This is a genomic window from Arthrobacter sp. J156 (genome assembly GCF_056172865.1).
Window position 1 is genome coordinate 1,818,688 of record NZ_CM149650.1, and the last position, 56,325, is coordinate 1,875,012.

Sequence of the window (56,325 nt, forward strand, 5' to 3'; positions counted from 1 at the left end):
GCGCGAGCGCGACCGTGAGGTAGCGCGTGTACTGCGTCAGCTTGGACTGCCCGGCCGAGCCTTCCTTGTGCAGCTCCTCGAAGCGCGGGATCACCACGCGCAGCAGCTGCACGATGATCGACGCGGTGATGTAGGGCATGATGCCCATCGCGAAGATCGAGACCTGCAGGAGCGCGCCTCCGGAGAAGAGGTTCACGAACTCGTAGATGCCGCCCGTGGTGTTGCCGAGGGCGAGGCACTGCTGCACGTTGCCGTAGTCCACTCCGGGCGTGGGGATGAACACGCCGACGCGGTAGATCACGATGATGCCGAGCGTGAACAACAACTTGCGTCGCAAGTCAGGCGTCCGGAATACCCGGGCAATGGCGCTGAGCAAGCGTCCTCCTGAAAGATGTGGTTCCGGCGCGATGCCGGGAATGACGTGATGAGTCTACCGTTATTCTCCACGTGACCCGCGCCACCAGGGGCGAGGCCGCCAACCCCCTCCCGCGAGGTCGGGGAAAAGGCTGGAATACGCGGAGCGCCTTCCGGCATCTAGCCCGACGCCACCGGGGGGGCGCGGTCAGTGGGACCCGCGGAGACGTGGGCCCCGGATGCGGAAAGGCCCCCGGGGATCCGGACCCGAAGGACCGGTCCCCCGGGGACCTCTACAACCGTGTGATCACGGGGACCTTAGAGCTCGGTCACCGAACCGCCGGCGGCGGCGATCTTCTCGGCGGCGGACTTGGAGAAGGCGTCGGCCTTCACGTCCACCTTCACGGTGATGTCGCCGGTGCCCAGGACCTTGACGGGCTGGTTCTTGCGAACGGCGCCCTTCTCGACCAGTGCCTCGACGGTGACCTCGCCACCCTCCGGGAAGAGCTCGTTCAGCTTGTCCAGGTTCACGACCTGGAACTCGACGCGGAACGGGTTCTTGAAGCCACGGAGCTTCGGCAGGCGCATGTGCAGCGGAAGCTGCCCGCCCGCGAAGCCGGCCTTGACCTGGTAGCGGGCCTTGGTGCCCTTGGTGCCGCGACCGGCCGTCTTGCCCTTGGAGCCCTCACCGCGACCCACACGGGTCTTCGCGGTCTTGGCGCCCTCGGCCGGACGGAGGTGGTGCACCTTGAGTGCGGTTTCCTTCGTTGCCATGATTACTTCGCCTCCTCAACCTTCACGAGGTGCGGAACCGTGTTGATCATGCCCACGGTCACGGCATCGGCGTTGCGGACCACGGTGTGGCCGATCCGCTTCAGGCCGAGCGAACGCAGGGTGTCGCGCTGGTTCTGCTTGCCACCAATGGTGGACTTGATCTGGGTGATTGCCAGCTTGGCGTCGCTCGGGACAAAGTTCTTTGCCACTTTACGCACCTGCCTTCTGCTGATTCTGGATGTTGTGCAGCATCTGCGGAGAGACGACCTCGTCCAGGGGCAGACCACGGCGCGCGGCCACGGCCTGCGGCTCCTCGAGGGCCTTCAACGCCGCCACGGTGCCGTGGACGATGTTGATCTGGTTCGAGGAACCCATGGACTTGGACAGCACATCGTGGATGCCGGCGCACTCGAGCACGGCGCGGACCGGACCACCGGCGATCACGCCGGTACCCGGGGAAGCCGGACGCAGCAGGACGACGCCGGCAGCGGCCTCGCCCGTGACCATGTGCGGGATCGTCGAGCCGACGCGGGGAACGCGGAAGAAGGACTTCTTCGCTTCTTCGACGCCCTTGGCGATGGCCGCGGGAACTTCCTTGGCCTTGCCGTAGCCGACTCCGACGAGTCCGTTGCCGTCGCCGACCACCACGAGGGCGGTGAAGCTGAAGCGGCGGCCGCCCTTGACGACCTTGGACACGCGGTTGATGGCCACGACGCGCTCGAGGAACTTGTCCTTGTCGTCGTTGCGGTTGTCGCGGCCGCCATCGCGGCCACCACGTCCACGGCCTTCGCCGCGGCCGCGGCCCTCGCCGCGTCCACGGTTGTCGCCGCGGTTGTCGCCACGACGCGAACCGGCATCCGCCGTCGTCGCTGCGGCCTCGGTAGCTTCAGACACCTGAGTTTCCTTCTCGTTAGTAGCTTCGCTCACAGTGCCAGACCACCTTCCCGGGCGCCGTCGGCCACCGCGGCCACACGGCCGTGGTACTTGTTGCCGCCGCGGTCGAAGACCACGGCCTCGATGCCGGCGGCCTTGGCACGCTCGGCAACGAGCTCGCCGACGCGCTTGGCCTTGGCGGTCTTGTCGCCGTCGAACGCGCGCAGGTCGGCTTCCAGGGTGGAAGCGTAGGCCACGGTCACGCCCTTGCTGTCGTCCACGATCTGGACGAACATGTGGCGGGCCGAGCGGTTGACCACGAGGCGCGGACGCACCTCGGTGCCCACGATGCGCTTACGGACACGCAGGTGGCGGCGGCCACGTGCGGCGGCCTTGCTCTTACCCTTGATTCCGATAGCCATGATTACTTACCAGCCTTTCCGACCTTGCGGCGGATCACTTCGCCTTCGTAGCGGATGCCCTTGCCCTTGTAGGGATCCGGCTTACGCAGCTTGCGGATGTTGGCGGCGACTTCGCCCACCTGCTGCTTGCTGATGCCGGCGACGAGCACCTTGTTGGCACCCTCGGCGGTCAGGGTGATGCCCTCCGGGGCCTCCACGGAGACCGGGTGCGAGTAGCCGAGGGCGAACTCGAGGTTCGCGCCCTTGGCCTGCACGCGGTAGCCGGTGCCGTGGATCTCGAGGCGCTTGGAGTAGCCCTCGGTGACGCCCTGGATCATGTTGGCGATCAGGGTGCGGGTCAGGCCGTGGAGCGACCGGGACTCGCGCTCGTCGTTCGGACGGGACACCGTGACGGTGTTGTCCTCGAGCTCGACGGCGATCGGGCTGGCCACGGTGTGGCTCAGCTCGCCCTTGGAGCCCTTGACGGAAACGAGTGCGCCGTCGATCTTGACCTCGACGCCCGCGGGGACGGTGATTGGAAGACGTCCAATACGTGACATGGTTCCTTCTCCCTTCCCGTTACCAGACGTAGGCGAGGACTTCCCCACCCACGCCCTTCTTGGCAGCCTGGCGGTCAGTCAGCAGACCGGAGGACGTGGACAGGATGGCGATGCCGAGGCCCCCGAGGACGTGCGGCAGGTTGGTGGACTTCGCGTAGACGCGCAGGCCCGGCTTGGAGATGCGGCGAACACCGGCGATGGAACGCTCGCGGTTCGGTCCGAACTTCAGGGTGATGGTCAGCTTCTTGCCGACCTCGGCTGCCTCCTCGACGAACGAGGCGATGTAGCCCTCGCGCTTGAGGATTTCGGCAACGCGCACCTTCAGCTTCGACGACGGCATCGACACCGTGTCGTGGTAGGCCGAGTTGGCGTTGCGCAGACGAGTCAGCATGTCTGCGACAGGATCTGTCATGGTCATTTGGGCTTCTGCCCTTCCTCGCTCCGGTTTCCGCTCACGCGGACCTGGGGCGTAGTTGAACTAGTTGTCGGTCTTGAACGGGAAGCCCAGCGCCTTGAGCAGCGCACGGCCTTCTTCGTCGGTCTTGGCGGTGGTCACCACGGTGATGTCCATGCCACGCACGCGGTCGATCTTGTCCTGGTCGATCTCGTGGAACATGGACTGCTCCGTGAGGCCGAAGGTGTAGTTGCCGTTGCCGTCGAACTGCTTGCCGTTCAGGCCGCGGAAGTCGCGGATACGGGGCAGCGCCAGGGTGACGAGGCGGTCGACGAACTCCCACATGCGATCGCCACGCAGGGTCGCGTGGGTACCGATCGGCATGCCTTCACGCAGCTTGAACTGGGCGATCGACTTGCGGGCCTTGGTGACGAGCGGCTTCTGGCCCGTGATGGCGGTGAGGTCGCGGACGGCCCCCTCGATGAGCTTGGAGTCCTTGGCGGCCTCGCCGACACCCATGTTCACGACGACCTTGGTGAGGCCGGGAACCTGCATGACGTTCGAGTAGCCGAACTGCTCCTGGAGGGCGGCGCGGATCTCGTCCTGGTACTTGCCCTTGAGGCGCGGCTGGGTCTTGACAGCTGCTTCAGTCATTACAGAGCCTTTCCGGAAGCCTTGGCGTAGCGCACGCGGACGGTCTTCTTCACGCCGTTCTTCTCGACCTCTTCGAGACGGAAGCCGACGCGGGTCGGCTTCTTGGTCTCGGGGTCGACGATGGCGACGTTGGAGACGTGGATCGGGGCCTCGACGACCTCGATGCCACCGGTCTGCGTGCCGCGCTCGGTCTGGCCGGCCTTGGTGTGCTTGGTGACGCGGTTGATGCCCTCGACGAGCACGCGGTTGGTCTCCGTGAACACCTTCAGGACCTTGCCCTGCTTGCCGCGGTCGCCGCCGCGGTCCTGCTTGGCGCCGCTGATGACCTGCACCAGGTCGCCCTTCTTGATCTTTGCACCCATGGTTACAGCACCTCCGGAGCCAGGGAAACGATCTTCATGAACTTCTTGTCGCGAAGCTCGCGTCCGACCGGGCCGAAGATACGGGTACCGCGCGGCTCGCCATCGTTCTTGAGGATGACCGCTGCGTTCTCGTCGAACTTGATGTAGGAACCGTCCGCACGGCGGCGTTCCTTCTTCGTCCGGACGATGACGGCCTTGACCACATCGCCCTTCTTGACGTTGCCGCCAGGGATCGCGTCCTTGACGGTGGCGACGATGACGTCGCCGATGCCTGCGTAGCGACGTCCGGATCCACCGAGAACACGGATGGCAAGGATTTCCTTGGCACCGGTGTTGTCGGCGATCTTCAGTCGCGACTCCTGCTGAATCACTCTTTAACTCCTGTCGTCTCGCTGGTTCTCCCAAGGAGCCTTGCGGAACGGATATGGTCCACCTGTCGCTGGCGCTTACCCCCACCTCCAAACGACGGGAACCTTCCGGTGTCCGGTGCCGCTGGGGAAGCAGGGCCGAGGCGCATCGCCACAGGGCCGTGCCGCGCGCCGGCGGGGCCTGAAGACCCTTCCGCCGCGCGCGAGTGCCTGATGCACGGGTGGATAGTCCGGGCATGCAGAGCGCACAGATACACAAGTCTACGCGACGATCCCGCAGAGTTGAAATCGCGTCCCGGCTGCGGTATCGGAACGCCTCACATGCAGGCGGCGTCCCCGGCGCACCGGCGTCGCACGCCCCTCGCGATCCCCCGACGACAGCTCCGCGCAGTCCTCCCCCAGCGCACCTTTCGGGCATCCTGCGCACCTTTGGGCGGGCGCAGCGGCGCTGAGCTGCACCTTCCGGTTCGGTTGAACCATAAAGTGCGCTGGGGCGGGGTGGGCAACGTGCGCTGGGGTGGGGTGGTTAAAGCACGACACCGGTGCGCTCCCCTTCTCGGGGGCGCACCGGCGTCGTGTGATCAGTGCGTGGGCACCGTCCGGGCTACTTGGCCTTTTCGATGACCTCGACCAGGCGCCAGTTCTTGTCCTTGGACAAGGGGCGGGTCTCCGCGATGAGGACCAGGTCGCCGATGCCGGCGATCCCGTTCTCGTCGTGGGCCTTGATCTTCTTGTTGCGGCGCATCACCTTGCCGTAGAGGGCGTGCTTCACACGGTCCTCGACGTCGACGACGATGGTCTTCTGCATCTTGTCGGAAACCACATACCCGCGAAGGGTCTTGCGGTCACCGCGAGCTTCGGTAGCTTCAGCCACTGCGTTCTCCTTCTCAGACATTACTTGGCGTCCTCGGCCTCAGGGGCCTCGGCGGCGTCGGCCTTCTTCGAAGACTTCTTGGCCTTCTTGGTCTCCTCGACCGGCACGACGACTTCCTGACGGATGCCCAGCTCGCGCTCGCGCAGCACCGTGTAGATGCGGGCGATGTCGCGCTTGACGGACTTCAGCCGGCCGTGCGACTCGAGCTGGCCGGTGGCGGACTGGAAGCGGAGGTTGAACAGCTCCTCCTTGGCCTTCTTCAGCTCCTCGACCAGACGGGCGTTGTCAAAACCGTCCAGCTGTTCGGTTGCGAGATCCTTGGATCCGATTGCCATTCCTTATTCACCACCCTCACGACGCACGATGCGTGCCTTCAGCGGAAGCTTGTGGATCGCCAGGCGCAGGGCCTCGCGAGCTACCTCTTCATTGACGCCGGAGAGCTCAAAGAGAACGCGTCCGGGCTTGACGTTCGCAACCCACCACTCCGGCGAGCCCTTACCGGAACCCATGCGGGTCTCGGCCGGCTTCTTGGTCAGCGGGCGGTCCGGATAGATGTTGATCCAGACCTTGCCGCCACGCTTGATGTGGCGGGTCATGGCGATACGGGCTGCTTCGATCTGGCGGTTCGTCACGTAGGCCGGGGTCAGGGCCTGGATGCCGTACTCACCGAAGCTGACCGTGGTGCCACCGGTCGCAGCGCCCGTGCGGGACGGGTGGTGCTGCTTGCGGAACTTGACTCGGCGTGGGATAAGCATTTAAGCCTGTCCTCCTTCTGCGGCCACGGGAGCCTCGGCTGCCGGAGCGGCCTCGGTCCCCTGCGCGCCGGTGTTGCGGTCGTTGCGACGGCGGCGCTCGCCACCGGCCGGACGTCCGCCCGGACGGTCGCCACGGCCACGCGCCGGAGCGGCAGCGGCCTGGGCCGCGAGCTCCTTGGCGGTCACGTCGCCCTTGTAGATCCAGACCTTCACGCCGATGCGGCCGAAGGTGGTCTTGGCCTCGAACTTGCCGTAGTCGATGTTCGCGCGGAGCGTGTGCAGGGGCACGCGGCCCTCGCGGTAGAACTCCTTGCGGGACATCTCGGCGCCGCCGAGACGGCCGGCGCACTGGACACGGATGCCCTTGGCGCCCGCACGCATGGCGGACTGCATGGCCTTCTTCATCGCGCGGCGGAAGGCCACGCGGGAAGCAAGCTGCTCGGCGATGCCCTGGGCGACCAGCTGGGCCTCGATCTCGGGGTTCTTGACCTCGAGGATGTTCAGCTGCACCTGCTTGCCCGTGAGCTTCTCGAGCTCGCCGCGGATGCGATCGGCCTCGGCGCCGCGGCGGCCGATGACGATGCCCGGGCGGGCGGTGTGGATGTCCACACGCACGCGGTCACGGGTGCGCTCGATCTCCACCTTGGCGATGCCGGCGCGCTCCATGCCATTGGTCATGAGCTCGCGGATCTTGACGTCCTCGCGGACGTAGTCCTTGTAGCGCTGGCCCGGCTTGTTCGAATCGGCGAACCAGTGCGACACGTGGTCGGTGGTGATGCCGAGACGGAAGCCGTTCGGGTTGACTTTCTGTCCCATTTACTTTTCCCCACCCTTCTCCGGGGTTGCGACGACCACGGTGATGTGGCTGGTGCGCTTGTTGATGCGGAACGCGCGGCCCTGGGCCCGCGGCTGGAACCGCTTCATCGTCGCACCTTCGTCGACGAACGCCTCGCTGATGAACAGCTCGTCCTCGTTGAACGCGACGCCGTCGCGGTCCGCGGCGACGCGTGCGTTCGCCAGGGCCGACGCAACGACCTTGTAGACCGGCTCAGAAGCCGCCTGTGGGGCGAACTTCAGAATCGCCAGAGCCTCATTCGCCTGCTTGCCACGAACAAGGTCGACGACGCGCCGGGCCTTCATAGGCGTTACGCGGATATGACGCGCAATTGCCTTGGCTTCCATTGCTTTCCTTCTCTCGTCTATCGAAGAAGTGCTAAGCACTCGCTGAACCCTCGCGGGTTAGCGGCGCTTGCCCTTCTTGTCGTCCTTCACGTGGCTGCGGAAAGTCCGCGTCAGAGCGAATTCGCCGAGCTTGTGCCCGACCATCGACTCGGTGACAAACACCGGGATGTGCTTGCGTCCGTCGTGAACGGCGATCGTGTGCCCGAGCATGTCGGGGATGATCATCGAACGGCGGGACCACGTCTTGATGACGTTCTTGGTGCCCTTTTCGTTCTCAGCAGCGACCTTCAGGAAAAGGTGCTGATCGACGAAGGGGCCTTTCTTCAGGCTGCGTGGCATGTCTCCAGGCTCCTATCGCTTGTTCTTGCCAGTACGACGGCGACGCACAATGAGCTTGTCGCTTTCCTTGTTCGGACGGCGGGTGCGGCCCTCGGGCTTGCCGTTGGGGTTGACCGGGTGGCGTCCACCGCTGGTCTTGCCCTCGCCACCACCGTGCGGGTGGTCGACCGGGTTCATGGCCACGCCACGCACGGTCGGGCGGACGCCCTTCCAGCGCATGCGGCCGGCCTTGCCCCAGTTGATGTTCGACTGCTCGGCGTTGCCGACCTCGCCGATCGTCGCGCGGCAGCGGACGTCGACGTTGCGGATCTCGCCGGAGGGCAGGCGCAGCTGGGCAAAGCGGCCCTCGCGGGCCACCAGCTGGATGGAGGCGCCGGCCGAGCGGGCCATCTTGGCGCCGCCGCCTGGACGCAGCTCCACCGCGTGGATCACCGAGCCCACGGGGATGTTGCGCAGCGGCAGGTTGTTGCCGGGCTTGATGTCCGCGTTCGGACCGGCCTCGACGGTGTCACCCTGCTGCAGCTTGTTCGGGGCGATGATGTAGCGCTTGGTGCCATCAACGTAGTGCAGGAGCGCGATGCGCGCCGTGCGGTTCGGGTCGTACTCGATGTGGGCGACCTTGGCCGGTACGCCGTCCTTGTCGTGACGACGGAAGTCGATCAGACGGTAGGCGCGCTTGTGGCCGCCACCCTTGTGGCGGGTGGTGATCTTGCCCGAGTTGTTGCGGCCGCCGCTCTTGGTGAGCGGGCGGACCAGCGACTTCTCCGGCGTCGTCCGGGTGATTTCTGCGAAGTCGGCGACGGACGAGCCACGCAGGCCCGGCGTCGTCGGCTTGTACTTACGGATTCCCATGATTCATTTCCTCGTTAAAGTGGTCTCCGCTTAGGAAAGCGGACCGCCGAAGATGTCGATAGTGCCTTCCTTCAGGGAGACGATCGCGCGCTTGGTGTTCTTGCGCGCCCCCCATCCGAAACGAGTGCGCTTACGCTTACCGGCACGGTTGATGGTGTTGACCGACTCGACCTTGACGTTGAAGATCTTCTCAACGGCAAGCTTGATCTCGGTCTTGTTGGAGCGCGGGTCGACCAGGAAGGTGTACTTGCCTTCGTCGATCAGGCCGTAGCTCTTTTCCGAAACGACGGGTGCAATGATGACGTCGTGCGGAGACTTGGTGAGGGCGGCGCTCACTTGGAGTCCTCCTTGGTGACCAGGGCATCGAAGGCGGCCTTGGTGAAGACCACGTCATCGGCGACCAGAACATCGTAGGTGTTCAGCTGGTCGACGTAGATGGCGTGGACGTCTTCGAGGTTGCGCACGGAGAGTGCGACAACGTCATTGGCGCGGTCGATGACGACGAGCAGGTTCTTGCGCTCGGTGAGAGCGCGCAGGGTGGCCAGGGCCTCCTTGGTCGACGGCTTCTCGCCGGAGACCAGGTTGTCGACCACGTGGACGCGGTCGTGACGGGCGCGGTCCGAGAGGGCTCCGCGCAGGGCGGCGGCCTTCATCTTCTTCGGGGTGCGCTGGCTGTAGTCGCGCGGGGTCGGTCCGTGGACGATGCCACCGCCGGTCATGTGCGGAGCGCGGATCGAACCCTGACGGGCGCGGCCGGTGCCCTTCTGCTTGAACGGCTTGCGGCCGGCGCCGGAGACCTCGGCACGGGTCTTGGTCTTGTGCGTGCCCTGGCGGGCCGCGGCCAGCTGGGCCACGACGACCTGGTGCAGCAGCGGCACGTTGGTCTGGACGTCGAAGATGTCGGCGGGAAGCTCGACCTTCAGTGCAGAGTTAGCCATGTGATTATGCTCCCTTCACGGCAGAGCGCACGAGGACGACCTGGCCGCGGGCGCCGGGGACGGCACCCTTGATCAAGAGGAGGTTCTTCTCGGCGTCCACCGCGTGAACCGTGAGGTTCATCGTGGTGTGGCGCACGGCGCCCATGCGGCCGGCCATGCGCAGGCCCTTGAAGACGCGGCCCGGGGTGGACGCGCCACCGATGGAACCCGGCTTACGGTGGTTCTTGTGGGCACCGTGGGAGGCGCCGACGCCGGAGAAGCCGTGGCGCTTCATGACGCCTGCGAAGCCCTTGCCCTTGCTCTTGCCGACGACGTCGACCTTCTGGCCGGCCTCGAACAGCTCGACGGACAGCTCCTGGCCGAGCGCGTAGGACTCGGCATCGGCCGTGCGCAGCTCGACGACGTGGCGGCGCGGGGTGACCCCGGCGGCCTCGAAGTGGCCGGCGAGCGGCTGGGTGACCTTGCGCGGGTCGATCTGGCCGTAGCCGATCTGCACGGCGGTGTAGCCGTCGCGGTCGGCGTTGCGGAGCTGGGTCACGACGTTGGAGTCGGCCTGCACGACGGTGACGGGGATGAGCTTGTTGTTCTCGTCCCACACCTGGGTCATGCCGAGCTTCGTGCCCAGCAGGCCCTTTACGTTACGGGTTGCGGTCATAGTCTCTCAGCACCTCCCCTAGAGCTTGATTTCGATGTTGACGTCAGCCGGAAGGTCGAGGCGCATGAGCGAGTCGACGGCCTTCGGGGTCGGATCGATGATGTCGATCAGACGCTTGTGCGTGCGCATTTCGAAGTGCTCGCGGCTGTCCTTGTACTTGTGGGGCGAACGGATCACGCAGTACACGTTCTTCTCCGTCGGCAGCGGCACGGGGCCGACCACGGTTGCGCCTGCGCGCGTGACCGTCTCAACGATCTTCCGTGCTGAAACGTCAATGACCTCGTGGTCATACGACTTCAGCCGGATGCGGATTTTCTGTCCCGCCATGGCGTCATGCCTCTTTCTGAGTAGCACTCTCTGTACAGTTGCTGTGCCCTGTATCGGGTCCCTTCGGACCGGCACGCCCCGCGCGGACTGAATCCGGAGGTTTCCGGGTTCCTCACCCCGCCGGGGTACCGACCCCCGCGCTCGGGCGTGTCGCGTGTTTCCCGCGACACCGACCCGTTGAATGGGGGTGGGGTTATTTTGGGCCGCTCCGTTTCAGTCGTATCCGACCCTGCCCCGGGCATTATCCCGGGCGGGACGCGATCTCAGGCGAAACCGGCCCTGGCTCCGCTATCGGTGACCCGATCGGCGAGCTCAAGACATGGAGAGGCGCTTGAACAACTTGTCCAGTGTGTCAGATTCCGCGGATTAACGCCAATCGGGGGCCTCCCGCGGGTGCGTGCGTGGCCGGAGTCTCAGTCGCCGTTGCGGCGGGAGCGCCGGATGCGCCGGGCCCGGTCGATCTCGTGGCGGAAGGTGCGCCGACCCCAGACCACGGCGGAGCCGACGGCGACGAGCCCGCCCGCGATGATCCAGAAGATCCAGGAGTCCATGCGCCCAGCCTACCGCCCGGCCGCGGGCGGGCCCTCGGTCCTGGGCAGGGCACCGTCCGCGGGCGGGACGCCGGTCGTCGGTGGGGTGCCGTCCGGAAGGGCCGGGAGGCGCCGGGGGTCGCGGGAGACGGCCCCGGCGTCGTCCGCCGCCCTTCCCGGGAGCACCGGGAGCGTACCGTCCGGTCCCGGCCCGCCGGGAGCGGGTGCTACGGGTGGGGCGGGCGGCCCCGGGCGCGGGGCGTCGGGCTTCCGGCCGAGCCGGGCCAGTCGCGTGACCGCGAAGGCGATGAGGGCCATGGCGAGGAGCGCGAGGAGGAGGAAGGTGAAGCCGCGCAGGTACCAGAGGATGATGATGCCGACGCCGATCGCGCCCCAGACCACGAAGAGCCGGTGGTTCCGCAGGACGCCGACGACGAGCAGGAGCGCGAATCCGATCAGTACCCAGATCTGGCCGGGGATGTCGAGGAAGAGCACGGAGAACGGTCCGCTGAGGGTCAGGATTCCGGCGGAAGCGGCGAGGGCGCCGGTGAAGCGTTCCGGGCGCCGGCGGTAGAGCTCGTACGCGGACAGCAGCGCCAGGACGACGACCCAGTACTGGAGGCACCAGAACAGGCTCGCGCCGTCACGCAGCACCAGCCAGGCGTACTGGGCGCAGGCCGCGACGGCGAGCGCCGCGGCCTCGGCCGGGGTCTCGCGCCGGCCGGGGCGGAACTGGCGGATGCCCGCGAGGGCGCCGAGGGCGATGAGCGCCGCTGCGGCCACGGCGAGCCCGTCGGGCGTGACGGCTCCGCCGAACGCGGCGACGGAGTCGAGGGCGTTCCCCGCGTCCAGGGCGTTGCCGGCCTCGTCGAAGGCGACCCCGCGCCGGGCCTGGCGTTCCAGGCCGGGAGCCCGGACGGCCGCAGTGAGGGCGCCGAGCAGGAGCATGACAAGCCCACCGGTCCCCAGCAGCAGGGCGTGGGCCGGCCGCCACGAGCGGACCCGGCGGTCGATGACCCCGCTGCGGAAGTCGCCGAACGGCCCCGCCGGCTCTCCGCCCGCGGCAGGGCCCCAGCCCGTCAGCCGGCGCAGGGGCTCGCCGGCGATCGCGGCGGCCGCGCCCGGAAGCGCCAGGGCGATCAGCACGAGCAGGACGGCCGCGGAGGCGCGAAGGGGCTCGCCGACCGCGTCGAACACCTGGCGGCCGGCGGCGTGGACGGCGAACGGTGCCACGAGCAGCGCGGCGGGAACGAGGAGGGCGTTTCCGCGGGCCCAGGAGGCGAGGAGGAGCCACGCGGCGAGTGCCGCGAGCGGCGCAACGAGCCAACCCGGCGCGTCTCCGGGCGCCGTGAGCGCGGCCCAGAAGAGGAACCCGACGACGAGGACCGTCTGCTGCGGGCGGCCGAGCGCGGCTCCCACGCCCGTCGCGGCCGCGCCCCACCTGACCGGCGGCACGGCATCCAGGGCGGCGGCCGCGACCCCGATCACCGTGAGCAGGACGACAGCGACGGGGCGGTCCCACAACGACTCGGGCAGCCAACCGCCGTCGCGCAACGTGGGGACCCCGGACGGAACGGTCGCCAGGCCGGCCAGGGCGGCGGCCGGTGCGAGGACCGTCCAGCGATGCCCGGCGGTCCCCGCCCCGCGAAGCCACCACGCCGCCCCGAAAACGCCCAGGCAGAACAGCTGCACGAGCAATGCCGCCTGATCGGCGCCGCCTATCAACTGGGCGGATACTCGACTAGTAGTGGTGTCTCCCAGTGTAGCCACGTAGACGAGCGGCAGGAGGACAAGTACGGCCAGGGTTCCCCAACCCATCAGGCGCCGCAGCCCAATCCCGTCAGCCGTCGCGCTGCTCCCACGCCCGAGCACCACGCGGGCGGTCTGACCGGCCGCCAGCGTCGTGGCGAACAGGGCGAAGAGCGCGTGGTCGTCCGCCCCGAGGCGCTCCGCGAGGTGCACCGCCCCGAGGCTGAGGGCCGACTGCGCCAGCAGTGCGTAGGCCCCGCGCAGCCAGGGCAGTCCGCCGTCGAGCACCCGGTGCGCGGCGTGGACCAGGACGAGCAGCAGCACCACCTCGGTCACCCAGTCCTGCCCCAGCACGCGCGGCGCGCCCAGCGCCAGGGCCGGTGCGAGCAGTCCCGTCGCGTGGCCCGCCAGCCGGCGGGGCGTCAGGACTCCGCCGCCGGGCAGCACGAGCCGGTCCCGGTTCCACTCAACCTCCACTGCGGACGCGCTCGCACCCGCGCGCCGAGCACGCCCGCGCCCGCGCCCGCGGTGGAGGATGATCGCGGCCCCGGCGACGCCGAGCAGCAGCGCGGCCCCGGCGAGCGCCTCGGCCCACGGCGCGATGGACCAGGGCACGAGGCCCGACGAGGCGGGCGATCCGGCGCCCACATGCAGCTCCCGTGCCGATCCGGCGGCGGAGTGCGCCGCCGCGAAGACCCCGGCCACCGCGGCGGGCAGGAGCACGACGGCCTCCCAGTGGACCCGCGAAGCCCGCACCGCGACGGCGCCCACCACGAGCAGTGCGATGCCCGCGGCGACCGCCGCGACATGGACGGTCCGGGCACCGGGCGCCCCCGGGCCGAACACGGCCACGCCCCACCCGGCCAGCAGGCCCACCGCGAGGGGCGCCAGGCCCGCGTGGACCACGCCCTGCCACCGCAGCCACGCCGCCACCTCCCGGCCCCGGCTCCTGCCGCGGCGCCGTACGGCCTCGGCCGCGAGCAGCCCCAGGGTGAGCACCACGGCGGCCCTCCACGGCGAGCCCTCCCAGGGAGCCCCCGTCCACGGGACGGCCGCGCCCCCAAGGCCCGCGGCCAGCGCCGCGCCGCCGTAGTAGGGGTGTTCGCGCCACGCGACCACGGCCCCGCCCGCGACGACGGCGAGCAGTGCCACGACCAGTGCCGCGGGGAACGGCTCGACGACGCCCGACACCGCCCGCAGCTGGGCCGCCCCGAGGGCCGCGAGCGCCAGCAACAGCCCGAGGCCCAGCAAGGCGGCGAGTTCCGCCGACAGCCAGCGCGGCGTGACGAGCCGCAAGTACCGTCCCTTCAACCACTGCACGAGGAGCGCCTGGAGCACGAGGCCGGTCACGAGCACGGCCACGACGCCACTCCCGGCCGTCCCGAGCGCGGACGCGGTGAATCCCGCTGCCGCGAGCGCCGTGGCCCGGCCGGCGCCGAGGTTCAGGAGCCGTTCCCGCCCGGGTCCGGCGAACGCCGCGGCGGCGTAGTAGACCGTCGCCGCGAGCGTCAGCACCACGCGGTCGTTCTGGTTGAGCTGGTCGAGCACGAGCAGCGCCGCGAGCAGCGTCCCGGGCACGAGGTAGCGATGGGCGCTCTGGAACGTCTTCACGTACAGGTTCCCCAGCCACGACGGCTGCACGTAGGCCGCGAGCGTGCAGCACCCGGCGAGCAACATCGTGAACATGAAGTACCAGATCAGGCCGCGGTTCAGCAGCGCACCGCCGGACCACGCCGTGGAGACGAGGAACGTCAGTGCGAGCGCGGCGAGCACGCGGCTCTGCAGCCTGGCCCCTGCCACGACGAACGCCGCCGTCCCGATCACCGACGTCGCGAACCACGCGAGCTCCGCCGGCGCGCCGGCCAGCAGGTGGAAGGAGAGCCCCGCGAGTGGCACGAGCGCCAGACCGGTCGCCGTGAACGCCGTCGCCGCGGGCCGCAGCCGCTCGCTCCGGGCGTGCACGATGAGCCCTGCCGCGTAGAAGCCGGCCGCGACCGCGACGAGTCCACCCACGCGCGCGGCCGGCGGGATCCCGAGGCCGATGAACAGGCTCGCCGCCGCGACAAGCAGGAGGGCAGCGACGTAGAGGGTGATGTTGATGTTGCGCAGCGCCCGTTCCTCCGCGGTGGGCCGGGGGCGGAGCGGCGGCCGGGGCTCCAGCCGTGCGCCGGGTGCGACGCCGGACGCGGGCCCGGGCGCCCCCGTGGCTCCGGTGCCGCCCGGTTCGTCCAGGTCTGGCCCCGCACCTCGGCCGGTCGTCGCCGGATCGGCAGCCGGGACCGGCGGGACCACACCCGCGGCGGGGGACGGCTGGGAGGTGCCGCGTCCGGCGTCGTACCCCTCCTGCCAGGCACGGGCCAGGGCCTGCCGCGCGGCATCCGCGGGGACCGGGGCCACCGTGCCGCGGCGCAACGCCCGGCGCCCCAGGAACCAGCCGAGCAGAAAGGCCGGGCCGCACAGGATCACCAGGAGCAGGACCCCAAAGACCGCGACCTCGCCCATCGCCATTCCCCTTGCCTCGCCCCGAACCTAATTAGTCAAAAGCATAGCGATACGCGGTGGGAGGTCAAGGGCGCGGGACGCATCCGTGGAAAAACCCGGCCGGGCCCCGCTCCCCCGGGCATGCAGAAGGGCCCCGCTGCCGAAGCAGCGGGGCCCTTCCGAGACCAGTCGGTCAGATCAGCAAGCAGGAACTACTTGATGATCTTGGTGACGCGGCCGGAGCCGACCGTGCGGCCACCCTCGCGGATGGCGAAGCCCAGGCCGTCCTCCATGGCGATCGGCTGGATCAGCTCGACCGTCATCTCGGTGTTGTCGCCCGGCATGACCATCTCGGTGCCCTCGGGGAGGGTGATGACGCCGGTCACGTCCGTGGTACGGAAGTAGAACTGCGGGCGGTAGTTCGAGTAGAACGGGTTGTGGCGGCCGCCCTCGTCCTTGGACAGGATGTAGACGTTGGCCTCGAAGTCGGTGTGCGGGGTGATGGAACCCGGCTTCACGATGACCTGGCCACGCTCCACGTCCTCACGCTTGATGCCGCGAAGCAGGAGGCCACAGTTCTCGCCGGCCCACGCCTCGTCGAGCTGCTTGTGGAACATCTCGATGCCGGTGACCGTGGTCTTCTGGATCGGGCGGATGCCGACGATCTCGACCTCGGAGTTGATCGGCAGGGTGCCACGCTCGGCGCGGCCCGTGACGACGGTTCCACGACCGGTGATCGTGAAGACGTCCTCGATCGGCATGAGGAACGGCTTGTCGCGGTCGCGCACCGGATCCGGCACGTTCTCGTCGACGGCGTCCATCAGGTCCTCGACGGACTTGACCCACTGGGCGTCGCCCTCGAGGGCCTTCAGGCCGGAGACGCGGATGACCGGAGCCTCGTCGCCATCGAAGCCCTGGGAGGACAGCAGCTCGCGGACCTCCATCTCGACGAGGTCAAGCAGCTCCTCGTCCTCGACCATGTCCGACTTGTTCAGCGCGACCAGCAGGTACGGCACGCCGACCTGGCGGGCGAGCAGAACGTGCTCGCGGGTCTGGGCCATCGGGCCGTCGGTGGCGGCGACCACGAGGATGGCGCCGTCCATCTGGGCAGCACCCGTGATCATGTTCTTGATGTAGTCGGCGTGGCCGGGGGCATCAACGTGCGCGTAGTGGCGCTTCTCCGTCTGGTACTCGATGTGGGAGATGTTGATGGTGATGCCGCGCTGGCGCTCTTCCGGGGCGGAGTCGATCGCCGCGAAGTCGCGCTGCTCGTTGAGATCGGGGTACTTGTCAGCAAGCACCTTGGAAATGGCAGCGGTCAACGTGGTCTTACCGTGGTCAACGTGACCAATGGTGCCGATGTTGACGTGCGGCTTAGTCCGCTCGAACTTTGCCTTCGCCACAGGTTCCTCCTAGAACGTAAACAGAAGACTTACCCCGCCCACGCGGTTCGTGGACGAAACTCATGCAAGTCTACTGTGGGCTTGTTATTTTCCTGAAATTTGCGGTTTCCATCCGGCCCCGCTGTTCCGGGTCCGTCAGTCTGCCACGCGGGGGCCGTTGGACTGGGCCGTACGGCCCCCGCGGCGCCTCCTCCCCTCGCGGGGAGGAGGCTGGTTCAGCGTCCGGGACGGCTACTCGCCGCGGGACTTCTGGATGATCTCGTCGGCCACGGCCTTGGGGACCTCAGCGTAGCTTTCGAACGTCATCGAGTACACCGCGCGGCCCTGGGTCTTGGACCGCAGGTCGCCGATGTAGCCGAACATCTCCGACAGCGGCACGGAGGCCTTGATGACCTTCACGCCGGCGGCGTCCTCCATGGACTGGATCTGTCCACGGCGGGAGTTCAGGTCGCCGATCACGTCGCCCATGTACTCCTCGGGAGTACGGACCTCGACGGCCATCAGCGGCTCGAGGATGATCGGGTTGGCGCGGCGTGCGCCCTCCTTGAACACCTGCGAACCGGCGATCTTGAACGCCATTTCGGACGAGTCGACGTCGTGGTAGGCGCCGTCGGTGAGGGTCGCCTTGACGCCCACCATCGGGTAGCCGGCCAGGATGCCGAACTGCATGGCGTCCTGGATGCCCGCGTCCACGGACGGGATGTACTCGCGGGGCACGCGGCCGCCGGTGACGGCGTTCTCGAACTGGTAGAACTCGCCGTCGGACGTGTCCAGCGGCTCGAACGAGACCTGCACCTTGGCGAACTGGCCGGAGCCGCCCGTCTGCTTCTTGTGCGTGAAGTCGACCTTCTCGACCTTCTTCTTGATGGTCTCGCGGTAGGCGACCTGCGGCTTGCCGACGTTGGCCTCGACCTTGAACTCGCGGCGCATGCGGTCCACCAGGATGTCCAGGTGGAGCTCGCCCATGCCGCCGATCTCGGTCTGGCCGGTGTCCTCGTTCAAGGACACGGTGAAGGTCGGGTCCTCGGCCGAGAGCTTCTGGATGGCCGTGGAGAGCTTCTCCTGGTCGCCCTTGGTCTTCGGCTCGATGGCCACGAAGATCACCGGCTCCGGGAAGGACATCGACTCGAGCACGATCGGCGCGTCGAGGGCCGCGAGCGTGTCGCCCGTGGTCGTGTCCTTGAGGCCGATGGCCGCGTAGATGTGGCCCGCGTGGGCCTCCTCCACCGGGTTCTCCTTGTTGGCGTGCATCTGGAACAGCTTGCCGATGCGCTCCTTCTTGCCCTTGGTGGAGTTGACCACCTGGAGGCCGGAGGACGCCTTGCCGGAGTACACGCGGATGAACGTCAGCTGCCCGAAGAACGGGTGCGCGGCGATCTTGAAGGCCAGGGCGGAGAACGGCTCGTCCTCGCTCGGCTTGCGGGTCAGCTCGACCGACTCGTCCTTCGGGTCGTGACCGATCATCGGCGGCACGTCCAGCGGGGACGGGAGGTAGGCGACGACCGCGTCGAGCATCGGCTGCACGCCGCGGTTCTTGAACGCGGAACCGCAGAACACCGGGTACGCGACGGAGTCGATGACCATCTGGCGGATGCCGGCCTTCAGCTCCTCGACCGTCGGCTCGACGCCCTCGAGGTACTTCTCCATGAGCTCGTCGGAGGACTCGGCGACCTGCTCGACGAGCTTCGCGCGGTACTCCTCGGCCTTCTCCTGGAGGTCCTCGGGGATCTCGCGGGTCTCGTAGGCGGCACCCATGGTGACGTCGCCCTTGGCGTCGCCCGGCCACACGAGGGCCTTCATGTCGATCAGGTCGACGACGCCGACGAAGTCGTTCTCGGAGCCGATCGGCAGCTGCATCACCAGCGGGGTGGCGCCGAGGCGCTTCACGATGGTGTCGACGGTGAAGTAGAAGTCGGCGCCCAGCTTGTCCATCTTGTTGACGAAGCAGATGCGCGGGACGTTGTACTTGTCGGCCTGGCGCCAGACGGTCTCCGACTGCGGCTCGACGCCTTCCTTGCCGTCGAAGACGGCGACGGCGCCGTCGAGCACGCGCAGGGAGCGCTCGACCTCGACCGTGAAGTCGACGTGGCCCGGGGTGTCGATGATGTTGATCTGGTTGCCGTTCCAGAAGGAGGTCACGGCGGCGGACGTGATCGTGATGCCGCGTTCCTTCTCCTGCTCCATCCAGTCGGTCGTCGAAGCACCGTCGTGCGTTTCGCCGATCTTGTGGTTCACACCCGTGTAGAACAGGATGCGCTCCGTAGTAGTGGTCTTACCGGCATCGATGTGCGCCATGATGCCGATGTTGCGGACCTTCGTGAGGTCGGTGAGCACGTCCAGTGCCACGGTGTCTCCCTTTGTCGGTTGATCCCCGTACGACGCCGGATCCGGCACCCAGGTGCCGTGCCCGGCGTCGTACGCGGAACGTTTTTACCAGCGGTAGTGGGCGAAGGCCTTGTTGGACTCGGCCATCTTGTGGGTGTCCTCGCGGCGCTTCACAGCGGCACCGAGACCGTTGGATGCATCGAGGATCTCGTTCATGAGGCGCTCGATCATCGTCTTCTCGCGGCGGGCCTTGGAGTAGCCGACCAGCCAGCGCAGGGCCAGCGCGGTCGAACGACCCGGCTTGACCTCGACCGGAACCTGGTAGGTGGCGCCGCCGACGCGGCGGGAGCGGACCTCGAGGGCCGGGCGGACGTTGTCCATGGCCTTCTTGAGGGTCGCGACCGGATCGGAACCGGTCTTGGCCTCGGCGCCCTGGAGCGCGCCGTAGACGATGCGCTCGGCGGTGGACTTCTTGCCATCGACGAGGACCTTGTTGATCAGCTGGGTGACCAGCGGGGACCCGTAGACCGGATCGGAAACGAGGGGGCGCTTGGGCGCCGGACCCTTACGAGGCATTACTTCTTCTCCTTCTTGGCGCCGTAGCGGGAGCGGGCCTGCTGGCGGTTCTTCACACCCTGGGTATCGAGGGCGCCGCGGACGATCTTGTAGCGAACGCCGGGGAGGTCCTTCACGCGGCCGCCGCGGACGAGCACGATCGAGTGCTCCTGCAGGTTGTGGCCGACGCCCGGGATGTACGCGGTGACCTCGATGCCGCCGGCGAGGCGGACACGGGCGACCTTGCGGAGCGCGGAGTTCGGCTTCTTGGGGGTGGTGGTGTACACACGGGTGCACACGCCACGACGCATGGGGTTGCCCTTCAGGGCAGGGGCCTTGGTCTTGTTGACCTTCGGCGAGCGGCCCTTGCGGACCAGCTGCTGAATAGTAGGCACTTTCGTGTCCTCCGGTTTCTTTGATCTGCCGCGCCCGCGGCCATGACGGCCTGCGGACACTGCGCTTTTGGTCGTTTCATCGCAGCGTCCGCGGAGTCGACCGTAGGCGTGCAAAAGTGTGGCATTCGTTGCGCACGTTCCCCGCAACCCGGACCGAGTCCATTTGCCACACATAAAACAATTGAGACCACTCTAGCACGCGGGCGGCCCCGCCCCGTAATCGGTCCCCTCCCCTGGAAACCCGGGCGGCCGCGTCGGGGTAGACGCCGGAAAGGCTGGAGCCTTCCGACATCTACCCGACGCGGCCGAGGGCCTGGTGGAACGTACCTGCCCGGCGGCCGGGCTACGGAACCAGCTTCGGCAGGTCCGAGTCCTCCGAGGCCGCCCTGCGCCGGGCGACGAGGCCGCGCAGCGGCGGGACCAGGAGGGCGAGCACCGAGATGACCAGCAGGATCACCGCGATCGGGCTCGTGAACACCGAGGCCCAGCCGTCCGTGATGAGCGCGCGCCGCAGGTTGGCCTCGGCGAGCGGCCCGAGGATCAGGCCGAGCACGGCCGGCCCCGGCGGGAAGCCGAAGCGCACCATGAACAGGCCCACGAGCCCGAAGAGCATCATCATGAACACGTCGAAGACGCTGTTGCTGATCGAGTAGGTTCCCACCATGCAGAACACCAGGATGATGCCCCACAGGTAGTGGTTGGGCAGCTCGAGGAGCTTCACCACTCCCTTCATGCGCACGAGCGAGAGTCCCAGGGTCAGGATCGTGGCGATGAGCATGATCGCGGCGAGTGAGAACACGAGGTCGGGCTGGTTCGTGAAGAGGGCCGGGCCGGGCTGGATGCCCCAGATCAGCATGGACCCGATCATCACGGCCATGACCGAGTCCCCGGGGACGCCGAGGGCCATCGTGGTGGTGACGGAACCGCCGAGCGTGGCCGTCGAGGACGTGTCCCCCGCGGTGAGCCCCTCGAGCGAGCCCTTGCCGAACTCCTCCGGATGCTTCGACGTCTTCTTGGCGTTGTCCCACGCGATGATGCCGGCGATGTCGCCGCCGACCGCCGGAACCAGGCCGACGACGGCTCCCGTGCCGGCGCCGATGCCCATGGGCCGCAGCAGCCGACGCAGGAGCGACGGGCTCGGCATCCACTGCCCGAGCTGCGTGATCGCCTTGGCGTGGTGCTGCTTCTGCCGCGTGAGGATCTGGTTGAGCACCTCGGCGACGCCGAAGAGGCCGATGATCACGGGGATGAACGGCACCCCGCCATTGAGCTCGAGGATCCCGAGCGTGAAGCGCTGGTCCCCCGTGATGGGGTCGCGCCCCACCGTGGAGAGCAGCAGGCCGAACGCGCCGGCGGCGAGCCCCTTGATGATGCGCCCCGAGGAGACGCCGACCATCATGGTCAGGCCGAACACGACGAGGGCGAACATCTCGGGCGGACCGAACTGCATCGCGAACCGGGACAGCGGGATCGCCGCGAGGGCGAGGATCAGGATGCCCGCGATCATGCCGAACGCGGAGCCGAAGGCCGACGTCGTCAGCGCCAGTCCGGCCTTCCCCTTCAACGCCAGCGGATAGCCGTCGAACGTCGTCGAAATGGAGGCGGGCGTGCCGGGCGTGTTGATCAGGATCGCGGGGACCCGGTCCCCGAACTGCGCCGCGACGTAGATGGTGAGCAGGACGGCGAGGCCCTGGATCGGCTCGAGGGTGAGCGTGAAGCCGGAGGCGAGGGCGACGGCCATGGTCGCCGTGACGCCGGGGAAGGCGCCGACGAGCATGCCGACGAGGATCCCGAGGCCGATGAAGAGCAGGGTGTCCCATTGGAGGACGGCCGCGACCCCCTCGGTCATGGGCGAGGCCATGACGGGGACGGCGAGCAGGCTTGCGGTGGTCATAGTGGAACTCGCAATGCGACGACGAAGAGGAAATGGAGGACCGCCGTGACGATCACGGGGTAGAGGAGCAGCGGCTTCCAGCCGCGGGCCCCGTAGAGCCAGGTCAAGGCAGCGAACGCGACGAGCGTGATGAGCCAGAACTGGAGCACGTTCCACGACAGCAGGTAGCCGATCAGGACCACCGCGGTGGCGGCGAAGCGGATCAGGCCCCACGAGGAGACACGGTCCGGGATGTCGCCGGGACGGACGCCACGCAGGACGTTGACGAAGACCAGGACGAGCCCCAGGAAGACGAGGGCCCAGCCAAGCCAGGTCGGGAAGAAGTTGGGGCCGATCCCGGCGGCGACGCCGGAGCGGATGTTGCCGGCCATGAAGATCACGGTGGCGCCGAGGCCGATGCAGACGGCGACCGGGATCAGTTCGCGCAGCTTGTAGGGGCGCTCCGTGACGAGCGGCTCCACGTGGGGGTGCAGGTGTTCCTGCGCATGGTCCGCCTCGGGATCCATGCCCGGGACGTGCCCGGTGGCTGGTGTGGTCATCGTGGTTCCTTCACCTGGGACGGGGCGCGCCGTGCGGCGCGCCCCGTCCTGCGGACGGTGGAGCGGTCTAGTTCCTGCTCTGGGCGAGCTCGATCCAGGGGCCGTAGCGCTCGGCTTCCTCGTCGAAGAAGGCCTGCATCTCGGTGGAGTCGCGGAAGGTCGGGACCAGGTTGGAGTCCTCGATGGTCTTCTTGTAGCCCTCGTCCTCGGCCGCCTTGCCCATGGCCTCGGTCAGCTTCTGGACGATGTCCTCCGGCGTGCCTGCCGGGGCCATGATGCCGACCCACGAGGCGTTCTGGAGGTCGACGCCGGACTCGCGTGCCGTGGGCACGTCCGGGTTGTTCGGGTCGCGTTCCTCGGTCAGCATCGCCAGGTAGCGGAGGTTTCCGCCGTCGACCTGGGCCTTCTGGGTACCGATCGCGTCGATCGAGAAGGAGACGTCGCCCGCGGCCGCGGCGGCCACGGCCGGTGCCGAGCCGTCGAACGGAACACCCGTGATGTCGATCCCGGCCAGGTCCTGCAGCCCCTGGGCCGGCGAGTCCCACACGGAGCCGACGCCGGGGCTGGAGAAGGTGACCCGGCCCGGGTTGGCCTTGGCGTCGTCGATCAGGTCCTGAAGCGTCTCGTACGGGCTGTTGACCGGCACGGCGATCGCGCCGGGGCCGGACAGGCCCTGGCCGATCGGCACGTAGTTGTCCGGGTCGACGTCGTAGTCCTGGAACTGCAGGGTGACGACCTCGACGCCCATCATGGACAGGCTGTAGCCGTCGGCGGACTGGTCCTTGAGCCAGTTGTACGCGACGGAACCATTGGCGCCCGGGCGGTTCTCGACGACGACATTGACGCCCAGTTCCTCCTCGAGAAGCGGCGCGATGGTCCGCGCGGTCAGGTCCCCGGAGCCACCGGCGGCCCAGGGAACGACGAGCCGGATGTCCTTGGAGGGGAACTCCCCGCCGTCGGATCCGGCATTGCTGGCGCAACCGGTGAGCGTCAACGCTCCCGCGGCGAGCACGGCCGCGATCTTCGTCGTCAACTTCATGGTGCTTCTCCTTCAATGGTGCCTGGGTGAACGGAGGAGCCGGCGGCGGCGTTGCCCCCGGTTCCCGTTGTGCGTAATCCGCACGTGTGTGCGTCTTGTGCACATATAGATTGTTCGTCACACACCTATGTGATGTCAATTACTTTCTACTCCGAGTCCGAATCGTTGCCCAGAGAAGGCGCGCTCCGGTCTCGGCGGCCTGCGTACGGACCCGGGAACGCCGAAGGGCGGCACCGCGCGTGCGGTGCCGCCCTTCTGGACGGGTGCCCTCCCCGGTCATGAGGGACCGGGCAGGAGCGCTTCGGGCTTAGCGGAAGTCGGTCCCGAGGTCGTAGTCATCCATCGGGATGGCGTGGAACTCGGGAGCCATGCCGGGCTCGACGCCCTCGTAGTCGAAGCCGGTGAAGGCGCTCGGACCGGTGAACAGGTTCGCCCGGGCCTCGTCCGTCGGCTCCACCGCGATCTGGGTGTAGCGGTCCAGGCCGGTGCCGGCCGGGATGAGCTTACCGATGATCACGTTCTCCTTGAGGCCGAGCAGCGGATCGCTCTTGCCTTCCATCGCGGCCTGGGTCAGGACACGCGTGGTCTCCTGGAAGGACGCGGCGGAGAGCCAGGAATCCGTGGCGAGCGAGGCCTTGGTGATGCCCATGAGCTCGTCGCGGCCGGACGCCGGCTGCTTGCCCTCGGAGACGGCCTTGCGGTTCTCGTTGGTGAAGCGCGAACGCTCCGCCAGCTCGCCCGGCAGCAGCTCCGTGTCGCCGGACTCGATGACCGTGATGCGGCGCAGCATCTGGCGGACGATGACCTCCACGTGCTTGTCGTGGATGCCCACGCCCTGCGACTGGTACACGTTCTGCACCTCGCGGACCAGGAACTTCTGGGCCTCGCGCGGGCCGAGCACACGCAGGACCTGCTTCGGGTCGATCGCACCGGAGACCAGCTGCTGGCCCACGGCCACGCTGTCGCCGTCGGCGACGAGCATGCGCGCACGGCGCAGCACCGGGTAGGCGATGTCCTCGGCGCCGTCGTCCGGGGTGATGACGATCCGCAGCTGCTTCTCGCCGTCCTCGATGGTGACGCGGCCGGCGACCTCGGAGATCGGGGCCACACCCTTCGGGGTACGGGCCTCGAAGAGCTCCTGGATACGCGGCAGACCCTGCGTGATGTCCTCAGCGGAGGCGACGCCGCCGGTGTGGAAGGTACGCATGGTGAGCTGGGTGCCCGGCTCGCCGATGGACTGGGCGGCGATGATGCCCACGGCCTCGCCGATGTCCACGGTCTTGCCGGTCGCCAGGGAGCGGCCGTAGCAGAGCGCGCAGGTTCCGACGGCGGACTCGCAGGTCAGCACGGAGCGGACCTTGATCTCCTGCACGCCGGCCTGGAACAGCTCCTCGATCAGCACGTCGCCGACGTCGGACGCAGCCGGGGCCAGCACCTTGCCGTCGGCGTCCAGGACGTCGACCGCGAGGGTGCGGGTGTAGGCCGAGTTCTCCACGGTCTCGTGCTTGCGCACGGTGCCGATCTCGTCGATCGAGACGATCGGCACGGTGAGGCCGCGGTCGGTGCCGCAATCGTGCTCGCGGACGATGACGTCCTGCGAGACGTCCACCAGACGACGGGTCAGGTAACCCGAGTTGGCGGTCTTCAGCGCGGTATCGGCGAGGCCCTTACGGGCACCGTGCGTGGCGATGAAGTACTCCAGGACCGACAGGCCCTCGCGGTACGAGGACTTGATCGGGCGCGGGATGATCTCGCCCTTCGGGTTGGACACGAGGCCGCGGATGCCGGCGATCTGGCGCAGCTGCAGCCAGTTGCCACGGGCCTTGGAGGTCACCATGCGGTTGATGGTGTTCAGCTCCTCCATGCCGGCGCGCATGGCCTCGGCGACCTCGTCGGTCGCCTTGTTCCAGATGTCGATGAGCTCCGTGCGGCGCTCCTCGTCCGCGATGAGGCCCTTGTCGTACTGGGCCTGGACCTTGAGCGCCTGCTCCTCGTAGGGTGCCAGGATCTCGGCCTTGTTCATGTTGGACGTGATGTCCGAGATCGCGACGGTCACGCCGGAACGCGTGGCCCACTTGAAGCCGGCGTCCTTGAGGTTGTCCAGCGTGGCCGCGGTGACGACCTTCGGGTAGCGCTCGGCGAGGTCGTTGACGATCTCGGAGAGGGCGTCCTTGCCGGCCACGTGCTCGACCCACGGGTAGTCCGCGGGCAGGGTCTCGTTGAAGAGCACCTGTCCGAGGGAGGTCTCGATGAGGGCGGGGGTGCCCTCTTCCCAGCCTTCCGGAGCGGGCTGCTCGGAGGACGGCACGAACCCCGGAACGCGGATCTTGACGACCGAGTTCAGGTGGATCTCGCCGGCGTCGTGCGCCATGATCGCCTCGGCCGGGGTCGAGAACACGCGGCCCTCGCCCTTCTCACCCGGACGCTTGGTGGTCAGGTGGTGCAGGCCGATGATCATGTCCTGCGAGGGCAGGGTCACCGGACGGCCGTCCGACGGCTTGAGGATGTTGTGGCTCGAGAGCATCAGGATGCGCGCCTCGGCCTGGGCCTCGGGCGACAGCGGCAGGTGCACTGCCATCTGGTCGCCGTCGAAGTCGGCGTTGAACGCGGCACACACGAGCGGGTGCAGCTGCAGGGCCTTGCCCTCGACGAGCTGCGGCTCGAACGCCTGGATGCCGAGGCGGTGCAGGGTCGGTGCGCGGTTGAGCAGCACCGGGTGCTCGGTGATGATCTCCTCGAGCACGTCCCACACCTGCGGGCGGTAGCGCTCCACCATCCGCTTGGCGCTCTTGATGTTCTGCGCGTGGTTCAGGTCCACGAGGCGCTTCATCACGAACGGCTTGAACAGCTCCAGCGCCATCTGCTTCGGCAGGCCGCACTGGTGCAGCTTCAGCTGCGGGCCGACGACGATGACCGAACGGCCCGAGTAGTCGACGCGCTTGCCGAGCAGGTTCTGGCGGAAGCGCCCCTGCTTGCCCTTGAGCATGTCGGAGAGCGACTTCAGCGGACGGTTGCCCGGCCCGGTGACCGGACGCCCACGGCGGCCGTTGTCGAACAGCGAGTCGACGGCCTCCTGGAGCATGCGCTTCTCGTTGTTCACGATGATCTCGGGTGCCCCGAGGTCCAGCAGGCGCTTCAGGCGGTTGTTGCGGTTGATCACGCGGCGGTAGAGGTCGTTCAGGTCGGAGGTCGCGAAGCGGCCGCCGTCCAGCTGGACCATCGGGCGCAGCTCCGGCGGGATCACCGGGACGGCGTCCAGCACCATGCCCAGCGGGCTGTTGGTGGTGGTCAGGAACGCGTTGACGACCTTGAGGCGCTTCAGGGCGCGGGTCTTGCGCTGGCCCTTGCCGTTCTTGATGATGTCGCGCAGCAGCTCGGCCTCGGCCTCCATGTCGAACGACTCGAGGCGCTTCTTGATCGCCTCGGCGCCCATGGAGCCCTCGAAGAACAGCCCGTACTTCTCGCGCAGCTGGCGGAACAGGCCCTCGTCGCCCTCGAGGTCGGCGACCTTGAGGTTCTTGAAGCGGTCCCAGACCTGCTCGAGGCGCTCGATCTCGGCGTCGGCGCGCTTGCGCACCTGGGCCATGGTCTTGTCGGCGAGGTCGCGGGCCTTCTTCTTGTCCGCGGCCTTGGCGCCCTCGGACTCCAGCTTGGCCAGGTCGTTCTCGAGGTCGCGGGCGATCGCGGCGATGTCGGCGTCGCGGTTGTCCACGAGCTTCTTGCGTGCGAGGTCGTGCTGCGCCTGCAGGTTCGGCAGCTCCGCGTGGCGGCGCTCCTCGTCCACGGACGTGATCATGTACGCGGCGAAGTAGATGACCTTCTCAAGGTCCTTCGGCGCGAGGTCGAGCAGGTAGCCCAGGCGCGACGGAACGCCCTTGAAGTACCAGATGTGGGTCACGGGGGCGGCGAGCTCGATGTGGCCCATCCGCTCGCGGCGCACCTTGGCACGGGTCACCTCGACGCCGCAGCGCTCGCAGATGATGCCCTTGAAGCGCACGCGCTTGTACTTGCCGCAGTAGCATTCCCAGTCGCGGGACGGGCCGAAGATCTTCTCGCAGAAGAGGCCGTCCTTCTCGGGCTTGAGCGTGCGGTAGTTGATGGTTTCCGGCTTCTTGACCTCGCCGTAGCTCCAGCCACGGATCTCTTCCGCGGTAGCGAGGCCGATGCGCATGAGGCCGAAGGAGGATTCGCTGGACATATGGTCCCTGTCTCTCTCTTGTTTCTCAGAAGTCTTGTCTTCGAGCGGGCTGGGCCCGCCGGGGGTGGGGAAAAAGCCTGGAGTACGACGCCGGTGCGCCCGGCCCGGGAGCCGGGCGCCGGCGTCGTACTGCTAGACCTCCTCGACGGAGCTGGGTTCGGCCCGGGAGAGGTCGATGCCCAGTTCTTCCGCGGCCCGGAAGACTTCTTCGTCCGAGTCCCGCATTTCGATCGTGGTGCCGTCGGTGGAGAGCACTTCCACGTTCAGGCACAGCGACTGCATTTCCTTGATGAGGACCTTGAAGGACTCGGGAACGCCCGGCTCCGGGATGTTCTCGCCCTTGACGATCGCCTCGTACACCTTCACGCGGCCGTGGATGTCGTCCGACTTGATGGTCAGCAGCTCCTGCAGAGTGTAGGCGGCGCCGTAGGCCTCGAGGGCCCAGACTTCCATCTCACCGAAGCGCTGGCCGCCGAACTGGGCCTTACCGCCCAGCGGCTGCTGCGTGATCATCGAGTACGGGCCGGTGGAGCGGGCGTGGATCTTGTCGTCCACCAGGTGGTGGAGCTTCAGGATGTACATGTAGCCCACGGACACCGGGTCCGGGAACGGCTCGCCGGAGCGGCCGTCGAACAGGCGCGCCTTGCCGGTGTTGCCGATCAGGCGCTCGCCGTCGCGCGTCTTCGCCGTGTGGTCGAGCAGGCCGCGGATCTCCTCCTCCGCCGCGCCGTCGAACACCGGGGTGGCGACGGTCGTGGAGCCGGATTCGCGCGGGAGGTTCGGGAGGTTCTTGAGCCATTCCGGCTCCCCCTCGATCTTCCAGCCCTGCTTGGCAGCCCAGCCCAGGTGGATCTCCAGGACCTGGCCGACGTTCATGCGGCCCGGGACGCCCAGCGGGTTCAGGACCACGTCGACGGGGGTTCCGTCCTCGAGGAACGGCATGTCCTCCACCGGCAGGATCTTCGAGATGACGCCCTTGTTGCCGTGGCGTCCGGCGAGCTTGTCGCCGTCGGTGATCTTGCGCTTCTGGGCCACGTAGACGCGGACCAGCTGGTTCACGCCCGGGGGCAGCTCGTCGTCGTTGTCGCGGTCGAAGATGCGCACGCCGATGACGGTGCCGGACTCGCCGTGCGGCACCTTCAGGGAGGTGTCGCGCACTTCGCGGGACTTCTCGCCGAAGATGGCGCGCAGGAGGCGCTCCTCCGGGGTCAGCTCCGTCTCGCCCTTCGGGGTGACGCGGCCGACGAGGATGTCGCCCGCCTCGACCTCGGCGCCGATGTGGATGATGCCGCGCTCGTCGAGCTGCGCCAGGATCTCCTCGGAGACGTTCGGGATGTCCCGGGTGATCTCCTCGGCGCCCAGCTTGGTGTCGCGGGCGTCGACCTCGTGCTCCTCGATGTGGATCGAGGTGAGGACGTCGTCGGAGACCATCCGCTGGGACAGGATGATGGCGTCCTCGAAGTTGTGTCCTTCCCAGGACATGAACGCGACGAGGAGGTTCTTGCCGAGCGCGAGCTCGCCGTTGTCCGTGGACGGGCCGTCGGCGATGATGCTCTGGTACTCGACGCGCTCGCCCTCGGAGACCAGGACGCGCTGGTTGTACGCGTTGCCCTGGTTGGAGCGGGCGAACTTCATGATCGGGTACGCGGACTCGGTGCCGTCGTCGTTCAGGACGGTGACCAGGTCGGCCGAGACCTCGCTGACGACGCCCGGCTGGGACGCGACGACGGAGTCGCCGGCGTCGACCGCCACGTACTTCTCCATGCCGGTGCCGACGAGCGGCGCCTCGGAGGCCAGCAGCGGCACGGCCTGGCGCTGCATGTTGGCGCCCATGAGCGCGCGGTTGGCGTCGTCGTGCTCGAGGAACGGGATCAGCGCGGTGGCGCCGGAGACCATCTGGCGCGGGGAGACGTCCATGTAGTCGATCTCCTCCGGCGTGACGAGCACGGGCTCGCCGCCGCCGCCGCGCTCGCGGCAGAGGACCAGGTCCTCGACGAAGCGGTTGTCCCCGGTCATCGGGGCGTTCGCCTGGGCGATGACGCACTCGAGTTCCTCGTCGGCCGTCAGGTAGTCGACCTGCTCGGTGACGACGCCGTCGACGACCTTGCGGTATGGCGACTCGATGAAGCCGAACGCGTTGATCCGCGCGTAGGTCGCGAGCGAGCCGATGAGGCCGATGTTCGGGCCTTCAGGGGTCTCGATCGGGCACATGCGGCCGTAGTGCGACGGGTGGACGTCACGGACCTCCATGCCGGCGCGGTCGCGGGAGAGGCCGCCCGGGCCGAGCGCGGACAGGCGGCGCTTGTGCGTCAGGCCGGCCAGCGGGTTGTTCTGGTCCATGAACTGCGAGAGCTGGGAGGTTCCGAAGAACTCCTTGATCGCGGCCACGACGGGGCGGATGTTGATCAGGGTCTGCGGCGTGATGGCCTCGACGTCCTGCGTGGTCATGCGCTCGCGGACGACGCGCTCCATGCGGGACAGGCCCGTGCGGACCTGGTTCTCGATGAGCTCGCCGACGGCGCGGATGCGGCGGTTGCCGAAGTGGTCGATGTCGTCGACCTCGACGCGGATCTCCACGTCGTTGCCGTCGCGCTTGCCGGGGACGGTCTTCTCGCCCGCGTGCAGGGCCACGAGGAACTTGATCATCGCGACGATGTCGTCGATGTCCAGCACCGAGGCGTTCGACTCGGCGAGGGACTTGTCCACGCCGAGCTTGCGGTTGATCTTGTAGCGGCCGACCTTGGCGAGGTCGTAGCGCTTCGGGTTGAAGTAGAGGTTGTCGAGCAGCGACTCGGCGGCGTCGACCGTCGGCGGCTCTCCCGGGCGCAGCTTGCGGTAGATGTCCAGCAGCGCCTCCTCGCGGGTCTCGGTGGCGTCCTTCTCGAGGGTCGCGCGGATGGAGTCGTAGTCGCCGAACTCCTCGAGGATGCGGGACTCGGACCAGCCGAGGGCCTTGAGCAGCACGGTGACGGACTGCTTGCGCTTGCGGTCGAGGCGCACGCCGACCTGGTCGCGCTTGTCGATCTCGAGCTCGAACCAGGCGCCGCGGGACGGGATGATCTTCGCCGTGAAGATGTCCTTGTCGCTCGTCTTGTCCGGGGTGCGCTCGAAGTAGGCGCCCGGGGAGCGGACGAGCTGGGAGACGACGACGCGCTCGGTGCCGTTGATGATGAACGTGCCCTTGTCCGTCATCAGCGGGAAGTCGCCCATGAACACGGTCTGCTGCTTGATCTCACCCGTGTTGTTGTTCATGAACTCGGCCTTGACGTACAGCGGCGCGGCGTAGGTCGCGTCGCGGTCCTTGCACTCGGCCATGGTGTACTTCGGGTCGGCGAACTCCGGCTCGGAGAAGCTCAGGGACATGGTGCCCTGGAAGTCCTCGATCGGGGAGATCTCCTCGAAGATCTCGGCCAGGCCGGAGACGTCGGCCACGCCCTGGATGCCTTCGGCGACGGCCTGCTCGACGCGGGCCTTCCAGCGCTGGTTGCCCACGAGCCAGTCGAAGCTCTCCGTCTGGAGCGCCAGCAGGTTGGGCACGTCCAGCGGTTCGTGGATCTTTGCGAATGAGATGCGCCCGGCCGCTTCCGCGCTGCGGGCCGAACTAGCGGTTTCGTTTTGAGAGGTGCTCGAGGCGACCAAGATGGATCCTTCCACAGACCGTCAGGTTTCCGGCGCCGACCCCTGCCCGGTTGGGGGATACCCGGGACACCACCGAGAACGGGCCCACCGCTATATGAAGGCCGAATCGTGCTGAGGGAAGACGCAAAGATCCATACTACACCCGCTCCCCTACCATGTCTAACCGCCCGGCACAAGCAGGTGGCGCCCCGTGGGGACGGCGCGCCGCAAGGGCCGGGCCGCCGTCGGGGGACATCGACGACCCGGCCCGTCAGATGGCCGGCCCGTCCCGCCGCCGGCGCGCGTCGTGACCGGCCTGCACCGGAGCGGCCCGGCCCCGCTGCGTGGCCCGCGTGGCCTACGGGATGCCGGCGGCCCCGGCGGTCTCGGCGTCCGGCGCTCCGCAGTCCGGGTCCTCGTTGCTCGCGGCGGGGTCCCCCGGCCGGGGCGCCGACGGCGCCCGCGTCTCGAGGCCGAGCCCGGCCGGGTCGAGGGCCGGGCCGGGGCCGCCGACGACGTGGATGAATGCCGTGCCCGCACCGGCCGCGCACTGCCCGTCGCCCGCCGGGACGGCCACGGCGAAGGCGAAGCGCCGCGCGGTGCCGTCGGCGTTCCAGCGCGCCAGGCCGAGCAGCCGGGGCTCGCCGCCGGGGACGCCCTTGTCGTCGTAGACCTCGACGGTCGCGTCGGAGGAGGTGCGGACGGCGAAGCGGACCGGGACGCGCAGCTCGACCGCCCCGCCGTCCCACTGGACGACGGCCGCGGTCCCGCCCTCGGCGCCCGGGTCGGCGGCGTACGCGCAGCGGTAGCGGAGCTGCCCCGAGGCTCCCGGGGCCAGCTCGAGCCGGGCATCGCCCTCGACAGCGCATTCCGCCCCGCCGGGGCCCGTCGCCGAGGTCAGGACGGCCGTGACGGGCTCCCCTCCCCCGGGGTGGGCGACGGCGACGGCGCCCGTGACGGTCCAGTCGGAGTCCGTGTATCCCCCCGGCATGGCCTCGACGACGTGGGCGACGGCGGCGGAGCCTAGATCCCCGGCCTCGACGCCGCGGCGCACCGACCATTGGTAGCTGCGGTGCAGCCCTGCGGCCGCCTCGAGCGAGGCGGTCAGCCCGGCGCCGGAGCAGACGACGGCCTCCTGCCGCACCGAACGGTCGTCGCCGACGCCGGCGCGGGAGCCCTGGGAACCACCCGGCGCCCCTTCCCCCGTGGCGGGCGGCCCGCCCGCGGCGCCGATCCACTGGAGCGACTCCGCCGTGAAACAACGCCCGGCCCCTCCCTCGCCGTCGGACTCGCCGGCCCCCTCGGCGGCGGACGGGCCGGTCCGGGCGATCTCGGTCGTCGACTCGAAGGTCGCCGGCGTGCCCTGTGCGTTCCACTCGGCCGTGCCGAGCAGCGTGGTCCCGTGGGACCCGGCGCGCTGGAAGACACGCACCGTGCGGTCGGTCTCCGAGCGGGGCGCGAAGACGACGGGGGCCTCGGCGACCGTCCGGCCCGAGTCCCAGCTCAGCGAGGTGCTCGCGGCGCCGACGGGCGAGGGCTGGCCCGCGAACGAGCACGCGTAGTCGACCCGCACCTGGCCGGGGGTGGTCCCGGTGCCCGCCGGGACGAGCACCTGGTGCCCCGTGGCGGCGGGGTCCGCGTCCTGGCCGCGGACCGTGCAGACTCCGTCCCCGCCCACGTTGAGCACGGTTTCGACCGTGACCGTCGCGGCCGCCCCCTCGAAGAAGTTGGGGTTGCCGACGCGCACCGTCCCGTCGACGACGTGTCCCGTGTCCCGGGTCCCGTGGGGCACGGCCCGGACCAGCGTCCGCAGCACGGCCCCGCCGTCGGCCAGCGGCGTGCTTCCCTGGGGGTGCCGCAGTGCCTCGAGGATCCACTGGTGACCGCGCTGCAGGCTCGCGGACGCGCTCGCCGTGGCCTCGAGCGGTCGCCGCACGCAGACCTCGGCGGTGCTGCTGGCCGAGAGGCCCGGCCCCTCGAGCAGCACCGTGGCGGTGCGGGTGATGCAGACGCCGGCCCGCCCCGTGAAGGGCAGCGTGTAGCTGAAGACGGTGGGCTCGCCCGCCGCGTTCCAGACCGCCGTGCCGAGCACCGCGGGGTCGTCGGACCGCGAGACCTGGTCGTCGACGATGCGCACGCTCTGATGCCGGAGGTTCTCCGGGCTCGACGTGGACACCGCCTGGGCCAGCGCGGCGCCGCCCGGCCACGTCGCCCCGACCGCCCGGGGCGTGCCCTCGCCGCCGCCCGCGGGGCGCCCGGCGCACTCGAAGCCGACCTCGGCTCGGCCCGGCACGAACCCGGCCGCGGCTCCGACACCGGCTGGGCCCGCGGCCCCCGTGGCCCCGCCTGCGCCCGGCCCCTGGCCCGCGGCGGCCTCGGCCGCGTCGAGCGCGGAGGCCGCTCCCGGTGCCCGCGGCACCCTCACTTGGAAGCCCGGCGCGGACGGATCCGCGTCGGCACCCAGGTACGCGCACACCATGCCGGGTCCGGCGGACGGGTCGTCGAGCGTCGCGAGGAGGGCACCGGCGTCGTACGCATTGGGGTTCGCGAGGCGCACGGTGCCGCGCACGAAGTGGTTCCCGTCCACGGACCCGTCCGGCGTGGCCTTCACCGTGAATCCGACGTCGGCGCGACCGCCCTCGCCGAGCACCACGCGCGGCCGGTCCACCGCGCTCTCGAGGCGCCACAACAGCTCGCGGTCGAACGTCGCCTCGGCCTCCTGGCGGAGCTGGAGCGCGGCCTGGGCGCAGACCGTGGTCGCGGAGGAGGCCGTGTTGTCGGCGTCCTGCCCGGCGGCCTCGCGCACCGTCGCCGTCGTCGAGTGCCGCACGCAGCGCCCCGGCGTCCCGGCGAGGGACCCGACCGTCCGGAAGACGGCGGGCGATTCCCCGACGGTGGCGGTGCCGATCACGGGGGCGCCGGGGCCCGAGCCCGGGCCGACGACCTCCACGACGGCGTCCGTCACGGCGAGCGCCCGGAAGGCGAGCGGCTGGGCGACGACGGCGCGGCGGGTGCCGCCATCGGGTGCGGTCCAGCGGACGACGGCGGTTGCGTCGCGCCCCGCATAGTGCCGCTCCGCGAGCCCGCGGCCGCCGAACACGCACTCGGTCTGCACGGCCACCCTGCCCGGCACCACGACGCCGTCGACGATCTGGGCCGCAGGGACCGCGACGACGCCGCGTCCGGGCGTCCCCGCGACCTGGCACAGGGCCCCGGGCAGCCGGACGGATTGCCGGACGTCGACCTCGACGGCCCGGTGCAGGTTGGGGTTGGCGATCGAGACGGTCCCGGCGACCCGCCAGCCGGAGTCGATGTGGCCCGTGGTCCTTGCCGTCACGGTCGCCCCGGCGGCGGCCGGCGTCGTGCCGATCACCTCGTGCCGTGCGGCGTCCTCGCGGCGCTCCGCGCTCCACTGGTGGTCGCGCGAGAAGCCCGCGTCGTAGGAGGCGGCGACGGAGAGCCCGTCCAGGACGCAGACGGAGGCCCTCCCCCGGGTCGTGTTGTCCGCGTCGGCGCCGGCGCGCTCGCGCAGCGCCGCGCCGAACTCGAAGTCCGTGCAGCGGCCGGGGACGCCCTGCAGCCGCAGGGGGTGGCGGAACGTCCGCGGCGAGTCCGCGACGGCCGCCGTGCCGATCACGGCGGATCCCGTCCCGTCCTCGGTCAGGGTCACGGTCGCGTCGATCGCGCGCCGCACCGTGAAGGCGACGGCGGCCGGCTCCGCGGCGACGGGGGCGCCGCGTTCCCAGCCCGCGGAGGCGGAGAGCTCGTGCCCGCGGTAGTCGCCGGGCGCGACGCCGGAGGAGACGTCGCAGCGGAACGCGGCCCGGACCGTGCCGCCCGCGGGCACGTCCAGCTGGATCCCGGGCGCGGCCGCGTCGGCGTCCGCGAGGCGCACGTAGCGGCAGTCGCGCCCGGCGAACCGGGGCGCGGGGCCGGCGTCGAGCCGCTGGACGGCGAAGTCGTTGGGGTTGGAGAAGGACACGGTGCCGCCGAGCCGGAAGGCCAGGTCGCGGTGGCCCGTGGCCGTCGCGGTGAGCTCGTGCACGGCGGTCACGGCCCCCTGCCCGTCGACGTCGAAGCGCGGCGCCCCCTCGGTTCCCGTCAGCGACCACTGGTGGTCGCGGATGAAGCTGCCCTCGGCCTCGATGTCGACCCGGGGCGCCGCCCAGCGGCACACGCGCACGTCGGCGGAGGCGGTGGCTCCTGTCTGCAACAGGGTCGCGGAGACGCCCGTGGCGGAGCAGGCGGCGGCCGGGACCTGCGCCGGCAGGGCGGCGAGGCGGCGGTGCACGGTCCCGGGGAGGCCGGAGGACCTCACGGTCCAGGTCTCGAGCCCGGCCTCCCGTGCCGCCTCGGCGTCTCCCGGAGCGGCGGCCCCGGCCGGGTGGGCGGCGAGGGCCACCGCGCGGCGCAGCTCGCGGACCTCCCAGGCGTACGCCGCCCCGGCGCGGACGGTTCCGTCCGGCCGGTCCGCGTCCGATCCGGCGTCCGCGGCGTCCAGCGGGTGCTCGCCGCGGCTGAAGGAGATTCCGACGTCGATGCCTCCGTCCGGCGCGTCCGCCTCCTGCGGGGCGGGGCAGTCGTAGTCGACGCGGGTGGTCCCGGGAGGCAGGACGAGGCGCAGGGATCCCGCGGCGGCTCCCGGTGTGGCCTCGAGGCCGTCGGCCGGACGGTAGCCGCACGCGGCCGCCGGCTGCCCTGCTGCGGCGGCGCGGCGCGGTGCGTTCGCCGTGACCGTCATGGGCTCCGGGTTCGGGTTCTCCAGGAGCAGACGGCCGCGGAGCTGCTGCGAGGCCAGCCGCGGCCCGAGCTCCGTGACGGCGATCCGGGCCACCGCCGCGGCGTCCTCCCGCGGCCCGACCTCGGACACGGGGCGCTCAGGTGCGGCCTCGAGCGACCACTCGTGTTCCAGGACGGTGCGGGCCGAGGCCTCGAGCTCCGCTGTCGGCGCGAGCCAGAGCACCACGGGCGCCGGGTCGTCGCGGTCGTCGTCGTTGAGGTCGTCGTCACGGACATCGGTGCTCCCGGTGGCCCCGTCGCCGCCGTCGCCCCGGGAGGCGTCTCCACGGGAGGCGTCATCGCGCCCGTCGGCGCCCCCAGCGCCTCCGCCCGGGCCGGGCGTGCCCCGCTCCGCCCCGCCGGGCGCCGTCGTCGACGATGCCGTCGCGGAGGGCATCGGTGCGGAGGTCGTCGCAGCGGAGGACGCCGCTCCCGGAGGCGCGGCGCCCTGGGACGACGTGGCGGGAGCCGTCGCGCGCGGGGTCGCCACCTGCGTCGTCGCATCCGGCTCCGCGGAGGGACGCGGCTCCGCGTCCAGCGCGTCGGCGGCAGCGGACGGTACCCCGGCGGGGCCCGGGGCCGGTGCCAGGGCGGGCCCGAGGACGAGCGAGGCGGCGAGCACGGACGCCCACGCACAGCGCGGAAGGCTACGGCGCCGTCCCGGCGCCGACCCCCGGTCCTGCGAGTTCTTCCCCACGGTCGGTCCCCGTCATTCCTGGACCACGCCCCGGCCACGCTGCCGGCCGCGGCGCCGGGAACCCCCAAGACTCCCGGCCACACGCCCTGCCTCCGCTGCCCACGAGGTGTGGCAAGCCGTGCCCCGGCTGGACCGGGGCATGGCGAATAGGCCGCTGACGGTTCAGCGGCCTCCTATGGCGTCCTGTGTTGCTAGTGGCCCCCACGTTGAATGCGCCGCGGACGATTTGTCGGCGGCTGCCCCTGGGCGGCGCACCTGCGCCGCCGTGTCAAACCGAGCACCCATGTGCCGGCTCCTTCCCCCCGAGGCCTCCCCCTAGAGGCCAAGAGCAATGCGGCCGATCCCCCCGGAAGGCCGCTGAATCCGAGTGTATCGGCGGATTCCCGGCCCGTGAAGGGCGGCGACACAAAGTTTTACAAAGGCCCTTGTCAACACGGCGAGGCTCCCTGTGTCACGCGTCACGGTAGCCTTGTCGCACACGGCACTCCAGCACGAAAGCGAGCCAGAACACCATGTCCTCCCCCCAGGAAGCAGTCATCGTCGGCGGCGCCCGGACGCCCTTCGGACGCCTCAAGGGCCAGCTCGCCCCACTCACCGCGGTCCAGCTCGGGGCGGCCGCCATCCGCGGCGCCCTCGAGAAGTCGGGCGTTCCCGCCTCCGCCGTCGGCGCCGTCGTCATGGGCCACGTCGTCCAGGCCGGCTGCGGGCAGAACCCCGCCCGGCAGTCCGCCGTCGCCGCCGGGATCGGCTGGGACGTGCCCACCGTGACGATCAACAAGGTGTGCCTCTCCGGCCTCGCGGCCGTGACCGACGCAGCGCGGATCATCCGCCTCGGCGAGGCCGACGTCGTCGTCGCCGGCGGCCAGGAGTCGATGACCAACGGCCCCCACGTGCTCCCCGGCTCGCGCCAGGGCTGGACCTACGGCAACATCTCCGCGATCGACGCCGTCGCGCACGACGGCCTGACCGACGCCTTCGACGGCCAGTCCATGGGCGTGAGCACCGAGGCGAAGAACGGCGAGCTCGGCTGGGAGCGCGGGCCGCAGGACGAGGTCGCGGCCGCATCCCATGTCCGGGCGGCAGCCGCCCAGCGCGAGGGCGTCTTCGCCGAGGAGATCGTCGCCGTGGAGATCCCGCAGCGCAAGGGCGAGCCCCTGGTGCTCACCGCCGACGAGGGCGTCCGGCCGGACACGAGCGTCGAGTCCCTCGCCGCGCTGCGCCCCGCGTTCGCGAAGGACGGCACCATCACGGCCGGCAACTCCTCGCCGCTCTCCGACGGCGCCGCCGCCGTCGTCGTGGCCTCCCGCGCCTACGCCGAGGAGCACGGCCTCGAGGTCCTCGCCGTGATCGGCGAGCCCGGCCAGGTCGCCGGGCCGGACAACTCCCTGCACTCCCAGCCCTCCCACGCCATCGAATCCGCGCTGGCGAGGGCCGACTGGACCGTGGACCAGCTCGACTTCATCGAGGTCAACGAGGCCTTCGGCGCCGTGGCCTGCCAGTCGCTCAAGGACCTCGGCTACCCGCTCGAGAAGACCAACATCCATGGCGGGGCGATCGCGCTCGGCCACCCGATCGGCGCCTCCGGGGCACGACTGGCCCTCCACGCGGCGCTCGAGCTCCAGCGCCGCGGTTCCGGGCGCGCGGCCGTCAGCCTGTGCGGGGGCGGCGGTCAGGGCGAGGCCCTGCTGCTCTGGCGGGAGTAGTCCTGCACACCGGACGACGCCGGCGCCCGCCTCGCGTGGGCACCGGCGTCGTCCGGTGTGGCCGGCTCAGCGGCCGCGGACGATCCCGCCGACGCTGTTGGGCAGCACCCTCACGGCCGGCGCCTCCATCACGCGGCGCGCGAAGGCCCGGGCCGGCGCGCGGCGGGCCTCGACCGCCTCGACCAGTCGGGTCGCGGCCTGGCCGAGCCGGCGGCCGAAGCGCCGTTCGATGTGGCGGTGGACGAGGTAGGCGGCCGCACCCACGATCGCGATGACGAGTGGCAGGACCGCCCAGCGCGGCATCCACGGGCTCAACTGGTCGATGATCCACCAGCCCCACACCTGGTGCAGGAGGTACACGGGGTAGGTCAGGGCACCGGCCAGGGCCATCCCGGGGAGGGACACCGAGCGCAGGCGGGTCAGCGACAGGAGCGCGACGACGGCGAAGATCCCGGCGACGATCGCCCAGTAGACGGGCTCGGGCACCGAGTAGCCGACGAGCTCCTCGGCCTCCCTCGCCCCCGTGACGCCCGCGTGGTGGGCCGAGAGGACCACGTTCAAGCCGAGGACGGCCCAGCGCAGGGGCGTCTGGCCGAAGCGGTACATCAGGAACAGCACCATTCCGCCCGCGAAGAGCGGCGCGTACTCCGGCATCAGCGCGTGACTGAGGAAGTTCCCGGGAAGCAGCGGGGCCGCGAGGGCCGCGACGGGCCAGGCCGCGGCGAAGGCGAGGAGCCGGCGCGGGGTCTGCCAGCCCAGGAGCATCACGAGCAGCACGAGCGCGTAGAAGCGCAGCTCGGCCCAGAGCGTCCAGTAGACGCCGTCGACGTGCGGATTCCCGGTGCCGCCCTGCAGCATGGTCAGGTTCACGGCCCAGTCGACGTAGCTCAGCCGCTCCCCCATGGAGGGCCAGATGAAGAACACCAGGACGCCGGTGAGCAGCACCGCCGCCCAGTAGGCGGGGAACAGCCGGCCGATCCGCGAGCCGATGAAGCGGGCCGGCGACTTGCCATAGCTCGAGAGCAGGATCACGAAGCCGCTGATGACGAAGAAGAGCTGCACGCCCATGTTGCCGAAGAGCGTGAACCGCGACAGTACCGGCCACGCGTCCTTGGCGGGCTCGACGCCCCAGTGGCCGTGGTGCCACGCCGTGTAGTGGTAGAGGACCACGAGCAGGGCCGCCACGAGCCGGAGCCCGTCGAGCAGGGCCAGGCGGGGGCCGCGTGCCGCGCCGGCGTCGCCGCCCGGGCTCCCGGCGGACCGTGCCGCGCCGGCAGCCGGGGATGTTCCAGAGCCCGGTGACGCCCCGGCCCGCGGCGCCTCGATCGTCGTCGTCCTGCCCATGGATCCTGCCCCTTCCGCTCCGGGAATCGCTCCGTTACCTTTTCGTGACCAATCAACCCTACCGGATTCCCGCCGTCGATTCCGTAACGCGCCTCACCCGGTCCGCTGCCGCCAGGTCCGCGGGGCATGCGAAAGGCCCCGCCCACCAGCAGGTGGGCGGGGCCTTCGCGGCAGTCGGAACGACTACTTGACGGTGACCGTGGCGCCGGCGGCCTCGAGGGCCTCCTTGGCCTTGTCAGCGGCTTCCTTGGTGGCGCCCTCGAGGACGGCCTTCGGAGCGGAGTCAACCAGGTCCTTGGCTTCCTTCAGACCCAGCGAGGTCAGCGCGCGGACCTCCTTGATGACGGCGATCTTCTTGTCGCCGGCGGCCTCGAGGACCACGTCGAACTCGGTCTTCTCCTCGGCGGCGGCCTCGCCGGCGCCGCCGGCCGGGCCGGCAACGGCCACGGCGGCCGCGGTGACCTCGAAGGTCTCCTCGAAGGTCTTAACGAACTCGGAGAGCTCGATGATGGTCATTTCCTTGAAAGCCTCAAGGAGCTCTTCGGTGGTGAGCTTCGCCATGGTGTGGCGTCCTTTCCGTGGGGCGGAATCCGTGGGATCCGCGAGTTTGGGGGTGGGGTGAAGAAGGCCTAGGCCTCTTCGGTGGCAGCTTCGGCAGCGGGTGCTTCCTCGGCCTCAGCGGCGGGAGCCTCGGCCGGAGCCGGCGCAGCGCCACCTTCTTCTTCGAGCTTCAGGCGCAGGGCATCGATGATGCGCGCAGCGGCGGATGCCGGGGCCTTGAGCACACCGGCCACGCGGGACAGCTGGAACTCGCGGGACTCCAGGGCGGCCAGGGCGGCCACCTCGGAAGCGTCCATGGCCTTGCCCTCGAAGTAGCCGGTCTTGATGACCAGCTGCTTGTTGTCCTTGGCGAATTCCGTGAGGCTCTTGGCAGCGGCCACGGCATCGCCCTTGATGAAGGCGATGGCGGTGGGGCCGGCAAGCTGGCCATCGAACGCGTCGATGCCCGCTTCCTTGGCTGCAATGCCCGTGAGGGTGTTCTTCACGACCGCGTACTTGGTCTCCTGACCCAGCGAGCGGCGCAACTCCTTGAGCTGTGCAACGGAAAGCCCGCGGTATTCGGTCAGGACAGCGGCGGTCGACTCCTTGAAGTCGGCGGTGATCTCCTCGACTGCGGAAACCTTGTTCGGCGTTGCCATAACCCTCCTTCCGGGGATTGATTCGGTCGTCGACCAGTCCCCGAGGCCCGGGTGGGCCTGCACATAAAAAACGCCCCGGGCAGGTGCACGGGGCTTCGCCTGGCTCCGGGTTACCGGAGCGGCTTGGTTCGTTCACCTGCGTGGGCCGTCCTGAATGAGGAACTTTCGGATGCCGCCCCGGGCACCGGAGAATCCGGATTCCTGATGGGATGGCATCGACCGACGGTCTTTGGTGACTCAAGCATAACGTGGGGCCGCCGCGGCGGCCAAATCGAGGCCCTGGAACACGCGAAGGGTGCCTGGACGAACGAGGACCGGACCACCCGCGCCACTTGGGGGACAGCGGGGGTGGCCCGGCCTCTCTATTCGTTACGGTGCGGCTTGGGGGAACGCACCGTAACTCCATCGCAACCGGAGGCTTGGGGAACCTACCGGCGCGGACTGCGCTCGCACACGCAGGCTGGGATTGTGAATCACCAACACCACAAGGTTAGCAGCATGCGGGCCGCCTGAACCAACCTCTCACCGCCGATTCACCGCACTTTTTTGCCATGCGCCTTCGGAATGCACCGGCACGAATCCCATGGCGACGTTGATGGCGAGCATGTGCTCGTTTTCCTCGGCGTTCCACGTGTAGACGCGTCCGACATGGGGAAACGCTTCCAGCGTCCTCTTCAGGTTCACGGTCTTGACGAGCATGCCGAGCCGGTGGCCCCGGTGGCCGCCCATCACGAGGGTGTCCTCCTGATAGGCCACCGTGGGCTTCTCGCGCATGACAAGCAACACAGTAAAGGCCACCAGATCGCCGCTCGCGCGGTGCACGGCACACGTCGTGACGAGCTCGTTGTCCCGACGCTCGTCCCGGTCCTCGGCCGTGCGCAGCCGCGCCTCGTCCCAGACCGACTCCTCCCACTCGAGCCCGCCCAGGGGAGGATCGACGTCCATGCGCTCCACCATGCGGCAGTAGTCCTCGACGGCGTCCTCCGGGACGCGCCCGACCCAGCTGACGACGTCGTACTCCTCCTCCGACGCGGCCCTCGCCCGGGCCTCCAGGTCCTCGAGCAGCCCCGCGGGCCGCGGGAGGTCCATGCGGCTCACCCGCTCGACCTGCTTGAGCTCCATGCCCAGGGAGCGGGCGAACAACGTCGTCGGGGAATCGGCCGGCACGGCGCCGTCGCCCTTGCTCGGAAGCACGAGCGAGCCCTCGGGCCCCTCGCCCGGCAGCGGCGCCGTCGGATAGTCGACCCAGGCATTGAGCCGCGTGCGTCCGAGGTCCACGCACGCGTCCTCGGCCGCCCGGAAGAGCGCCGTGCCGATTCCCCGGCGCCGGTGCGCCGGGTCGACGGCGACATAGGCGATCGCCATGTCCGTGTTCTCGGCCAGCGGCAAGTGCACCGCGGCGACCCCGATGATCCTGCCGGCCCCGTCCCGTGCCGCGAAGCGCAGCGACCGCGTGTACGGCGTCTCCTCGTGGCCCACGAGCGCCCGTACCGGGCCCTCGATGAAGTCGCCATGGCCAAGGACCCCGGCCTGCGAGGACTCGACGAGCTCGACGGAGGCGATGTAGTCCCCGGCCCCGGGCGCGTCGAGCGACGGCGGGATGGGCAGCTCGGCGACGGTGAACCCGCGGGTGGCGGGGGCGGTGGTGTCCATGACGGTTCCTCGGCAAGGTAGGAGATGTGATTGAGATTTCTCAATCACACTTTAGACCCAGCCCGCGGAACCTGGCAATGGCCCCGGCGACAAAAAGCAGGGCCCGTTCCGCCGAAGCGGAACGGGCCCTGCCGGACCTGACCGGCCGTGCGGCCGGAGGGGGTCCTAGGCGCCGACGACCTTGGTCACGTTCGGGTCCACGGGGATGCCCGGGCCGAAGGTGGTGGAGACGGTGGCCTTCTGGATGTAGCGGCCCTTGGAAGCGGACGGCTTCAGGCGGAGCACTTCCTCCAGCGCCGCGGCGTAGTTCTCCGCGAGCTTGTCCTGCTCGAAGGAGACCTTGCCGATGATGAAGTGGAGGTTGGAGTGCTTGTCGACGCGGAAGTCGATCTTGCCGCCCTTGATGTCGTTGACGGCCTTGGCGACGTCCATGGTCACCGTGCCGACCTTCGGGTTCGGCATCAGGTTGCGGGGGCCGAGGACCTTGCCCAGGCGGCCGACCTTGCCCATGAGGTCCGGGGTCGCCACGGCGGCGTCGAAGTCGGTCCAGCCGCCCGCGATCTTCTCGATCAGGTCGTCGGAGCCGACGAAGTCGGCGCCGGCGGCGATCGCGGCCTCGGCCTTGTCGCCGTTCGCGAAGACCAGGACGCGGGCGGTCTTGCCCGTGCCGTGCGGGAGGTTCACCGTGCCGCGGACCATCTGGTCCGCCTTGCGCGGGTCGACGCCCAGGCGGAAGGCGACCTCGACGGTCGCGTCCGTCTTGGCGGAACCGGTCTCGCGGGCCAGGGCGATCGCCTCGACCGGGGTGTAGACCTTGTCGCCGTCGATCTTGGCGACGGCTGCCTCGTATGCTTTGCTGCGCTTTGCCATCTGCTTGTTCTCCTTATGCAGTCGTGGTCTCGTGGATCGCGCTCGACCCTGCCACTACGACGGCGGTGGCGCGCACCCTCGGTGCGTTTCGCCGTCGTTTCCTCTGGTTGGATTGCCTCCGGTGGGAGGCGGGGGTGGGTGTTAGCCCTCGACCGTGATGCCCATGGAGCGGGCGGTGCCGGCGATGATCTTGGCCGCGGCCTTGATGTCGTTGGCGTTGAGGTCTTCCATCTTGGTCGTCGCGATCTCCTCGACCTGCGCCTGGGTCAGCTTCGCCACCTTGTCGGTGTGCGGGGTGGCCGATCCCTTGGCGACGCCTGCGGCCTTCTTGATCAGCTCGGCTGCCGGCGGGGTCTTGGTGATGAAGGTGAAGGAGCGGTCTTCGTAGACCGTGATCTCCACGGGGATCACATTGCCGCGCTGCGCTTCGGTGGCGGCGTTGTAAGCCTTGCAGAACTCCATGATGTTGACACCGTGCTGACCAAGCGCGGGACCGATCGGCGGGGCCGGGTTGGCGGCACCTGCCTGGATCTGCAGCTTGATGAGGCCGGTGACCTTTTTCTTCGGGGCCATGTCGGGTCCTTCTTCTCATTGCGTTTCCCTGGGACACAGGAGCGTGCTCCAGGGGGTTGGCCGCCGTGGCGCGGCGGCCGGATCGCCGGCACCGGTAAAGCGGCCGGTGGAGGCGAGGTCTTGGGTGGCTACTGGATCTTGGTGACCTGGTTGAAGGACAGGGTCACCGGCGTCTCGCGCTCGAAGATCGAGACGAGGACCACCAGCTGCTGGGACTCCAGCTTGATCTCGGAGATCGTCGCCGGAAGGGTCTCGAACGGGCCGTCGTTGACGGTCACCGACTCGCCGACCGTGAAGTCGACGTTCACCTGGGTGATCGGAGCGCGGCCCGGCTTGGTGGACGCGGCCTGCTCCTCCGTGATGATCGTGTGCTCGAGCATCGAGAACACCTCGTCGAGGCTCAACGGCACCGGATCGTGGGCGTTGCCGACGAAGCCCGTCACGCCCGGGGTGTGGCGCACGGCGCCCCACGAGGCGTCGGTGAGCTCCATGCGCACGAGCACGTAGCCGGGAATGCGGACGCGGCGGACGATCTTGCGCGTCGTGTTCTTGATCTCCACGACCTCTTCCATCGGCACCTGGATCTCGTAGATGAAATCCTCCATGCCGAGGGTCTGGATGCGGGTCTCCAGGTTCACCTTCACGCGGTTCTCGTAGCCGGCGTAGGAGTGGATGACGTACCAGTCGCCCGGCTGGCGGCGCAGCTGGGTGCGGAACTCCTCCTTGGGGTCCACCTCCGGCGCGGCCTCGGCGCCTTCCGCGTCGTCCTCCCCGCCGAGCGCCTCGGCGTCGTCGTCTGCGGAGTCGGCGTAGTCGTCCGCCTCGTCCTGCCCGGCCTCCGCGTCGTCGCCGTCGGCTCCGGACACCACGTCCTCCGTGACGGCGTCCGCGGACGCGTCATCGCCGGAAACGACGGAATCGGCCGACGCCAGCTCGGCGTCGACCTCGGTGGCCTGGTCAGCGGACTCGCCGTTGACCTGCGCTTCGAGTTCCTTCTCGGACACTAGGGTTTCCTGCTTTCTTTGACGGTGACACCAGGGCGGTTCGCCGGGCGGCTCGGCCCGGCGGCTGACCTTACTGCTCCGGCGGATTCGTGAAGACGAAGATGGAGCCCTGGCCGAACACGAAGTCCAGAGCGGTGACGATCAGCATCACCACGATGACGAATCCCAGGACCATCAGGGTGTAGTTGACCAGTTCGCTGCGGGTCGGGGTGACGACCTTCTTCAGCTCGGCGACGACCTGGCGGAAGAACAGGAAGATGCGGGCGAAGAAGCCGCCCTTGTCCTTGGCGCCTTTCCGGTCCCGCGGTGCACCCTGCGGTTCGCCCGCAGCCGTTTCGGTCACTGTTCCTCGTTTCGCGTTTTCGCTTCTTGAAACAATCACGGTGCACCGCAGCCTGTCGGCCGCAACACACCGTGACGTGGATTTTGCCGAGCTTCTCACGGTGCGAACCGTGGGTTGCCACTGCGCAGGGCAGACAGGACTCGAACCTGCAACCTGCGGTTTTGGAGACCGCTGCGCTACCAATTGCGCCACTACCCTATGGATTGGAACCCGTTGTCCTGCGACGTGCCGGTGGGGGCGAGTGCGCAGTCCATCGAGGCGTATTCCAACACCGAGGAAACAGTCTACGCAATCCTGAAGCACAAGTCGAACCGGCGGCCGGGACGCAATCAGGTGATCGCGGCCCGCCTCGTGGCTAAGCTGGGAGGACGCGCCCACCCCACCCGTCAGGAAGCGAATCCATGTCCCGCATTTCCCGCCGCATCGGTTCCATCGCAGAATCCGCAACCCTCGCCGTCGACGCCAAGGCCAAGGCCCTCAAGGCGGCAGGCCGTCCCGTGATCGGCTTCGGCGCCGGCGAGCCGGACTTCCCGACGCCCGACTACGTGGTGGAGGCCGCCGTCGCCGCGGCCCGTGAACCGCGCTTCCACCGCTATTCCCCCGCGGCCGGCCTGCCCGAGCTCAAGGCCGCGATCGCCGAGAAGACGCTGCGCGATTCCGGCTACTCGATCGAGGCATCCCAGGTCCTCGTGACCAACGGCGGCAAGCAGGCCGTCTACAACGCGTTCGCGACGCTCCTGGATCCGGGCGACGAGGTCATCGTCCCCACGCCGTTCTGGACCACCTACCCGGAGGCCATCCGCCTCGCGGGCGGCGTGCCCGTCGAGGTCTTCGCCGGTCCGGAGCAGGGCTACCTCGTCACGGTCGAGCAGCTCGAGGCGGCCGTGACGGACCGCACCAAGGTGCTGCTGTTCGTCTCCCCGTCCAACCCCACCGGCGCCGTCTACACCCCGGAGCAGGTCGCCGAGATCGGACGCTGGGCCGCGGAGAAGGGCCTCTGGGTCGTCACCGACGAGATCTACGAGCACCTGACGTACGACGGCGCCGAGTTCACCTCGATCGCCACGGCCGCTCCCGAGCTCGGGGACCGCGTCGTGATCCTCAACGGTGTCGCCAAGACCTACGCCATGACCGGCTGGCGTGTGGGATGGATGGCCGGCCCGGCCGACGTCGTCAAGGCCGCCACGAACCTCCAGTCCCACGCGACCTCCAACGTCTCCAACGTGTCCCAGATGGCGGCCCTCGCCGCCGTCTCCGGTCCGCTCGACGCCGTGGCCGAGATGCGCGTCGCCTTCGACCGCCGCCGCCAGGCCATGGTCGCGGCCCTCAACGCGATCGACGGCGTCGAGTGCCCCGTCCCGCAAGGCGCCTTCTACGCCTACGCCGACGTGCGCGGCCTCCTGGGCCGTGAGATCGACGGCGTTCGTCCGGCCACCTCGGCGGAGCTCGCGGCCCTGATCCTGGACAAGGCCGAGGTCGCGATCGTTCCGGGCGAGGCGTTCGGCCCCTCCGGCTACGTCCGGCTCTCCTACGCGCTCGGCGACGCCGACCTCGCCGAGGGCGTCGGCCGGATCCAGGACCTCCTCGGCCGCGCCAAGTAGGCCCGGCGCCGTAGACCGGACGCCATAGCCCGGGCAGCGGCCGCCCGGGTCAACCGGCGAACCACGCGTCGACCTCCTCGACGGCCCGCTGCGGTTTCCGGAGCACCCACCGCGCCGGGATCCTGAGCAGGTGCCTCCGGGCGCGGCTCGCCGCGTTGCCCCGCCGGCGGTTGCGCGCCGGGGTCGACGCGGTCGAGGATCCGCCGGGCCGAGGACGAGCCGGGACCGAGGACCCGCTGACGCGCGTCGTCCATCGTGAAGAGGCCGCGGTTCACGGCCGACTCGACCGTCACGAGGGCCTCCAGTTCCGGCAGGCACCGCATGACCTGGCCGAGGACCTGCCCCACGGGGAGCACGTCGTCGAGGCGGGCGAGAAGATGCAGGACGACGGGCGGTGCCTCCGGCCACGGCCGCCGCGGCCTCGCCATCCGGGTCGCCACGTGCACGGATGCCCCCGGCCGCCAGATGGACAGCCCCATCGCCTCGGCAGCCGTGACGCAGGCGGGCGCTCCGCGCATCTCCCGAGCCACCACGCTGGCCCACGGCATGCCGGGGACGTAGAGGAGCCCGGACGGCGTCCGTTCGACGGCGGGTCCCAGAGGGGGCTCCTCCAGTGCACGCCATCCCACGCCGGCCGCCCGCAGCTCCCGGGCGCTGGCCGGCCTGCCCCACTCCTCCAGGACCGATTCGACGGATGGCCCCCCTCGTCGCGCCATGCCCCCACCCTGCCACCGGCTCCCTGCCCCGGGCGCGGCCAGCGGCCCCCTGTGGAGAACCGGAGCCTGGTTCCCGGTGCAGGGACCGCGGTGGAGGCCAAGTGCAGGGCGGCAGACCACGCGCGGGGCGCGCCTACAGGATCCGCCGGTCCACGGCCCAGCGGGTCAGCTCGTGACGGTTGGAGAGCTGGAGCTTGCGCAAGACGGAGGACACATGGGTCTCGACGGTCTTGACGGAGATGAACAGGTCCTTGGCCACTTCCTTGTAGCTGTAGCCGCGCGCGATGAGCCGCATGACCTCGAGTTCCCGCGCCGAGAGCAGATCCAGCTCGTCGTCGGCGCTCACCGCGGCGCTCGTGCCGAAGGCGTCCAGGACGAACCCGGCCAGCCGCGGCGAGAAGACGGCGTCTCCCCCGGCGATGCGCTCCACGGCGTCCGAGATCTCGCGTCCTGACGCCGACTTGGTGATGTAGCCGCGCGCGCCGGCGCGGATCACGGTCACGACGTCCTCCGCGGCATCGGAGACGCTCAAGGCCAGGAACCGCACGTCCCCCAGCATCCCGGCACACGCGGCCAGGACCTCCGCTCCCCCGCCCCCGCGCCCACCGGGCAGGTGCACGTCGAGGAGGACGACGGCGGGGCGCAGCTCGGTCACGGCGCGCACGGCCCCTTCGACCGTTCCGGCCTCGCCGACGACCTGGATGCGCTCGTCGAGGTCCGCCTTGAGCCCTGAGCGGAAGATGGCGTGGTCGTCGATGACGACCACCGGGATCGGGGTGCTGCTCATGGGGTGCCTGCCTTGTCTTCGGTTCCGTCGGGTTCGTGGGGCATGGACAGCCGGACCTCGGTGCCGTCCGGGGAGCTGCGGATCGCGGCGCTGCCGCCGTTGCGCTGCATCCGCCCGATGATCGATTCGCGGACGCCGAGCCGGTCCTCCCCGACGGCGTCGACGTCGAAGCCCCGCCCGCGGTCCCGGACGAACACGTCGACCCCGTCCGCGCGCGCCTCGACGTAGACGGACACGGTCCCCCCGGCGTGCTTGGCGGCGTTGAGCATGGCCTCGCGCGTCGCCTGCAGGAGCGCGTCGTGCCCCAGCAGCCCGGAGAGCCGGCCCACCACGACGACCTCGATCACGGCGTCGTGCGATTCCTCGAGCCGGGCCGCCTCGCCCCGCACGGCCTCGCCGATGTCGCCTTCGGCCGACGGCGCGTCCTGGTAGAGCCATTGGCGCAGCTCGCGTTCCTGGGCGCGGGCGAGCCGCAGGACCTGGGCCTCGTCCCCCGCGCGCTTCTGGATCAGGGCCAGGGTCTGCAGCACGGAATCGTGCAGGTGCGCGGCGATCTCGGCCCGCTCGGACGCGCGGATGCGGGAGGCACGCTCCGCGGCGTAGTCACGCCAGAACCCCAGGCCCCACGGCAGCAGGACCAGGACGACGCCGGCCAGGACGACGAGCGAGACGAGCGCCCCGGTCCACAGCGATTCGACGCTGACCGCGCCGGAGACGAGGAAGACGAGGCCGACGACGACGAGGCCGAGACCTCCCACGAGTCGCGCGACGCCGGCGGCCCCCTGGGCGCCCATGCTGCGCTTGAGCCCGTCGCGCCGCACCGTGTCGAGCTGCAGCCAGGCGATGATGGCCCCGGCGACGACGATGACGAGCGGCCAGAGCAGGTTCCAGGCGATCGCGAGCCCCTGCATCTGCGCCACGAGCAGGGCGCCGACGCCCAGGAGCGCGACGCCGAGCAGGACTTCCCGCGCGGCGGTCCGGCCGAAGGGTCCGGACGCGGCGCCCTGGGCACCCAGGCGTTCGGCGAGGCTCGTGCGCCTCCCGGCGCCGTCCCGCTCGGCGTCCTCGGCATTGGGCAGCAGGATCCACAGCCACGCGTAGAGCAGGAGCCCGGGCCCGAACACGGCGGCGACGGCCATGGCGATCCGGACCGGGCGCACCTCGAGGCCCAGGTGCCGCGCGATCCCCGCGCACACCCCGGCCACCAGGCGGGTCCCGCCACGGACCAGCGGCGGGCGGTCGATCGTCTCGGTCATGCCTCCATCCAAGCACGCCGGGCACGGGTTCAGGGGCCGGCTCAGGGGAGAACCCGTGGGGGCCCGGGGCACGTTCAGGGTCGGTTCAGGGTGGCCCCTCATGGCGGCGCGGGCGGCGGCTGGGAAGGATGGTGGGTATGGAAAACGCACCTGTTGAGAGTTCCTCCTTCCGCTGGGTCCGGGGGCTGGGCGTGAAGCGCAGCGAGGACCGCTGGCTTGGCGGCGTCGCGGCCGGCATCGGCCGCCGCTTCGGCATCGACCCCGTCCTGTCCCGCGGCATCGTGGTGGTGCTGGCGCTCTTCACGGGCATCGGCGTCCTCGCCTACGGCCTGGCCTGGGCGCTGCTGCCCGGTCCCGACGGCCGGATCCACGCCCAGGAAGCCGGCCGGGGTCGCTGGAGCGGGGGCATGACCGGCGCGCTCGTCGTCTCGGTCCTGGGCCTGTTCGGCTTCTCCGGCCCGTTCGAGCCCTGGGCCGCGTCCGGCTGGTACAGCTGGTGGGGCGGGGCCTTCTGGACCGCCGTCGTCGCCGCGCTGGTGATCTGGGCGATCGCGTCCTCGCGCTCCCGGAACGCCGGCAGTGCGGGGTACGACGCCGGGGCCCCCTTCCCCGCGCACGGCACCCCTCCCGACCCCGGGCGGGGCGACGCCCCGGGAGACGGTTCCGGCTCCCCCGGGGGCGACGCTTCCGGCAGCTACGCCTCCGACGCCTCCGGCGAGCGCCCCGGAGCGGAGCCCCATCCGTCTCCCGCCGGGGGCGCCACCGCCGGGTCCGACGACGCCCGCGGCCAGGCCACGGCGTCGTACCCCTTCGCCGACGGCGGGCACACCACCCCGATCACCACCCCCTTGAACGAAAGCGAGGCCGACATGGACCGGCCCCACGGATTCGCCTCCACTCCCGCCGGCGACGGCCCCACGGGCCGGGTCGACGGCGGCTCCTACTCCCCGACGCTGCCCCTCGGCGCGACGGCCTACGACGTCCCGCCCCCGCCGCCCGCGCCGGCCCCCCCGACGGGTCCGACGACTCCGGCGCTGTCCGGATCGACGACGGCGATCGTGCTGGGCCTGGCCGTCCTGGCCGCGGGCGGCACGGTGCTGGCCGAGCTGCTGGACCTGATCGACCTCGGCGGCAAGACGGCCGCGGTGGCCATGGCGGTAGCGCTCGTCATCCTCGGCGCCGGGCTCGTCGGCGCGGCGCTGCGGCGCCACACGGGGGGCGGGCTGACCGGCTGGGCCGTCGTCGCGCTCGTCCCGGCGCTCCTGATCGGGGGCATGACCGCCAACTCGGTGGTCCACCAGCGCGGCGTGTTCGGCGTGAACCTGCCCGTGGAGATCGAGGAGAACGGCAGCTACACCTACGTCTTCGCCAACAGCGACCTCGACCTCACGCACTACGGCCGGGAGCTCGAGCGCGACACGACCCTCGAAGTGGCCACGGTGTTCAGCAACGCCTCGATCACCGTTCCCGACAACATCCCCGTGGTCATCAAGGCGTCGAGCGCGTTCTACAACCTCGAGGTCCACCGTGCATCCGGCACCGTCCGCTACTCCGGGATCGGCAGCCAGGACAACATCCAGGTCAACCCAGAGGCCGAGGGCCCCACCTTGACCATCATCCTCAACGGCGCCTTCAACAGCGTCGAGGTCGACACCCAGGAGGTCACGCGATGAACGACTACACCAGCCCCGAGGACACCCAGCGGCAGGATCCGGGGCAGGAGGAGGTCCGGCTTCCGGTCGGGACGCTCGTGTTCGGGCTCGTCGTCGTCGCGATCGGCCTGCTGATGCTCGTCTCCCTGCTCTACAGCTTCACGCTGGACCCGGCCATCACGATCGTCTCGCTCGTCGTCGGCGCCGGGCTGCTGCTCGTCATCGGCGGCATCGCGAGCGGCCGGCGTCGACAGCGCGGCTGAGCCCCGCCCGAGCGGGGCGGCCGGCCCGCACCCCGCGGCCGGCCGCCCCGCACCCTTTTCCCCGACACCACCGACATGAAAGGCTGTCACCCATGGACTCCTTCTTCTCCACCCTCCGCTCCATCCCCTTCCGCCGCGGACCGCAGCGGATCCTCGGCGGAATCGCCGGGGGCATCGCCGCCAAGACCGGATGGGACGTGACGCTGGTCCGGATCGCGATCCTGTTGAGCTTCCTGCTCCCCTTCGTCGGGATCGCCACCTACCTCGTGGCCTGGCTGCTCCTGCCCTACCAGGACGGTTCCATCCCGCTCGAGAAGTTCATCGGCCAGCGCCCGTAGCACCCCGGCCACCCCTCACGCCGACCGCCCCGCGGGCCGCGCCACCGAAGCGCGGCCCGCGTGGCGTGGTCATGTGGTGGCCGTTACATCACACTGCTTGCTAGCATCGGGGCAGGGCCCAGCGTCGTGCTCACCACTTGGACCCCTGACGGGGCGAGCACCAGACGAAAGCTGAACACACCACATGCGCATCGGTATCCTCACCAGCGGCGGCGACTGCCCCGGCCTGAACGCGGTCATCCGCGGGGCCGTCCTGAACGGCATCAAGAGCTACGACCATGAGTTCGTCGGGTTCCTCGACGGCTGGCGCGGCGTCGTCGACGGCGACATCGTGGAGCTTCCCCGTCAGCGCGTCCGCGGCATCTCCAAGCAGGGCGGAACCATCATCGGCACGTCGCGCACCAACCCCTTCGAGGGCGAGAACGGCGGCCCGGACAACATCCGCGCGACCCTCGACCGCCTCGGCGTCGACGCCGTGATCGCGATCGGCGGCGAGGGCACCCTCGCGGCCGCGAAGCGTCTCACGGACGCCGGGCTTCCGATCATCGGCGTCCCGAAGACCATCGACAACGACCTCGACGCCACGGACTACACGTTCGGCTTCGACACCGCCGTCTCGATCGCGACCGAGGCGATCGACCGGTTGCGCACGACGGGCGAGTCCCACCACCGGTGCATGGTGGCCGAGGTCATGGGCCGCCACGTCGGCTGGATCGCGCTGCACTGCGGCATGGCCGCCGGCGCCCACGCGATCCTCATTCCGGAGCAGTCGGTGACCATGGAGCAGGTCAACGCGTGGGTCCTCGAGGCCCACGAGCGCGGCCGCGCACCGCTCGTCGTCGTCGCCGAGGGCTGGGTCCCGGAGGGCGCTGACGAGGCCTACTCGGACCGAGGCCTGGACGCCTTCGGCCGGCCGCGCCTGGGCGGGATCGGCGACCAGCTGGCGGAGCGGATCGAGTACGGCACGGGCATCGAGACCCGCGCGACGGTGCTGGGCCACATCCAGCGCGGAGGCGTCCCGACGGCCTACGACCGCGTCCTGGCCACCCGCCTCGGCATGGCCGCCGCCGACGCCGTCCAGGACAAGGCCTGGGGCAACATGGTGGCCCTGCGCGGCACCCACATCAACCGCGTCCCCTTCCAGGCCGCCCTGAACAACCTCAAGCGCGTCCCCCAGCACCGCTACGACGAGGCCGCGATCCTCTTCGGCTGAGCACCGCCGCGCGGAACGGCCGGGGCTAGGCTGGCGAGCATGGAACTGGAATCGGGAACCCGCGCGATCATCGCCCTGGCGTGGGCGCGCCGGCTGGGGCTGGCGGATTCGGCCCTGCAGGACGCGGCGCTCGGGGCAGCCGCGGAGCGGCTCACGGTGGAGTCGGACGACGGAACGGTGCGCTTCCTGCGGCTCCTGCGCGGCTCGGTGCTGTGCGCGCCGGCCTGGTTCCTGGAGGCGTCCGGGGCGTACGACGACGATGCCCTCGCCCAGGAGTCGGGGCTCGTGCAGCTCGTCCGCGCCCACGGCGGCAGCGACGGGACCCGCGGCATCGGCGAGGAGGCCCTGTACTACGTCGACGAGCCGCTCGACGTCGCCGAATCGGACACGACCGTGGTCTCCTTCGATCCCGCCCATGCCCACGAGCTCGAGGCCGCGTGCCCGCGGGACGATGTGTCCGGGATCGACCTCGCCCGGCGCGCCAGCACCTTCACCCTCCTGGCCGAGGAGGGCCACGCCCCGCTCGCGGGGGCCGGCTTCGACGTCTGGGAGGGCCTCATCGCGGACGTAGGGGTACTGACCGTGCCGCCGCTGCGCCGCCACGGCCTGGCCAGCTACATCGCGGCGGTGGCCGTGGACGAGGCGCTCTCCGAGGGCTACATCCCGCAGTGGCGGGCCGCCGTGAGCCACCGCGCCGCGCACCTGACCGCGGACGGATTGGGGTTCGTCCTCACGGGGTCGCTGACGCAAGCCAGGATCTGACCCGGAGCCGGGCCACCGGGACACGGGCCACCCGGGTCCCGCCCCGGCGTCGTCCGGCGGTTCCCGGCGTTGCTACCGCGGGCCGCGGAGGAAGCCCTGCTGGCGCCCGACGACCTGCCCGGCATCCGGGGCGACGACGATCTGCTGCGTCGCCGGATAGGAGTCGTCGCCGGAGCGGACGGTGAGTTCGGCGTCGGGGTCCGTGGACCTCTTGAGGACCGCGAGCGCGATCGGACCCGCCTCGTGGTGCAGCGCGGCGGACGTCAGGCGGCCGACGACCTTGCCGCCGAGGACCACCTCGCTGCCGGGCTCGGGCAGCGTGTGGAGGCTGCCGTCGAGGTCGAGGAAGACGAGGCGGCGCGGCGGGTGGCCCAGGTTGTGCACGCGCGCGACCGTTTCCTGGCCCTTGTAGCAGCCCTTGCTCAGATGCACGGCGGTGCGCAGCAGATCCAGTTCGTGCGGGATGGTCTTCTCGTCCGTGTCCACGCCCATGCGGGGCCGCCACGCGGCGATGCGCAGCGCCTCGACGGCCAGCGTCCCGGCGAGCGGCAGCCCCTGAACGGCGTCCTCGAGGCCGGCGGCGGGGACGAGGTACTCGAGCCACGTGCGCCCGGCCGCGGGATGCCCGCCGGTGGAATAGGCGTAGCCGCCGTCGCTGACGCCGGGCCACGGATCCCGCCAGACGGTGTTCCCGGCGAGGCCGGGCAGCTCGCGCGCTGAGCCGACGACGGCCCATTCCGCGCTCGCGTCGGCGACCTCGACGCGGAGCATGAACCGCATCGAGTCGAGCCAGGCGGCGAGCGGTGCCGCCTCGTCGCGCTCGACGACGAGCCACGTCGTCGCGCCGTCGTCGACGACGCGGCAGTCGTGCTCGATCCGGCCCTGCAGGTTCAGGAAGAGGGCCTCGGTGGACGCTCCCGGACTCAGCGAGGTGGTGGCCTGCGAGGAGAGCGTGTTGAGCCAGCCCAGGCGATCGGGCCCGGCGACCGTGACGACGCCGCGGTGGGACAGGTCCGCCACGGCCTCCCCGGCTTCGAGGCGGCGCTGTTCGGGAAGGGGCTCGCCGTAGTGCGCGGCGACGCCCGCGTCGGGCCCCGAGCCCTCGACGGCGCCGGGGCGGGACAGCAGCGGGGAGCGGCGGGACATCAGGAGCCCTTCTTGAGCGCCGCGGAGGCGTGGGCCTTGAGCCCGGACCCGTCGACGGCCACGTCCCAGCGCCAGAAGAGGTCGCCGTTGACGAGTCCGTAGATGCGGGTCGCGGAGGCGTAGTCCTTGGCGTTGGTCCCGCGCATCACGAGGTCGGTGGCGAGCTGGATCTTGGGGCCGGCGATCACGCCGTAGTAGAGCTCGCTCACCCCGCCCGGGTGCACCACGTTGACCTGCAGGTTGAACCCGCCCTCGGGATTGCGCAGCTTCTCGACGTCCTCGGCGTTGCGGAGGGCGGGGACGATCTCGGCCGGGACCATGCCGGGCCCGCCGTCGGAATCGACCTGCTGCCGGTCCAGCGACCAGAACCCCGTCTCGACGGTGAGCGGGCGGAGGCGCGCCCCGGATTCGTCGGTCAGCCAGCTCTCGGCCCGGTACTCGAGGTAGGGCAGGCCACGCTGGGTGAACTCGACGCGCTGGGCGAAGAAGGCGTCGTCGCCCTCACCCTCGCCTAGCCGACCGGTGCCTTCCCAGACGCCGAGCAGCCAGGACAGCGGAACGAGCTCGGGCGTGAGGTCCGTGGGGATGTCGATCGCCATGGATGCGGTCCCTGGGGCTACTTCTGGCCCTTGAACAGGCGGGATACCACGAGCCCGGCGAAGGCGGCCATGCCGATGCCCGCGACGACGAGGAGGCCGATGAAGAAGATTTCCAGAGCCAGGTAGTTATCATGCATGGCTCCATACTAGCCCGGGCTCCGTGCGGGCCCCGACCCGTGTGACGCGTCGCATGGGGACCGCCCGGCACCCCGCGCGTCAGCGCAGGACGAGCCGTTCGACGAAGTACAGGGGCGCGCCGGAGGCGAGGACGGGCAGGAGACCGGTCGCGATGGCGCCGGTCGTCGTGGACGGGCCGCCTTCCGAGACGACGAGTGCGCGGGCGCCGGCCACGACGACGCCCGCGACCGCGCCGACGACGACGGCGGGCCACAACCCGACGTCGGCCACGAGGATGCTCGCAGTGCCGGCGACGAGCGCC

At 70.0% G+C, this 56,325-nt stretch carries 54 protein-coding genes and 1 tRNA gene (2 of these 55 cut by a window edge); 7 read left to right on the forward strand and 48 right to left on the reverse strand.

The features are described from left to right. From secY to AC0QR5_RS08400, 33 genes are all read right to left on the reverse strand, one after another. A protein-coding gene (gene secY / locus AC0QR5_RS08240; protein WP_329860546.1) for a preprotein translocase subunit SecY crosses the window boundary here: on the reverse strand, window positions 1-376 show its 5' portion. Its footprint begins 926 nt before the window's first position; 376 of the gene's 1,302 nt are visible here — the first part of the coding sequence; its start codon is at window positions 374-376; its stop codon lies beyond the left edge, outside the window. Between the two features lie 296 nt (window positions 377-672). Further along, complete coding sequence (gene rplO / locus AC0QR5_RS08245) at window positions 673-1,128, reverse strand: 50S ribosomal protein L15 (RefSeq protein ID WP_329860547.1); 456 nt, start codon at window positions 1,126-1,128, stop codon at window positions 673-675. 2 nt (window positions 1,129-1,130) lie between these two features. Next, entirely contained in the window at window positions 1,131-1,337 is a 207-nt protein-coding gene (gene rpmD, locus AC0QR5_RS08250) for a 50S ribosomal protein L30 (protein ID WP_329860548.1), read from the reverse strand. A 1-nt stretch (window position 1,338) separates the two neighbouring features. Continuing rightward, on the reverse strand, window positions 1,339-2,055 hold the full coding sequence (gene rpsE / locus AC0QR5_RS08255; protein WP_329860550.1) for a 30S ribosomal protein S5: 717 nt from the start codon (window positions 2,053-2,055) through the stop codon (window positions 1,339-1,341). Continuing rightward, window positions 2,052-2,423: a 50S ribosomal protein L18 gene (gene rplR / locus AC0QR5_RS08260; RefSeq protein WP_329860551.1), complete on the reverse strand. Its 372-nt coding sequence runs from the start codon at window positions 2,421-2,423 to the stop codon at window positions 2,052-2,054. Before rplR ends, rpsE begins: the two co-directional genes overlap by 4 nt. A 2-nt stretch (window positions 2,424-2,425) precedes the next feature. After that, window positions 2,426-2,962 (reverse strand): 50S ribosomal protein L6, encoded by a 537-nt coding sequence (gene rplF, locus AC0QR5_RS08265; protein ID WP_329860552.1) that lies wholly within the window; start codon window positions 2,960-2,962, stop codon window positions 2,426-2,428. Between the two features lie 19 nt (window positions 2,963-2,981). Next, window positions 2,982-3,380, reverse strand: a complete 399-nt coding sequence (gene rpsH / locus AC0QR5_RS08270; protein ID WP_329860553.1) for a 30S ribosomal protein S8 — start codon at window positions 3,378-3,380, stop codon at window positions 2,982-2,984. A 60-nt stretch (window positions 3,381-3,440) separates the two neighbouring features. Further along, the gene (gene rplE, locus AC0QR5_RS08275) at window positions 3,441-4,010 is read right to left on the reverse strand and encodes a 50S ribosomal protein L5 (RefSeq protein ID WP_329860554.1); all 570 of its coding nucleotides are present in this window, start codon (window positions 4,008-4,010) and stop codon (window positions 3,441-3,443) included. After that, window positions 4,010-4,372 (reverse strand): 50S ribosomal protein L24, encoded by a 363-nt coding sequence (gene rplX / locus AC0QR5_RS08280; protein ID WP_329860555.1) that lies wholly within the window; start codon window positions 4,370-4,372, stop codon window positions 4,010-4,012. The genes rplE and rplX overlap by 1 nt, the downstream gene beginning before the upstream one ends. Before the next feature lie 2 nt (window positions 4,373-4,374). Next, entirely contained in the window at window positions 4,375-4,743 is a 369-nt protein-coding gene (gene rplN / locus AC0QR5_RS08285) for a 50S ribosomal protein L14 (RefSeq protein WP_329860556.1), read from the reverse strand. Window positions 4,744-5,344: 601 nt separating this feature from the next. After that, complete coding sequence (gene rpsQ / locus AC0QR5_RS08290) at window positions 5,345-5,635, reverse strand: 30S ribosomal protein S17 (protein WP_329860557.1); 291 nt, start codon at window positions 5,633-5,635, stop codon at window positions 5,345-5,347. Then, entirely contained in the window at window positions 5,635-5,949 is a 315-nt protein-coding gene (gene rpmC, locus AC0QR5_RS08295; protein ID WP_329860558.1) for a 50S ribosomal protein L29, read from the reverse strand. Before rpmC ends, rpsQ begins: the two co-directional genes overlap by 1 nt. Before the next feature lie 3 nt (window positions 5,950-5,952). Then, window positions 5,953-6,369, reverse strand: a complete 417-nt coding sequence (gene rplP, locus AC0QR5_RS08300; RefSeq protein ID WP_329860559.1) for a 50S ribosomal protein L16 — start codon at window positions 6,367-6,369, stop codon at window positions 5,953-5,955. Beyond that, window positions 6,370-7,185, reverse strand: coding sequence for a 30S ribosomal protein S3 (rpsC, locus tag AC0QR5_RS08305; RefSeq protein WP_329860560.1), 816 nt, complete (start codon window positions 7,183-7,185; stop codon window positions 6,370-6,372). After that, window positions 7,186-7,551, reverse strand: coding sequence for a 50S ribosomal protein L22 (rplV, locus tag AC0QR5_RS08310; RefSeq protein ID WP_329860561.1), 366 nt, complete (start codon window positions 7,549-7,551; stop codon window positions 7,186-7,188). A gap of 57 nt (window positions 7,552-7,608) precedes the next feature. After that, window positions 7,609-7,890 carry a 30S ribosomal protein S19 gene (gene rpsS / locus AC0QR5_RS08315; RefSeq protein WP_329860562.1) on the reverse strand — a complete coding sequence of 94 codons (282 nt, stop codon included), beginning with the start codon at window positions 7,888-7,890 and terminating at the stop codon, window positions 7,609-7,611. Between the two features lie 12 nt (window positions 7,891-7,902). Continuing rightward, window positions 7,903-8,742: a 50S ribosomal protein L2 gene (gene rplB, locus AC0QR5_RS08320; protein ID WP_329860563.1), complete on the reverse strand. Its 840-nt coding sequence runs from the start codon at window positions 8,740-8,742 to the stop codon at window positions 7,903-7,905. Between the two features lie 30 nt (window positions 8,743-8,772). After that, window positions 8,773-9,078: a 50S ribosomal protein L23 gene (gene rplW, locus AC0QR5_RS08325; protein ID WP_329860564.1), complete on the reverse strand. Its 306-nt coding sequence runs from the start codon at window positions 9,076-9,078 to the stop codon at window positions 8,773-8,775. After that, complete coding sequence (gene rplD / locus AC0QR5_RS08330) at window positions 9,075-9,680, reverse strand: 50S ribosomal protein L4 (protein WP_329860565.1); 606 nt, start codon at window positions 9,678-9,680, stop codon at window positions 9,075-9,077. Before rplD ends, rplW begins: the two co-directional genes overlap by 4 nt. A gap of 4 nt (window positions 9,681-9,684) precedes the next feature. Continuing rightward, window positions 9,685-10,335: a 50S ribosomal protein L3 gene (rplC, locus tag AC0QR5_RS08335; RefSeq protein WP_329860566.1), complete on the reverse strand. Its 651-nt coding sequence runs from the start codon at window positions 10,333-10,335 to the stop codon at window positions 9,685-9,687. Between the two features lie 18 nt (window positions 10,336-10,353). Next, window positions 10,354-10,662, reverse strand: coding sequence for a 30S ribosomal protein S10 (gene rpsJ / locus AC0QR5_RS08340; protein ID WP_003803825.1), 309 nt, complete (start codon window positions 10,660-10,662; stop codon window positions 10,354-10,356). Between the two features lie 413 nt (window positions 10,663-11,075). After that, entirely contained in the window at window positions 11,076-11,213 is a 138-nt protein-coding gene (locus tag AC0QR5_RS08345) for a hypothetical protein (protein WP_329860602.1), read from the reverse strand. A gap of 9 nt (window positions 11,214-11,222) precedes the next feature. Further along, on the reverse strand, window positions 11,223-15,443 hold the full coding sequence (locus tag AC0QR5_RS08350; RefSeq protein WP_329860603.1) for a hypothetical protein: 4,221 nt from the start codon (window positions 15,441-15,443) through the stop codon (window positions 11,223-11,225). A gap of 191 nt (window positions 15,444-15,634) precedes the next feature. Then, window positions 15,635-16,825 carry an elongation factor Tu gene (gene tuf, locus AC0QR5_RS08355; RefSeq protein ID WP_329860605.1) on the reverse strand — a complete coding sequence of 397 codons (1,191 nt, stop codon included), beginning with the start codon at window positions 16,823-16,825 and terminating at the stop codon, window positions 15,635-15,637. Between the two features lie 231 nt (window positions 16,826-17,056). After that, complete coding sequence (gene fusA, locus AC0QR5_RS08360) at window positions 17,057-19,171, reverse strand: elongation factor G (protein WP_329860607.1); 2,115 nt, start codon at window positions 19,169-19,171, stop codon at window positions 17,057-17,059. 84 nt (window positions 19,172-19,255) lie between these two features. After that, on the reverse strand, window positions 19,256-19,726 hold the full coding sequence (gene rpsG, locus AC0QR5_RS08365) for a 30S ribosomal protein S7 (RefSeq protein WP_329860609.1): 471 nt from the start codon (window positions 19,724-19,726) through the stop codon (window positions 19,256-19,258). After that, window positions 19,726-20,100, reverse strand: coding sequence for a 30S ribosomal protein S12 (rpsL, locus tag AC0QR5_RS08370; RefSeq protein WP_071894958.1), 375 nt, complete (start codon window positions 20,098-20,100; stop codon window positions 19,726-19,728). The genes rpsG and rpsL overlap by 1 nt, the downstream gene beginning before the upstream one ends. Before the next feature lie 343 nt (window positions 20,101-20,443). Beyond that, window positions 20,444-21,994, reverse strand: coding sequence for a tripartite tricarboxylate transporter permease (locus tag AC0QR5_RS08375; RefSeq protein WP_329860612.1), 1,551 nt, complete (start codon window positions 21,992-21,994; stop codon window positions 20,444-20,446). Continuing rightward, window positions 21,991-22,533, reverse strand: a complete 543-nt coding sequence (locus AC0QR5_RS08380) for a tripartite tricarboxylate transporter TctB family protein (RefSeq protein WP_329860614.1) — start codon at window positions 22,531-22,533, stop codon at window positions 21,991-21,993. Before AC0QR5_RS08380 ends, AC0QR5_RS08375 begins: the two co-directional genes overlap by 4 nt. A gap of 67 nt (window positions 22,534-22,600) precedes the next feature. Then, window positions 22,601-23,572, reverse strand: a complete 972-nt coding sequence (locus AC0QR5_RS08385) for a Bug family tripartite tricarboxylate transporter substrate binding protein (protein WP_329860615.1) — start codon at window positions 23,570-23,572, stop codon at window positions 22,601-22,603. A 307-nt stretch (window positions 23,573-23,879) separates the two neighbouring features. Beyond that, window positions 23,880-27,770 (reverse strand): DNA-directed RNA polymerase subunit beta', encoded by a 3,891-nt coding sequence (locus tag AC0QR5_RS08390; protein WP_329860616.1) that lies wholly within the window; start codon window positions 27,768-27,770, stop codon window positions 23,880-23,882. Between the two features lie 132 nt (window positions 27,771-27,902). Further along, window positions 27,903-31,409 (reverse strand): DNA-directed RNA polymerase subunit beta, encoded by a 3,507-nt coding sequence (gene rpoB / locus AC0QR5_RS08395; RefSeq protein ID WP_329860618.1) that lies wholly within the window; start codon window positions 31,407-31,409, stop codon window positions 27,903-27,905. A gap of 337 nt (window positions 31,410-31,746) precedes the next feature. Then, window positions 31,747-36,864: a hypothetical protein gene (locus AC0QR5_RS08400; RefSeq protein ID WP_475372454.1), complete on the reverse strand. Its 5,118-nt coding sequence runs from the start codon at window positions 36,862-36,864 to the stop codon at window positions 31,747-31,749. A gap of 512 nt (window positions 36,865-37,376) precedes the next feature. Here AC0QR5_RS08400 and AC0QR5_RS08405 point away from each other — a divergent pair. Then, window positions 37,377-38,567, forward strand: coding sequence for an acetyl-CoA C-acetyltransferase (locus AC0QR5_RS08405; RefSeq protein WP_329860620.1), 1,191 nt, complete (start codon window positions 37,377-37,379; stop codon window positions 38,565-38,567). Window positions 38,568-38,633: 66 nt separating this feature from the next. Here the strand turns inward: AC0QR5_RS08405 and AC0QR5_RS08410 are convergent, their stop codons facing one another. The 9 genes from AC0QR5_RS08410 to AC0QR5_RS08450 all read right to left on the reverse strand — a co-directional run bounded on the left by AC0QR5_RS08410 (window position 38,634) and on the right by AC0QR5_RS08450 (window position 45,751). Further along, window positions 38,634-39,911 (reverse strand): acyltransferase family protein, encoded by a 1,278-nt coding sequence (locus AC0QR5_RS08410; protein ID WP_329860622.1) that lies wholly within the window; start codon window positions 39,909-39,911, stop codon window positions 38,634-38,636. 183 nt (window positions 39,912-40,094) lie between these two features. Next, complete coding sequence (gene rplL, locus AC0QR5_RS08415) at window positions 40,095-40,472, reverse strand: 50S ribosomal protein L7/L12 (protein WP_329860624.1); 378 nt, start codon at window positions 40,470-40,472, stop codon at window positions 40,095-40,097. 68 nt (window positions 40,473-40,540) lie between these two features. Beyond that, entirely contained in the window at window positions 40,541-41,110 is a 570-nt protein-coding gene (rplJ, locus tag AC0QR5_RS08420) for a 50S ribosomal protein L10 (protein WP_329860626.1), read from the reverse strand. A 522-nt stretch (window positions 41,111-41,632) separates the two neighbouring features. Further along, complete coding sequence (locus AC0QR5_RS08425; protein WP_329860628.1) at window positions 41,633-42,763, reverse strand: GNAT family N-acetyltransferase; 1,131 nt, start codon at window positions 42,761-42,763, stop codon at window positions 41,633-41,635. Window positions 42,764-42,928: 165 nt separating this feature from the next. Next, window positions 42,929-43,633 carry a 50S ribosomal protein L1 gene (gene rplA, locus AC0QR5_RS08430; protein WP_329860630.1) on the reverse strand — a complete coding sequence of 235 codons (705 nt, stop codon included), beginning with the start codon at window positions 43,631-43,633 and terminating at the stop codon, window positions 42,929-42,931. 141 nt (window positions 43,634-43,774) lie between these two features. Continuing rightward, window positions 43,775-44,206: a 50S ribosomal protein L11 gene (rplK, locus tag AC0QR5_RS08435; protein WP_329860632.1), complete on the reverse strand. Its 432-nt coding sequence runs from the start codon at window positions 44,204-44,206 to the stop codon at window positions 43,775-43,777. Between the two features lie 128 nt (window positions 44,207-44,334). Beyond that, window positions 44,335-45,210: a transcription termination/antitermination protein NusG gene (nusG, locus tag AC0QR5_RS08440; RefSeq protein ID WP_329860634.1), complete on the reverse strand. Its 876-nt coding sequence runs from the start codon at window positions 45,208-45,210 to the stop codon at window positions 44,335-44,337. A 70-nt stretch (window positions 45,211-45,280) separates the two neighbouring features. Then, the gene (gene secE / locus AC0QR5_RS08445; protein ID WP_329860635.1) at window positions 45,281-45,553 is read right to left on the reverse strand and encodes a preprotein translocase subunit SecE; all 273 of its coding nucleotides are present in this window, start codon (window positions 45,551-45,553) and stop codon (window positions 45,281-45,283) included. A 125-nt stretch (window positions 45,554-45,678) separates the two neighbouring features. Then, window positions 45,679-45,751, reverse strand: a tRNA-Trp gene (locus AC0QR5_RS08450). Window positions 45,752-45,954: 203 nt separating this feature from the next. Between AC0QR5_RS08450 and AC0QR5_RS08455 the strand changes: the two genes are divergently transcribed. After that, window positions 45,955-47,154, forward strand: coding sequence for a pyridoxal phosphate-dependent aminotransferase (locus AC0QR5_RS08455; protein WP_329860637.1), 1,200 nt, complete (start codon window positions 45,955-45,957; stop codon window positions 47,152-47,154). On the opposite strand, the gene AC0QR5_RS08460 is transcribed toward AC0QR5_RS08455, so the two are convergent. The 3 genes from AC0QR5_RS08460 to AC0QR5_RS08470 form a co-directional block, all read right to left on the reverse strand. Continuing rightward, complete coding sequence (locus AC0QR5_RS08460) at window positions 47,082-47,870, reverse strand: serine/threonine-protein kinase (protein WP_329860639.1); 789 nt, start codon at window positions 47,868-47,870, stop codon at window positions 47,082-47,084. The two genes, AC0QR5_RS08455 and AC0QR5_RS08460, sit on opposite strands and share 73 nt — an antisense overlap. Window positions 47,871-48,003: 133 nt before the next feature. After that, window positions 48,004-48,657 carry a response regulator transcription factor gene (locus tag AC0QR5_RS08465; RefSeq protein WP_329860640.1) on the reverse strand — a complete coding sequence of 218 codons (654 nt, stop codon included), beginning with the start codon at window positions 48,655-48,657 and terminating at the stop codon, window positions 48,004-48,006. Then, window positions 48,654-49,913, reverse strand: a complete 1,260-nt coding sequence (locus tag AC0QR5_RS08470; protein ID WP_329860641.1) for an ATP-binding protein — start codon at window positions 49,911-49,913, stop codon at window positions 48,654-48,656. Before AC0QR5_RS08470 ends, AC0QR5_RS08465 begins: the two co-directional genes overlap by 4 nt. 137 nt (window positions 49,914-50,050) lie before the next feature. On the opposite strand from AC0QR5_RS08470, the gene AC0QR5_RS08475 reads away from it, so the two are divergent. From AC0QR5_RS08475 to AC0QR5_RS08495, 5 genes are all read left to right on the forward strand, one after another. Then, complete coding sequence (locus tag AC0QR5_RS08475) at window positions 50,051-51,586, forward strand: PspC domain-containing protein (protein WP_329860643.1); 1,536 nt, start codon at window positions 50,051-50,053, stop codon at window positions 51,584-51,586. Continuing rightward, window positions 51,583-51,828: a hypothetical protein gene (locus tag AC0QR5_RS08480; protein WP_329860644.1), complete on the forward strand. Its 246-nt coding sequence runs from the start codon at window positions 51,583-51,585 to the stop codon at window positions 51,826-51,828. Before AC0QR5_RS08475 ends, AC0QR5_RS08480 begins: the two co-directional genes overlap by 4 nt. A 92-nt stretch (window positions 51,829-51,920) precedes the next feature. Continuing rightward, complete coding sequence (locus tag AC0QR5_RS08485; protein ID WP_329860645.1) at window positions 51,921-52,166, forward strand: PspC domain-containing protein; 246 nt, start codon at window positions 51,921-51,923, stop codon at window positions 52,164-52,166. Window positions 52,167-52,350: 184 nt separating this feature from the next. Further along, window positions 52,351-53,379 carry a 6-phosphofructokinase gene (locus tag AC0QR5_RS08490; protein WP_329860646.1) on the forward strand — a complete coding sequence of 343 codons (1,029 nt, stop codon included), beginning with the start codon at window positions 52,351-52,353 and terminating at the stop codon, window positions 53,377-53,379. Window positions 53,380-53,418: 39 nt separating this feature from the next. Next, on the forward strand, window positions 53,419-54,141 hold the full coding sequence (locus AC0QR5_RS08495; protein WP_329860647.1) for a GNAT family N-acetyltransferase: 723 nt from the start codon (window positions 53,419-53,421) through the stop codon (window positions 54,139-54,141). A gap of 72 nt (window positions 54,142-54,213) precedes the next feature. Here the strand turns inward: AC0QR5_RS08495 and ygfZ are convergent, their stop codons facing one another. From ygfZ to AC0QR5_RS08510, 3 genes are all read right to left on the reverse strand, one after another. Continuing rightward, the gene (ygfZ, locus tag AC0QR5_RS08500; protein WP_329860649.1) at window positions 54,214-55,287 is read right to left on the reverse strand and encodes a CAF17-like 4Fe-4S cluster assembly/insertion protein YgfZ; all 1,074 of its coding nucleotides are present in this window, start codon (window positions 55,285-55,287) and stop codon (window positions 54,214-54,216) included. Next, window positions 55,287-55,886: a heme-binding beta-barrel domain-containing protein gene (locus tag AC0QR5_RS08505; protein ID WP_329860651.1), complete on the reverse strand. Its 600-nt coding sequence runs from the start codon at window positions 55,884-55,886 to the stop codon at window positions 55,287-55,289. The genes ygfZ and AC0QR5_RS08505 overlap by 1 nt, the downstream gene beginning before the upstream one ends. A 216-nt stretch (window positions 55,887-56,102) precedes the next feature. Beyond that, window positions 56,103-56,325 carry the 3' portion of a hypothetical protein gene (locus tag AC0QR5_RS08510; protein WP_329860652.1) on the reverse strand. The gene runs 536 nt beyond the window's last position, so the window shows 223 of its 759 coding nt (coding positions 537-759); its start codon lies beyond the right edge, outside the window; its stop codon occupies window positions 56,103-56,105.

What these genes read in the sequence shown, in the direction of transcription:
- rpsG (WP_329860609.1), bottom strand. Translation starts at nt 19,726, where the DNA reads ATGCCTCGTAAGGGTCCGGCGCCCAAGCGCCCCCTCGTTTCCGATCCG.
- rplX (WP_329860555.1), bottom strand. Translation starts at nt 4,372, where the DNA reads ATGGGTGCAAAGATCAAGAAGGGCGACCTGGTGCAGGTCATCAGCGGC.
- rplF (WP_329860552.1), bottom strand. Translation starts at nt 2,962, where the DNA reads ATGTCACGTATTGGACGTCTTCCAATCACCGTCCCCGCGGGCGTCGAG.
- AC0QR5_RS08455 (WP_329860637.1), top strand. Translation starts at nt 45,955, where the DNA reads ATGTCCCGCATTTCCCGCCGCATCGGTTCCATCGCAGAATCCGCAACC.
- rpsH (WP_329860553.1), bottom strand. Translation starts at nt 3,380, where the DNA reads ATGACCATGACAGATCCTGTCGCAGACATGCTGACTCGTCTGCGCAAC.
- rplA (WP_329860630.1), bottom strand. Translation starts at nt 43,633, where the DNA reads ATGGCAAAGCGCAGCAAAGCATACGAGGCAGCCGTCGCCAAGATCGAC.
- AC0QR5_RS08375 (WP_329860612.1), bottom strand. Translation starts at nt 21,994, where the DNA reads ATGACCACCGCAAGCCTGCTCGCCGTCCCCGTCATGGCCTCGCCCATG.
- rplC (WP_329860566.1), bottom strand. Translation starts at nt 10,335, where the DNA reads ATGACCGCAACCCGTAACGTAAAGGGCCTGCTGGGCACGAAGCTCGGC.
- rplD (WP_329860565.1), bottom strand. Translation starts at nt 9,680, where the DNA reads ATGGCTAACTCTGCACTGAAGGTCGAGCTTCCCGCCGACATCTTCGAC.
- AC0QR5_RS08495 (WP_329860647.1), top strand. Translation starts at nt 53,419, where the DNA reads ATGGAACTGGAATCGGGAACCCGCGCGATCATCGCCCTGGCGTGGGCG.
- rpmC (WP_329860558.1), bottom strand. Translation starts at nt 5,949, where the DNA reads ATGGCAATCGGATCCAAGGATCTCGCAACCGAACAGCTGGACGGTTTT.
- AC0QR5_RS08380 (WP_329860614.1), bottom strand. Translation starts at nt 22,533, where the DNA reads ATGACCACACCAGCCACCGGGCACGTCCCGGGCATGGATCCCGAGGCG.
- rplK (WP_329860632.1), bottom strand. Translation starts at nt 44,206, where the DNA reads ATGGCCCCGAAGAAAAAGGTCACCGGCCTCATCAAGCTGCAGATCCAG.
- rplO (WP_329860547.1), bottom strand. Translation starts at nt 1,128, where the DNA reads ATGGCAACGAAGGAAACCGCACTCAAGGTGCACCACCTCCGTCCGGCC.
- AC0QR5_RS08470 (WP_329860641.1), bottom strand. Translation starts at nt 49,913, where the DNA reads ATGACCGAGACGATCGACCGCCCGCCGCTGGTCCGTGGCGGGACCCGC.
- rplE (WP_329860554.1), bottom strand. Translation starts at nt 4,010, where the DNA reads ATGACTGAAGCAGCTGTCAAGACCCAGCCGCGCCTCAAGGGCAAGTAC.
- AC0QR5_RS08480 (WP_329860644.1), top strand. Translation starts at nt 51,583, where the DNA reads ATGAACGACTACACCAGCCCCGAGGACACCCAGCGGCAGGATCCGGGG.
- AC0QR5_RS08475 (WP_329860643.1), top strand. Translation starts at nt 50,051, where the DNA reads ATGGAAAACGCACCTGTTGAGAGTTCCTCCTTCCGCTGGGTCCGGGGG.
- AC0QR5_RS08425 (WP_329860628.1), bottom strand. Translation starts at nt 42,763, where the DNA reads ATGGACACCACCGCCCCCGCCACCCGCGGGTTCACCGTCGCCGAGCTG.
- AC0QR5_RS08485 (WP_329860645.1), top strand. Translation starts at nt 51,921, where the DNA reads ATGGACTCCTTCTTCTCCACCCTCCGCTCCATCCCCTTCCGCCGCGGA.
- rpsS (WP_329860562.1), bottom strand. Translation starts at nt 7,890, where the DNA reads ATGCCACGCAGCCTGAAGAAAGGCCCCTTCGTCGATCAGCACCTTTTC.
- AC0QR5_RS08460 (WP_329860639.1), bottom strand. Translation starts at nt 47,870, where the DNA reads ATGGCGCGACGAGGGGGGCCATCCGTCGAATCGGTCCTGGAGGAGTGG.
- rplL (WP_329860624.1), bottom strand. Translation starts at nt 40,472, where the DNA reads ATGGCGAAGCTCACCACCGAAGAGCTCCTTGAGGCTTTCAAGGAAATG.
- rplV (WP_329860561.1), bottom strand. Translation starts at nt 7,551, where the DNA reads ATGGAAGCCAAGGCAATTGCGCGTCATATCCGCGTAACGCCTATGAAG.
- rplR (WP_329860551.1), bottom strand. Translation starts at nt 2,423, where the DNA reads ATGGCTATCGGAATCAAGGGTAAGAGCAAGGCCGCCGCACGTGGCCGC.
- rpsJ (WP_003803825.1), bottom strand. Translation starts at nt 10,662, where the DNA reads ATGGCGGGACAGAAAATCCGCATCCGGCTGAAGTCGTATGACCACGAG.
- AC0QR5_RS08345 (WP_329860602.1), bottom strand. Translation starts at nt 11,213, where the DNA reads ATGGACTCCTGGATCTTCTGGATCATCGCGGGCGGGCTCGTCGCCGTC.
- AC0QR5_RS08385 (WP_329860615.1), bottom strand. Translation starts at nt 23,572, where the DNA reads ATGAAGTTGACGACGAAGATCGCGGCCGTGCTCGCCGCGGGAGCGTTG.
- rpsC (WP_329860560.1), bottom strand. Translation starts at nt 7,185, where the DNA reads ATGGGACAGAAAGTCAACCCGAACGGCTTCCGTCTCGGCATCACCACC.
- AC0QR5_RS08405 (WP_329860620.1), top strand. Translation starts at nt 37,377, where the DNA reads ATGTCCTCCCCCCAGGAAGCAGTCATCGTCGGCGGCGCCCGGACGCCC.
- ygfZ (WP_329860649.1), bottom strand. Translation starts at nt 55,287, where the DNA reads ATGTCCCGCCGCTCCCCGCTGCTGTCCCGCCCCGGCGCCGTCGAGGGC.
- rplB (WP_329860563.1), bottom strand. Translation starts at nt 8,742, where the DNA reads ATGGGAATCCGTAAGTACAAGCCGACGACGCCGGGCCTGCGTGGCTCG.
- AC0QR5_RS08505 (WP_329860651.1), bottom strand. Translation starts at nt 55,886, where the DNA reads ATGGCGATCGACATCCCCACGGACCTCACGCCCGAGCTCGTTCCGCTG.
- AC0QR5_RS08350 (WP_329860603.1), bottom strand. Translation starts at nt 15,443, where the DNA reads ATGGGCGAGGTCGCGGTCTTTGGGGTCCTGCTCCTGGTGATCCTGTGC.
- AC0QR5_RS08390 (WP_329860616.1), bottom strand. Translation starts at nt 27,770, where the DNA reads ATGTCCAGCGAATCCTCCTTCGGCCTCATGCGCATCGGCCTCGCTACC.
- AC0QR5_RS08465 (WP_329860640.1), bottom strand. Translation starts at nt 48,657, where the DNA reads ATGAGCAGCACCCCGATCCCGGTGGTCGTCATCGACGACCACGCCATC.
- AC0QR5_RS08490 (WP_329860646.1), top strand. Translation starts at nt 52,351, where the DNA reads ATGCGCATCGGTATCCTCACCAGCGGCGGCGACTGCCCCGGCCTGAAC.
- rpsQ (WP_329860557.1), bottom strand. Translation starts at nt 5,635, where the DNA reads ATGTCTGAGAAGGAGAACGCAGTGGCTGAAGCTACCGAAGCTCGCGGT.
- rplJ (WP_329860626.1), bottom strand. Translation starts at nt 41,110, where the DNA reads ATGGCAACGCCGAACAAGGTTTCCGCAGTCGAGGAGATCACCGCCGAC.
- AC0QR5_RS08410 (WP_329860622.1), bottom strand. Translation starts at nt 39,911, where the DNA reads ATGGGCAGGACGACGACGATCGAGGCGCCGCGGGCCGGGGCGTCACCG.
- rplP (WP_329860559.1), bottom strand. Translation starts at nt 6,369, where the DNA reads ATGCTTATCCCACGCCGAGTCAAGTTCCGCAAGCAGCACCACCCGTCC.